Origin of the sequence: Chromobacterium subtsugae (assembly GCF_001676875.1) — a bacterium.
Taxonomy (GTDB): Bacteria; Pseudomonadota; Gammaproteobacteria; order Burkholderiales; family Chromobacteriaceae; genus Chromobacterium; species Chromobacterium subtsugae.
The window spans coordinates 1-54,814 of sequence record NZ_JYKA01000023.1; the positions used below are offsets into that span (position 1 = coordinate 1).

General features: G+C 65.9%; 57 protein-coding genes and 1 pseudogene (1 of these 58 cut by a window edge). 33 read left to right on the forward strand and 25 right to left on the reverse strand.

Features of this window, described 5'->3' with window-relative positions; translation table 11 throughout:
- From MY55_RS19720 to MY55_RS19730, 3 genes and pseudogenes are all read right to left on the reverse strand, one after another.
- Positions 1 to 900 (reverse strand): annotated as a pseudogene (locus tag MY55_RS19720) (hypothetical protein); the annotation flags it as partial.
- Positions 897 to 1,325, reverse strand: coding sequence for a DNA polymerase III subunit chi (locus tag MY55_RS19725; RefSeq protein WP_043575880.1), 429 nt, complete (start codon positions 1,323 to 1,325; stop codon positions 897 to 899). The pseudogene MY55_RS19720 and the gene MY55_RS19725, both read right to left, overlap by 4 nt.
- Entirely contained in the window at positions 1,312 to 2,877 is a 1,566-nt protein-coding gene (locus MY55_RS19730) for a leucyl aminopeptidase (protein ID WP_047236285.1), read from the reverse strand. Before MY55_RS19730 ends, MY55_RS19725 begins: the two co-directional genes overlap by 14 nt.
- Positions 2,878 to 3,074: 197 nt before the next feature.
- Between MY55_RS19730 and lptF the strand changes: the two genes are divergently transcribed.
- The 6 genes from lptF to MY55_RS19760 all read left to right on the forward strand — a co-directional run bounded on the left by lptF (position 3,075) and on the right by MY55_RS19760 (position 9,827).
- A complete protein-coding gene (gene lptF / locus MY55_RS19735; RefSeq protein WP_047236286.1) occupies positions 3,075 to 4,175 on the forward strand; it encodes an LPS export ABC transporter permease LptF in 1,101 nt (366 codons plus the stop codon).
- Between the two features lie 12 nt (positions 4,176 to 4,187).
- A complete protein-coding gene (gene lptG, locus MY55_RS19740) occupies positions 4,188 to 5,264 on the forward strand; it encodes an LPS export ABC transporter permease LptG (RefSeq protein WP_043575888.1) in 1,077 nt (358 codons plus the stop codon).
- 1 nt (position 5,265) lies between these two features.
- Entirely contained in the window at positions 5,266 to 7,836 is a 2,571-nt protein-coding gene (locus MY55_RS19745; RefSeq protein ID WP_047236287.1) for a [protein-PII] uridylyltransferase, read from the forward strand.
- Between the two features lie 65 nt (positions 7,837 to 7,901).
- Positions 7,902 to 8,468 (forward strand): GNAT family N-acetyltransferase, encoded by a 567-nt coding sequence (locus MY55_RS19750; RefSeq protein ID WP_043575890.1) that lies wholly within the window; start codon positions 7,902 to 7,904, stop codon positions 8,466 to 8,468.
- 22 nt (positions 8,469 to 8,490) lie between these two features.
- Positions 8,491 to 9,261, forward strand: a complete 771-nt coding sequence (locus tag MY55_RS19755; protein ID WP_043575895.1) for an alpha/beta fold hydrolase — start codon at positions 8,491 to 8,493, stop codon at positions 9,259 to 9,261.
- 101 nt (positions 9,262 to 9,362) lie between these two features.
- Positions 9,363 to 9,827, forward strand: coding sequence for a MaoC family dehydratase (locus MY55_RS19760; RefSeq protein ID WP_047236289.1), 465 nt, complete (start codon positions 9,363 to 9,365; stop codon positions 9,825 to 9,827).
- 31 nt (positions 9,828 to 9,858) lie between these two features.
- Here MY55_RS19760 and MY55_RS19765 read toward each other — a convergent pair whose 3' ends face one another.
- Together MY55_RS19765 and MY55_RS19770 are read right to left on the reverse strand one after the other, a co-directional pair.
- A complete protein-coding gene (locus tag MY55_RS19765) occupies positions 9,859 to 10,809 on the reverse strand; it encodes a GMP reductase (protein ID WP_043575898.1) in 951 nt (316 codons plus the stop codon).
- 179 nt (positions 10,810 to 10,988) lie between these two features.
- Positions 10,989 to 11,636 (reverse strand): ParA family protein, encoded by a 648-nt coding sequence (locus tag MY55_RS19770; protein WP_043575903.1) that lies wholly within the window; start codon positions 11,634 to 11,636, stop codon positions 10,989 to 10,991.
- A gap of 147 nt (positions 11,637 to 11,783) precedes the next feature.
- Between MY55_RS19770 and MY55_RS19775 the strand changes: the two genes are divergently transcribed.
- Positions 11,784 to 12,443: an HAD family hydrolase gene (locus tag MY55_RS19775; RefSeq protein WP_043575906.1), complete on the forward strand. Its 660-nt coding sequence runs from the start codon at positions 11,784 to 11,786 to the stop codon at positions 12,441 to 12,443.
- 4 nt (positions 12,444 to 12,447) lie between these two features.
- Here the strand turns inward: MY55_RS19775 and MY55_RS19780 are convergent, their stop codons facing one another.
- Positions 12,448 to 13,380, reverse strand: a complete 933-nt coding sequence (locus tag MY55_RS19780) for an exopolyphosphatase (RefSeq protein WP_043575909.1) — start codon at positions 13,378 to 13,380, stop codon at positions 12,448 to 12,450.
- A 30-nt stretch (positions 13,381 to 13,410) separates the two neighbouring features.
- Positions 13,411 to 13,998: an IMPACT family protein gene (locus tag MY55_RS19785; protein WP_043575912.1), complete on the reverse strand. Its 588-nt coding sequence runs from the start codon at positions 13,996 to 13,998 to the stop codon at positions 13,411 to 13,413.
- A gap of 109 nt (positions 13,999 to 14,107) precedes the next feature.
- Between MY55_RS19785 and MY55_RS24495 the strand changes: the two genes are divergently transcribed.
- The 9 genes from MY55_RS24495 to MY55_RS19825 all read left to right on the forward strand — a co-directional run bounded on the left by MY55_RS24495 (position 14,108) and on the right by MY55_RS19825 (position 19,415).
- Positions 14,108 to 14,236, forward strand: a complete 129-nt coding sequence (locus MY55_RS24495) for a hypothetical protein (RefSeq protein WP_255361868.1) — start codon at positions 14,108 to 14,110, stop codon at positions 14,234 to 14,236.
- Positions 14,237 to 14,334: 98 nt separating this feature from the next.
- Positions 14,335 to 14,760, forward strand: a complete 426-nt coding sequence (locus MY55_RS19790) for an NfeD family protein (RefSeq protein ID WP_047257570.1) — start codon at positions 14,335 to 14,337, stop codon at positions 14,758 to 14,760.
- 7 nt (positions 14,761 to 14,767) lie between these two features.
- Entirely contained in the window at positions 14,768 to 15,718 is a 951-nt protein-coding gene (locus tag MY55_RS19795; protein ID WP_047236291.1) for an SPFH domain-containing protein, read from the forward strand.
- 60 nt (positions 15,719 to 15,778) lie between these two features.
- Positions 15,779 to 16,312: a septation protein A gene (locus tag MY55_RS19800; protein WP_043575927.1), complete on the forward strand. Its 534-nt coding sequence runs from the start codon at positions 15,779 to 15,781 to the stop codon at positions 16,310 to 16,312.
- Complete coding sequence (locus tag MY55_RS19805; protein WP_043576210.1) at positions 16,312 to 16,614, forward strand: YciI family protein; 303 nt, start codon at positions 16,312 to 16,314, stop codon at positions 16,612 to 16,614. Before MY55_RS19800 ends, MY55_RS19805 begins: the two co-directional genes overlap by 1 nt.
- Positions 16,611 to 16,877: a BolA family protein gene (locus MY55_RS19810; RefSeq protein ID WP_047243766.1), complete on the forward strand. Its 267-nt coding sequence runs from the start codon at positions 16,611 to 16,613 to the stop codon at positions 16,875 to 16,877. Before MY55_RS19805 ends, MY55_RS19810 begins: the two co-directional genes overlap by 4 nt.
- A 20-nt stretch (positions 16,878 to 16,897) precedes the next feature.
- Positions 16,898 to 17,692: a peptidylprolyl isomerase gene (locus MY55_RS19815; protein ID WP_065202909.1), complete on the forward strand. Its 795-nt coding sequence runs from the start codon at positions 16,898 to 16,900 to the stop codon at positions 17,690 to 17,692.
- A gap of 32 nt (positions 17,693 to 17,724) precedes the next feature.
- The gene (locus MY55_RS19820; protein ID WP_043575930.1) at positions 17,725 to 18,507 is read left to right on the forward strand and encodes a peptidylprolyl isomerase; all 783 of its coding nucleotides are present in this window, start codon (positions 17,725 to 17,727) and stop codon (positions 18,505 to 18,507) included.
- A gap of 179 nt (positions 18,508 to 18,686) precedes the next feature.
- A complete protein-coding gene (locus MY55_RS19825; RefSeq protein WP_047236293.1) occupies positions 18,687 to 19,415 on the forward strand; it encodes a peptidylprolyl isomerase in 729 nt (242 codons plus the stop codon).
- An 18-nt stretch (positions 19,416 to 19,433) separates the two neighbouring features.
- Here MY55_RS19825 and MY55_RS19830 read toward each other — a convergent pair whose 3' ends face one another.
- On the reverse strand, positions 19,434 to 20,756 hold the full coding sequence (locus MY55_RS19830) for a chitinase (protein ID WP_081284762.1): 1,323 nt from the start codon (positions 20,754 to 20,756) through the stop codon (positions 19,434 to 19,436).
- Between the two features lie 218 nt (positions 20,757 to 20,974).
- Here MY55_RS19830 and MY55_RS19835 point away from each other — a divergent pair, with 218 nt between their 5' ends.
- Entirely contained in the window at positions 20,975 to 22,483 is a 1,509-nt protein-coding gene (locus tag MY55_RS19835) for a S41 family peptidase (protein ID WP_076098258.1), read from the forward strand.
- Positions 22,484 to 22,540: 57 nt separating this feature from the next.
- On the opposite strand, the gene MY55_RS19840 is transcribed toward MY55_RS19835, so the two are convergent.
- Together MY55_RS19840 and MY55_RS19845 are read right to left on the reverse strand one after the other, a co-directional pair.
- A complete protein-coding gene (locus MY55_RS19840) occupies positions 22,541 to 23,224 on the reverse strand; it encodes a DsbA family protein (RefSeq protein ID WP_047243768.1) in 684 nt (227 codons plus the stop codon).
- Between the two features lie 11 nt (positions 23,225 to 23,235).
- Positions 23,236 to 24,096, reverse strand: a complete 861-nt coding sequence (locus tag MY55_RS19845) for an MBL fold metallo-hydrolase (RefSeq protein WP_043575939.1) — start codon at positions 24,094 to 24,096, stop codon at positions 23,236 to 23,238.
- Positions 24,097 to 24,237: 141 nt separating this feature from the next.
- On the opposite strand from MY55_RS19845, the gene MY55_RS19850 reads away from it, so the two are divergent.
- The 5 genes from MY55_RS19850 to MY55_RS19875 all read left to right on the forward strand — a co-directional run bounded on the left by MY55_RS19850 (position 24,238) and on the right by MY55_RS19875 (position 29,533).
- Positions 24,238 to 25,149, forward strand: a complete 912-nt coding sequence (locus MY55_RS19850; RefSeq protein ID WP_047243769.1) for a LysR family transcriptional regulator — start codon at positions 24,238 to 24,240, stop codon at positions 25,147 to 25,149.
- A gap of 195 nt (positions 25,150 to 25,344) precedes the next feature.
- The gene (locus MY55_RS19855; RefSeq protein ID WP_043575943.1) at positions 25,345 to 26,127 is read left to right on the forward strand and encodes a class II glutamine amidotransferase; all 783 of its coding nucleotides are present in this window, start codon (positions 25,345 to 25,347) and stop codon (positions 26,125 to 26,127) included.
- Between the two features lie 38 nt (positions 26,128 to 26,165).
- On the forward strand, positions 26,166 to 27,971 hold the full coding sequence (locus MY55_RS19860) for a putative nucleotidyltransferase substrate binding domain-containing protein (RefSeq protein WP_043575945.1): 1,806 nt from the start codon (positions 26,166 to 26,168) through the stop codon (positions 27,969 to 27,971).
- Positions 27,971 to 28,579 carry a 3'-5' exonuclease gene (locus MY55_RS19865; protein WP_043575950.1) on the forward strand — a complete coding sequence of 203 codons (609 nt, stop codon included), beginning with the start codon at positions 27,971 to 27,973 and terminating at the stop codon, positions 28,577 to 28,579. The genes MY55_RS19860 and MY55_RS19865 overlap by 1 nt, the downstream gene beginning before the upstream one ends.
- Before the next feature lie 267 nt (positions 28,580 to 28,846).
- The gene (locus MY55_RS19875; RefSeq protein WP_065202911.1) at positions 28,847 to 29,533 is read left to right on the forward strand and encodes a hypothetical protein; all 687 of its coding nucleotides are present in this window, start codon (positions 28,847 to 28,849) and stop codon (positions 29,531 to 29,533) included.
- A gap of 59 nt (positions 29,534 to 29,592) precedes the next feature.
- Here MY55_RS19875 and MY55_RS19880 read toward each other — a convergent pair whose 3' ends face one another.
- On the reverse strand, positions 29,593 to 30,297 hold the full coding sequence (locus tag MY55_RS19880; RefSeq protein ID WP_157889393.1) for a type 2 periplasmic-binding domain-containing protein: 705 nt from the start codon (positions 30,295 to 30,297) through the stop codon (positions 29,593 to 29,595).
- 303 nt (positions 30,298 to 30,600) lie between these two features.
- Here MY55_RS19880 and MY55_RS19885 point away from each other — a divergent pair, with 303 nt between their 5' ends.
- Entirely contained in the window at positions 30,601 to 30,786 is a 186-nt protein-coding gene (locus MY55_RS19885; RefSeq protein ID WP_043575963.1) for a hypothetical protein, read from the forward strand.
- A gap of 95 nt (positions 30,787 to 30,881) precedes the next feature.
- Positions 30,882 to 31,553 (forward strand): DUF3313 domain-containing protein, encoded by a 672-nt coding sequence (locus MY55_RS19890; RefSeq protein ID WP_043575964.1) that lies wholly within the window; start codon positions 30,882 to 30,884, stop codon positions 31,551 to 31,553.
- On the opposite strand, the gene MY55_RS24310 is transcribed toward MY55_RS19890, so the two are convergent.
- The 3 genes from MY55_RS24310 to MY55_RS19905 all read right to left on the reverse strand — a co-directional run bounded on the left by MY55_RS24310 (position 31,554) and on the right by MY55_RS19905 (position 37,327).
- Entirely contained in the window at positions 31,554 to 32,522 is a 969-nt protein-coding gene (locus MY55_RS24310; RefSeq protein WP_244270701.1) for a GNAT family N-acetyltransferase, read from the reverse strand.
- A gap of 19 nt (positions 32,523 to 32,541) precedes the next feature.
- Positions 32,542 to 33,024 (reverse strand): GNAT family N-acetyltransferase, encoded by a 483-nt coding sequence (locus tag MY55_RS19900; RefSeq protein WP_197465984.1) that lies wholly within the window; start codon positions 33,022 to 33,024, stop codon positions 32,542 to 32,544.
- Positions 33,025 to 33,160: 136 nt separating this feature from the next.
- Positions 33,161 to 37,327, reverse strand: a complete 4,167-nt coding sequence (locus MY55_RS19905; RefSeq protein ID WP_065202913.1) for a sensor domain-containing protein — start codon at positions 37,325 to 37,327, stop codon at positions 33,161 to 33,163.
- Positions 37,328 to 37,585: 258 nt separating this feature from the next.
- Between MY55_RS19905 and MY55_RS19910 the strand changes: the two genes are divergently transcribed.
- On the forward strand, positions 37,586 to 38,410 hold the full coding sequence (locus MY55_RS19910) for a hypothetical protein (RefSeq protein WP_065202914.1): 825 nt from the start codon (positions 37,586 to 37,588) through the stop codon (positions 38,408 to 38,410).
- Here the strand turns inward: MY55_RS19910 and MY55_RS19915 are convergent.
- Positions 38,407 to 39,024 carry an FMN-binding negative transcriptional regulator gene (locus MY55_RS19915; protein ID WP_065202926.1) on the reverse strand — a complete coding sequence of 206 codons (618 nt, stop codon included), beginning with the start codon at positions 39,022 to 39,024 and terminating at the stop codon, positions 38,407 to 38,409. The genes MY55_RS19910 and MY55_RS19915 overlap by 4 nt on opposite strands.
- A 132-nt stretch (positions 39,025 to 39,156) precedes the next feature.
- Here MY55_RS19915 and gntR point away from each other — a divergent pair, with 132 nt between their 5' ends.
- From gntR to MY55_RS19940, 5 genes are all read left to right on the forward strand, one after another.
- Positions 39,157 to 40,176 (forward strand): HTH-type transcriptional regulator GntR, encoded by a 1,020-nt coding sequence (gntR, locus tag MY55_RS19920; protein ID WP_047236303.1) that lies wholly within the window; start codon positions 39,157 to 39,159, stop codon positions 40,174 to 40,176.
- 188 nt (positions 40,177 to 40,364) lie between these two features.
- Positions 40,365 to 40,865, forward strand: coding sequence for a gluconokinase (locus MY55_RS19925; RefSeq protein ID WP_065202915.1), 501 nt, complete (start codon positions 40,365 to 40,367; stop codon positions 40,863 to 40,865).
- Between the two features lie 44 nt (positions 40,866 to 40,909).
- Positions 40,910 to 42,217 carry an MFS transporter gene (locus MY55_RS19930; RefSeq protein ID WP_047243774.1) on the forward strand — a complete coding sequence of 436 codons (1,308 nt, stop codon included), beginning with the start codon at positions 40,910 to 40,912 and terminating at the stop codon, positions 42,215 to 42,217.
- 149 nt (positions 42,218 to 42,366) lie between these two features.
- Complete coding sequence (locus MY55_RS19935; protein WP_047236306.1) at positions 42,367 to 43,338, forward strand: metallophosphoesterase family protein; 972 nt, start codon at positions 42,367 to 42,369, stop codon at positions 43,336 to 43,338.
- A gap of 27 nt (positions 43,339 to 43,365) precedes the next feature.
- Positions 43,366 to 43,695 carry a cupredoxin domain-containing protein gene (locus MY55_RS19940; RefSeq protein ID WP_081284763.1) on the forward strand — a complete coding sequence of 110 codons (330 nt, stop codon included), beginning with the start codon at positions 43,366 to 43,368 and terminating at the stop codon, positions 43,693 to 43,695.
- A 75-nt stretch (positions 43,696 to 43,770) separates the two neighbouring features.
- Here the strand turns inward: MY55_RS19940 and nudB are convergent, their stop codons facing one another.
- The 7 genes from nudB to MY55_RS19975 all read right to left on the reverse strand — a co-directional run bounded on the left by nudB (position 43,771) and on the right by MY55_RS19975 (position 49,150).
- On the reverse strand, positions 43,771 to 44,223 hold the full coding sequence (nudB, locus tag MY55_RS19945) for a dihydroneopterin triphosphate diphosphatase (protein ID WP_065202917.1): 453 nt from the start codon (positions 44,221 to 44,223) through the stop codon (positions 43,771 to 43,773).
- Positions 44,223 to 44,843 carry a response regulator transcription factor gene (locus tag MY55_RS19950; RefSeq protein ID WP_047236308.1) on the reverse strand — a complete coding sequence of 207 codons (621 nt, stop codon included), beginning with the start codon at positions 44,841 to 44,843 and terminating at the stop codon, positions 44,223 to 44,225. Before MY55_RS19950 ends, nudB begins: the two co-directional genes overlap by 1 nt.
- A gap of 14 nt (positions 44,844 to 44,857) precedes the next feature.
- Positions 44,858 to 46,144, reverse strand: coding sequence for a mechanosensitive ion channel family protein (locus MY55_RS19955; protein ID WP_052258096.1), 1,287 nt, complete (start codon positions 46,142 to 46,144; stop codon positions 44,858 to 44,860).
- Positions 46,145 to 46,198: 54 nt separating this feature from the next.
- Complete coding sequence (lolD, locus tag MY55_RS19960; RefSeq protein ID WP_043575989.1) at positions 46,199 to 46,885, reverse strand: lipoprotein-releasing ABC transporter ATP-binding protein LolD; 687 nt, start codon at positions 46,883 to 46,885, stop codon at positions 46,199 to 46,201.
- Complete coding sequence (locus MY55_RS19965; RefSeq protein WP_197465983.1) at positions 46,878 to 48,119, reverse strand: lipoprotein-releasing ABC transporter permease subunit; 1,242 nt, start codon at positions 48,117 to 48,119, stop codon at positions 46,878 to 46,880. The genes lolD and MY55_RS19965 overlap by 8 nt, the downstream gene beginning before the upstream one ends.
- A gap of 10 nt (positions 48,120 to 48,129) precedes the next feature.
- On the reverse strand, positions 48,130 to 48,351 hold the full coding sequence (locus tag MY55_RS19970; RefSeq protein ID WP_369816091.1) for a hypothetical protein: 222 nt from the start codon (positions 48,349 to 48,351) through the stop codon (positions 48,130 to 48,132).
- Between the two features lie 61 nt (positions 48,352 to 48,412).
- A complete protein-coding gene (locus MY55_RS19975) occupies positions 48,413 to 49,150 on the reverse strand; it encodes a C40 family peptidase (RefSeq protein ID WP_043576229.1) in 738 nt (245 codons plus the stop codon).
- Between the two features lie 60 nt (positions 49,151 to 49,210).
- Here MY55_RS19975 and MY55_RS19980 point away from each other — a divergent pair, with 60 nt between their 5' ends.
- A complete protein-coding gene (locus tag MY55_RS19980; RefSeq protein ID WP_065202919.1) occupies positions 49,211 to 50,893 on the forward strand; it encodes an ABC1 kinase family protein in 1,683 nt (560 codons plus the stop codon).
- 103 nt (positions 50,894 to 50,996) lie between these two features.
- Complete coding sequence (locus MY55_RS19985) at positions 50,997 to 51,956, forward strand: hypothetical protein (RefSeq protein ID WP_065202920.1); 960 nt, start codon at positions 50,997 to 50,999, stop codon at positions 51,954 to 51,956.
- Between the two features lie 4 nt (positions 51,957 to 51,960).
- On the opposite strand, the gene MY55_RS19990 is transcribed toward MY55_RS19985, so the two are convergent.
- Positions 51,961 to 52,746, reverse strand: coding sequence for a transporter substrate-binding domain-containing protein (locus MY55_RS19990; RefSeq protein ID WP_047236310.1), 786 nt, complete (start codon positions 52,744 to 52,746; stop codon positions 51,961 to 51,963).
- 248 nt (positions 52,747 to 52,994) lie between these two features.
- On the opposite strand from MY55_RS19990, the gene MY55_RS19995 reads away from it, so the two are divergent.
- Positions 52,995 to 53,345 carry a DUF2325 domain-containing protein gene (locus MY55_RS19995; RefSeq protein WP_043575998.1) on the forward strand — a complete coding sequence of 117 codons (351 nt, stop codon included), beginning with the start codon at positions 52,995 to 52,997 and terminating at the stop codon, positions 53,343 to 53,345.
- A 78-nt stretch (positions 53,346 to 53,423) separates the two neighbouring features.
- Here MY55_RS19995 and rlmF read toward each other — a convergent pair whose 3' ends face one another.
- Positions 53,424 to 54,410, reverse strand: a complete 987-nt coding sequence (rlmF, locus tag MY55_RS20000; RefSeq protein WP_047248454.1) for a 23S rRNA (adenine(1618)-N(6))-methyltransferase RlmF — start codon at positions 54,408 to 54,410, stop codon at positions 53,424 to 53,426.
- Between the two features lie 94 nt (positions 54,411 to 54,504).
- Positions 54,505 to 54,814, reverse strand: the end of a protein-coding gene (locus tag MY55_RS20005) for a hypothetical protein (protein WP_076098256.1). It continues 587 nt past the right edge of the window; the window shows 310 of its 897 coding nt (coding positions 588–897); its start codon lies off the right edge, out of view; the stop codon is at positions 54,505 to 54,507.

The following is a 54,814-nucleotide window of genomic DNA, read 5'->3' on the forward strand; positions in this document are numbered from 1 at the left end:
AGCGGCAGGCAGTTCTTCCGGCATCGGCGCTTCCGGCTCGGCAATGGCTTCGCTCAATTCCGGCGCAGTCGCTTGCCCGGCATCTTGCATGGCCCGCTCATCCGCCAGAACGCGTTCGGCCTCCTGCAGCACCTGCTCCTGGGAGGCCGGCGGGATTTCCGGTTTGGGCAGGGAGGACAGCCATTCCAGGCCGGTTTCCGCCGGCGCCGGCTCGCGGCCCACGCCGCCGCCCAGCACCCCGCTTGGCAGGCTGTCTATCGATATCGAAGTAAATGCGGGCGGCTCCGCGATTGGGGACGGTTCCGAGTGGGGCGCGGCTTCGCCGCTCTCCTCCGGCGTCGCCATATCCAGCGCCATCGGCTCCGCTAATGCGGATTCCGCCGCTTGTGAAGATGCCGCCACCACGTCTTCCCAGCTCAGCTCCGGTTCCGCCGAGGCTGTGCTTGCGCTGGCCGCTTCCGCAGCCTTCGCCTCGACAGGCTCGGACGGCGTCAAATCTTCGGCGGCCGGCGCGGCAGACGGCAGCTGCGCGTCGCGGGGCTCCAGCACGAAGCCCAGCCCATCGGCCGACTCGTCCGCGCCGTCGGCATCGCTCAACTCCAGCGAAGGCAGGTTGCTGAAGTCCAGCCCGCCCAGAGAGGCGGACTCGTCGGCCGCGGGGGCGTCATCGGCCAGCAGATCGGCCAGCGACAGCTCTGGGATTTCCAGTTCGGCCTCGCCATCCAGCTCGGCGGCAAGCACATCCAGCTCGGAAGAGAAGTCGAACTCGGGAACCTCCGCCGCGACGGCCGGCGCCTCTTCCGCCAGAACCGGCACCGCCGGCTCCTCCACCACATCGGTCAAAACCGGCAGGTTGAGACCGTTCCAGTCTGCGTCATTGGCCTTCGGCGACTCAGTCATGATGACGTTTGGCTCATGTCGTGATGTTGGACTTCGCAGCCATGCTCACGGTAGGCACGGAAGCGCTCGCGGGCGGTCGCCAGCGAGGCCGGATCCCGCCCTACTATCTCAAGAATGCGCTCGAAGCGTTCGATTGCATAGGGCAGCTGCGGCCCCAGGTTCAGCAGTACCGGATGCGCCAGATCGTCGGGCAGGCGGGCCGTCAGCCAGACCGGAGTCTGGCCCGCCTCCGGCGCTTCCAGCCGGCAATGCGGCACGAAGCGGGTATCGCCGAAACTCCACAAGCGGTTGCTGAACACCTCGACTTCGCGTTCGCTGTCCAGCCAGATCAGCAACCGCTCCTGCTTGCGCTGCACGGTATCGGCCAATCTGCAGGCAAAAGCCTGCGGATCGGCGACATTGGTGTAAAAATCAATCCTGGTCATCTTCTGCCACTTCAGGCGTCTCACGACGCGGGCGGCCCCTGCGCACCACATTGCCCAGCGCGATGTCGGCGCGGTCCTGCAGGAACTGCACCAGGAGCGGCACCGGGCGCGCGGTGGCGCCCTTTTCCTTGCCGCCCTTCCAGGCGGTGCCGGCGATGTCCAAGTGCGCCCAATCGTAAGCCTTGGCGAAACGCGACAGGAAGCAGGCCGCGGTGACGCTGCCGCCCGGACGACCGCCGATATTGGCCATATCGGCGAACGGGCTCTTCAGCAGCTCCTGGTATTCGTCCCACAGCGGCATGTGCCAGGCGCGGTCTGCCACTTCTTCGCCGGCGGCCAATAGCTCGCGCGCCAGGCTGTCCTGGTTGCTGTAGAGGCCGGTGGCGATATGGCCCAGCGCGATCACGCAGGCGCCGGTGAGGGTGGCGACGTCGATCACGGTGGCCGGGCCGAAACGCTCGGCGTAGGTCAGCGCGTCGCACAGGATCAGGCGGCCTTCGGCGTCGGTGTTCAGCACTTCGATGGTCTGGCCGGACATCGAGGTGATGATGTCGCCAGGCTTCACCGCGTTGCCGTTGGGCATGTTCTCGCAGGCCGGCACGATGGCCACCAGGTTCAGCGGCAGGTTCATTTCCACCGCGGCGCGGAAGGCGCCCAGCACGGTGGCGGCGCCGCACATGTCGTACTTCATTTCATCCATGCCCTCGCCCGGCTTCAGCGAAATGCCGCCGGAGTCGAAGGTGATGCCCTTGCCCACCAGCACGATGGGCTTGTCGTTCTTGTCCTTGGCGCCCTGGTGCTTGAGCACGATCAGGCGGGCCTCTTCAGAGCTGCCCTTGGCTACCGACAGGAAGGAATGCATGCCGAGTTCGGCGATTTCCTTCGGCCCCAGCACCTCGGCCGCGGCGCCGAAAGCTTCGGCCATTTTCAGCGCTTCGCCGCCCAGATAGGCCGGCGTGCAAACATTGGGCGGCAGATTGCCCAGGTCCTTGGCCAACCGCATGCCGCTGCCGATGGCCAGGCCGCGCTGCAGGCCCTTTTCGCCGTCGGCCAGGTCGCTGCGGCGCGGCACGGCCAGCGTCAGCTTGCGCGGCTCGCGCACCGGCTCGTCGGACTTGCTCTTGAAGCGGTCGAAGCGGTACAGCACGTCCAGGGTGACCACCGCGGCCTGCTCGATCATCCACTCGACATCGTGCTTCTTCACCGTGAGTTCGGACAGGTAGCTGACGGCTTCGCCGGCGGAAGTCTGGGTCAGCGCCTTGATCGAGGCGCGCACCGCCTCGCGGTATTCCTTGGCGCGGAATTCGCGTTCCTTGCCCAGGCCGACCAGCATCACGCGGTCGCACAGCGTGTGCGGCACCGAATGCAGCACCAGCGTGCTGCCCAGCTTGCCCTCCATGTCGCCGTGGCGAATCACGTCGCTGATGAAGCCGTTGGAGATGCGATCGAGCAGATCGGCGGCAAAGGTCAGCTTGCGGGATTCGTATACGCCGACTATCACGCAGGCGACGCGCTGCTTCTCCGGGCTGCCGCTTTTTATGTTAAATTCCATAGGTACTCCGCTTGTAGAACGAGTGTCGGTTGCTCCACCTCATGACGGCCGTCTAAGCTCGGGAAAGACGGGCGCGCTTACCGCCGGTGAACGCAAGATTGTTGTAATGGTCCAAATTTGCCAAAAACGGCGCTTCAGAATTGTCTCATCGAATTATCACAATGCTTTTCACAAAAAGTCAAAAAGGCACTGAATAAATGGTTTTTCAAAAAAGCCTGACACGCGAATTGACTTTGACCGCCCTGGGCGTTTTCGTCGTGTTGCTGGCCATCATCGTCTCCACCCAAGCCATCAACCTGCTGGGCCGCGCCGCCGAAGGCCAGATCGCCAACGAGGCGGTGACCGCGCTGATCGGCTTCTGGACGCTGGGCTTTTTCCCGGTACTGATGATTCTCACCGTCTTCGTCAGCGTGCTGGTGGTGCTCACCCGCAGCTGGCGCGACCACGAAATGGTGGTGTGGCTGTCCTCCGGCCTGTCGCTGCGCGACTGGATCTGGCCCATCATGCGCTTCGCCCTGCCCTTGGCGATATTGATCGCCGGCGTCACCCTGTTCGTCGGGCCGTGGGCCGACCAGCGCAGCCAGGACTACGCGGAAATCATCAAACGCCGCGAGGAGATCTCCGCCATTTCCCCGGGCGTGTTCAAGGAATCGGCGTCGTCGACCAAGGTTTACTTCATTGAAAATTATTCCGGCCTGCACAGCGCCGCCACCAATATTTTCATGCAAGACATGACCGACGGCAAAGTCAGCACCATTTTCGCCAAGCATGGCTATATTTCGACCAAACCCGACGGCGAACGGGTATTGGTGCTGGAAGACGGCCAGCGTTATGTCGGCGAACCGGGCAAAGCCGATTATCAAGTCGGCGAATTCAAACGCTATACGGCCAGCATAGGCGAAGGCCAGGCGATCAACAGCCCGGCCAGCAACCGCCAATCCATCCCCACCAGCCAATTGCTGGGCAGCGGCAACCCCGAGTACAAGGCCGAGCTGGCCTGGCGGCTATCCATGCCGATCAGCTGCATCATCCTGGCGCTGCTGGCGCTGCCGCTGTCCTACTACAATCCGCGCAGCGGCCATACCTACAACCTGCTGTTCGCGCTGTTGGCGTTCTTCGTCTATCAGAACGGCCTCACCGTCGCGCGCAACTGGATCACGCAAGGCAAAACCGGCGTGTGGGCGGTGGCGGTGGTCCACATCCTGATGCTGCTGCTGGCGTTGGCTCTGCTCAAGCACCGCAACCGGCCGCAGATTCCGTTCGGCCAGTCGCTGGCGCAGATGCTCGGTAAAAACTGACAGACCTTTCCGATGAAACTCATTCACCGCTACATCGTCAGCACGCTGACCCAGTCCACCCTGTTCACCCTGCTGGCCCTGCTGGGCCTGTATGGCTTTTTCGACCTGCTGGGCGAAGTGCCCGCGCTGGGCACCGGCAATTACACCGCCGGCGTGATGGCGGGCTACGTGGCGCTGTTGATGCCGGGCCACGCCTACGAACTGATGCCGCTGGCGGTGCTGATCGGCGGCATGGTGGCGATGACCCAGCTGGCCAGTTCCAGCGAATACACGGTCATCCGCACCTCAGGCGTCACCCTGCGGCAGATTGCCGCCACGCTGCTCAAATTCGGGCTGGGCTTCGCCGTCCTCACCATCCTGCTGGGGGAATTTCTCTCCCCGTGGGCGATGCAGGAGGCGGAACGGATGAAATTGTCGGCCACCCACTCGATGGTGGCGCAGGAGTTTCGCTCCGGCATCTGGGTGAAGGACAACCAGAACTTCATCAACGTGCATGAAATGCTGCCGGACAACACCCTGCTCGGCGTGCGCATCTACACCTACGACCAGAATTTCAAACTGGTGCGCACCCGGCTGGCCGAGAAAGGCACCTTCCTGAAGAACGAGCGCAGCTGGCAGCTGGAGAACGTCAAGGAAACCGAAATCGCGCGCGACCACACCGCCAGCAGCACCTACCCGCTGCTGAAGTGGAAATCCATCGTCGAGCCGGAAATCCTGTCCGTGCTGCTGGTAGTGCCGGAGCAAATGTCGGCGCTCAATCTGCTCACTTACATCGAGCACCTGAAAAAGAACAAGCAGCAGACACAACGCTACGAAATCGCGCTGTGGAGCAAACTGTTCTATCCGCTGGCCTGCATTTCGATGGCGCTGGTGGCGCTGGCCTTCACCCCGCAGCAGCGCCGCCACGGCCAGCTGGGCATCAAGCTGTTCGCCGGCATCTGCCTGGGCGTCAGCTTCCACTTCGTCAATCGCCTGTTCGGCCACCTGGGCCTCCTGTACGACTGGAACGCCATCCTGTCGGCCACCTTGCCGACGCTGAGCTTCCTGCTGGCCGGCATCGCCATCATCGTCAAACAGGAAAGGCGCTGACATGGCGCTTGCGGCCGCTCCCCTCCAGCACTGGCGGCAGACGCTGGCCGACAAGCGACAGCAACTGGCCGAACGCTACCGCGCCGAGCGCAATCCGCAGGCCTATCTGCGGCATTACAGCCAGGCGGTGGATGAAGTGCTGGCCGAACTGTGGCGCGAACAGGGCCTGGACGAATCCGCCAGCCTGATCGCGGTGGGCGGCTACGGCCGCGGCCAGCTGTTTCCCGGCTCGGACGTCGACATTCTGATCCTGCTGCCCGAGCCCACCCCGGCGGAAACCGCCGACAAGGCCAGCCGGTTCATCGCGCTGATGTGGGACATCGGCCTGGAGATCGGCCACAGCGCGCGCACGCCGGGAGAATGCCTGCGCGAGGCCGCCGCCGACATCACCGTGGAAACCAATCTGCTGGAGAACCGGCTGGTGGCGGGCCCGGCCGAGCCGTGGCGCGCCTTGATGGCGCGGCTGGAGGCGCAGCGCGACCCGCTGGCCTTCTTCGAAGGCAAGACGCTGGAGCAGCAGCAGCGCCACACCCGCCACTTCGGCGTCAGCAACAATCTGGAGCCCAACCTGAAGGAAAGCCCGGGCGGCCTGCGCGACCTGCACACCATACTGTGGATCAGCAAGGCGACCGGGCTGGGCGACAACTGGGACGCGCTGGTGCGGCGCGGCATCCTCACCCTGGCAGAAGCCAGGCTGATCAAGCACAGCGAAGACCAGCTGCTGAAGCTGCGCATCGATTTGCACCTGTTGGCGCGCCGCCGCGAAGACCGGCTGATCTTCGACCTGCAGCAACAGGTGGCGCTGGCCTGGGGCCTGGCTGACACGCCGGCCAAGCGCGCCAGCGAGCAGCTGATGCAGCTCTACTTCCGCGCCGCCAAGACAGTGAACCAGCTCAACGGCATCCTGCTGCCCAATCTGCGCGGCCGCATCTACTGCCAGGTGCCGCGCGTCACCCAGCACATCAACGACTACTTCCACTCGGTCAACGGCATGCTGGGCATCCGCGAGGCCAATGTCTTCGACAAGCATCCGCAGGCGATACTGGAAGCCTTCCTCACGCTGCAGCGCCATCCGGAACTGTCGGGCTTCGCGCCGCGCATGCTGCGCGCGCTGTGGCACGCGCGCAGCCAGATCAACGAACGTTTCCGCCAGGACGCGCGCAACCGCCAGACCTTCATGCAGATCTTCCGCGAGCCCGCCGGCCTTACCCGCACGCTCAGGCGCATGAATCTGTACGGCATCCTGGGACAATACCTGCCCAACTTCGGCCAGATCGTCGGCCAGATGCAGCACGACCTGTTCCACGTCTACACCGTGGACGAACACATCCTGATGGTGGTGCGCAATCTGCGCCGCTTCGCCATCAGCGCCTACAACCACGAGTACCCGTTCCTGTCGCGGCTGATCGGCGATTTCGAGCAGCCGGAAGTCCTGTACCTGGCCGGACTGTTCCACGACATCGCCAAGGGCCGCGGCGGCGACCATTCGCAGTTGGGCATGGCCGACGCCGAAACCTTCTGCCGCCAGCACGGCCTGTCGGAGGAAAACAGCCGGCTGGTGAGCTGGCTGGTCGGCCAGCACCTCACCATGTCCAGCATCGCGCAGAAACAGGACATCTACGACCCGGAAACCGTGCAGCGCTTCGCCGACCTGGTGGAAACGCCGCGCCGGCTGGCCGCGCTCTACCTGCTGACGGTGGCCGACATCCGCGGCACCAGCCCCAAGGTGTGGAACGCCTGGAAGGCCAAGTTGCTGGAGGACCTGTACCACGCCACCTACCGGGTGCTGTCGCGCGGCGGCGGCATGGACATCAATTCCGAACTGGAAGCCCGCAAAAACCAGGCGCGCGCGCAATTGCGGCTGCACGCGATCCCCGACGGCGCCGAGGCCGGCCTGTGGGCGCAGCTGGACACCGTCTACTTCCTGCGCCACGAGGCCAAGGAAATCGCCTGGCACGCCCGCGCGCTCAACCGCCAGCTGGCGCCGGCCCAACCCATGGTGCGGGCGCGGCTGGCCGACGACCACGAAGGCATCCAGGTGCTGATCTACTCGCCAGACAAGCCCGAGCTGTTCGCCCGCGCCTGCGCCTTCTTCGGCCGCACCAACTACAGCATCGCCGACGCCAAGGTCTACACCACCCGCCACGGCTACGCGCTGGACACCTTTCATGTCTTCGTCCCCGAGCATCACGACGGCGACTACCGCGACATGATCAACTTCATCGAATTCGAGCTGGCCGCCAGCCTGGCGGAGGACAAGCCGCTGCAGCTGCCGCCGCCGGGCCGCATCAGCCGCCACCTCAAGCATTTCCCCATCACGCCGCAGGTATCGATGCGGCCCGACGACCGGGACAGCGCCTTCGTGCTGTCCATCGTCGCCGGCGACCGGCCGGGCCTGCTGGCCCGCATCGCCAAGGTGCTGGCCGACTACCGGCTGGACGTGCAGTCGGCCAAGATCATGACCCTGGGCAGCCGCGCCGAGGACTCCTTCCTGATCCGCGGCGCGGCGCTGAAGGACGACAAGACCGCGCTGGCGCTGGAAACCGCGCTGATCGCCGCGCTGCGCGTCTGAATTTCGAATTGTAATATTTCATGCCGTGACGTTAATATTGCATCGCACAATGCAAGGAGCATGGCATGGACGATATTCTGCGCGACATCCCCGACCAGATCGAAAGCGAACGCCTGATTCTGCGCAGCCCGCAGCCGGGCGACGGCCCCATCGTATATTCCGCAGTCTGCGCCTCGCTGGAAGCGCTGCGCGCTTTCCCGGCCTCCATGCCCTGGGCGCTGGAAGAGCCGTCGGTCGATATCTCGGAAACCTTCTGCCGCCAAAGCCGCGTCGATTACCTCTCCCGCAAAACCCTGACCATGCTGCTGTTTTTGAAGGATGGCGGCCACTTCGTCGGCGCCAGCGGACTGCATGACATCAACTGGAAACACCGGCGGGCGGAGATCGGCTTCTGGGTCCACCGCGACTGGCAGGGCCAGGGCCTGGTCAGCGAAGCCGCCCGCGCCATCTGCGCATTCGCGCGGCAGGAACTGGGCCTGCGCCGCATCGCCTGCCTGGCCGATGAGCAAAACGTGGCCAGCCGCCGCGTGGCGGAACGCGCCGGCTTCACGCTGGAGGGCATCATGCGCCAGGAGCGCATCGCGCCGGACGGCAGCCTGCGCAACACCACCCTGTACGCGCTGACCAACTGAACACGCCGAAACCGGAGCCGACATGCAAAACTTCAAGCTGGCCCAGCCCGACGCGGTGCTGCGCTACCACGACCTTCCCGGCCACGGCGCGCCGCTGCTGATGCTGCACGGCCTCGGCTGCGCCTCGTCGTTCGACTACCCGCGCCTCCTGGCCGAACCGGCCCTCGCCGGCCGCCGCGCGTTGCTGGTGGACCTGCTGGGCTTCGGCTTCAGCGACAAGCCCGACGACTTCCGCTACGACACCGGCTCGCAGGCCCTGGCGCTCAGCCAATGGCTGGAGCGGCTGGATCTGCCCGCCGTCGACCTGTTCGGCCACAGCATGGGCGGCAGCGTCGCCATCGAGCTGGCCACGCTACAGCCTGGCCGCGTGCGGCGGCTCATCGCCGCCGAGCCCAATCTGGACAGCGGCGGCGGCAGTTTCAGCCGCGCGCTGGCGGCCTGGGACGAGCGGGATTACATCGAACGCGGGCACGCCGAGATCATAGCCGCCTGCCGCGGCGACAATCCCGCCTGGGCCGGCAGCATGGCGGCCGCTTCGCCGCTGGCCGCGCACCGCGCCGCCGCCGAACTGGTCAAGGGCCGCCCGGTCGGCTGGCGCGAGCAATTGCTGGCGCTGACCATGCCGCGCTGCCTGATCTTCGGCGCAAAATCGCTGCCGGACCCGGACACCGAATGGCTGCCGCGGCACGGCGTCGCCATCCGCATCGTCGCCGACGCCGGCCATTCGCTGGCCTGGGACAATCCGGCGGGCCTGGCCGCCGCCATCGCCGGCGCGCTGGCGGACCCAGACTGACGATCCCGCGCCAATGCCGCCCGTGACTGTCTTGACTTTGACCAATGTCGATGCCGGCGTTATGCTTCGAGGCTTAGCATTACGTTAACGTAAGTTCAGACATGATTTACTTTGAAGACCTGCAGCCCGGCCAACGCTTCCTCAGCCCGACCCACACGCTGAGCGAGGCGGAAATCATCGCCTTCGCCCGCCAGTTCGATCCCCAGCCTTTCCACATCGACCCGGCTGCGGCGAAAGACTCCTTCTTCAACGGGCTGGCCGCCAGCGGCTGGCACACCAGCAGCCTCTCCATGCGGCTGGTGGAAGGATCGGCGCTGGGCCAGGCAGCCAACGGCCTGATCGGCATGCAGATCGACCAGATGCGCTGGCCGCAGCCGACCCGGCCCGGCGACACGCTGCAGGTGGAAGTGGAAGTGCTGGATAAGCGCCGCTCCGGCAGCCAGCCCGGCTTCGGCGTGGTTAAGGTGCGCTGGCAAACCCGCAACCAACGCGGCGAAACCGCCATGCAGCTGGAGTGCGCGATCTGGCTGCAATGCCGCGACAGCCAGGTGCCGACCGCCGACTGAGAGACAGGCCGGCCGGCGTCTGGCCGCCGGCTCAGCGGTGGACCTGGATCATCTCCACATCGCGCAGCGCGGCCAGGGTGCGGCCGCCGGCGTAGCTGATCGACGATTGCAGGTCTTCCTGCAACTCGCGCAGCAGCTTGGGAATGCTGCCCTTGTACTCCACCAGAATCTTCTTGCCTTCCACGTTGACGTAGGCGCCTTTGTTGAACTGCGAGGCGCTGCCGAAGTATTCCTTGTAGTGCTTGCCGCCGATTTCCACGATTTCGCCGGCCGACTCGTCGTAGCCGGCGAACAGCGAGCCGGCCATGATCATGGCGGCGCCGCACACGATGGCCTTGGCCATGTCGCCATGCTCGACGATGCCGCCGTCGGCGATCACCGGCACGCTCACCGCGCCGACACAGTCGCGCACCGTGGAAATCATCGGGCGGTGGAAGCCGGTCTTGTTCTTGGTGATGCAGACGCGGCCGCCGGCGATGCCGGCCTTGATCGCGTCGCAGCCCCAGGCTTCGAGGTCGCGCGCGGCGGCGGCGGTGGCGACGTTGCCGCCGATCAGGAAGGTGGCGGGGAAGTGCCGCTTGATGTGCTTGATCATGCGCTCGGCCTTCACGCACCAGGCGTTGGCGATGTCAAGCGTCATGTATTCCGGCGACAAGCCGGCGGCTTGCAGCGCGGCCAGTTGCTCGTAGGTGTCGTCGTTGACGCCGACGCTGATGGAGGCGAACAGGCCCTTGCCCTGCATGTCGGCGGTGAAAGCCACCGCGTCCACATTGAAGCGGTGCATGGTGTAGAACCAGCCCTGGCGGGCGAAGAACTCGCAGGTTTCGGCCGACACCACCGACTTCATGTTCGACGGGTAAATCGGCATGGCGAAACGGCGCGGGCCGAATTGCACGCCGGTGTCGCACTCCTTGCGGCTGTCGACAACGGTTTTCTTCGGCACCAGGTATACGTCGCCGTAGTTGAGTTCGGTCTGGATCATGCGTGTGCTCCCAAAGACAGGTATGGATGAAAAAACAGGGGCCCCAAACAAAGACGGGAGCCCGATGGGCTCCCATTTGCACTGACCCCTGCGACGCCTGTTTCGGCTCGCACGCAGTTACGAAACAAAGCTACGCCGCTTGGCGGCGGCCGTCAAGTGTTTCGAAGTAAAAATATTTCCTACTTGTCGCACCAGGCGCTCGGATCTTCGCCCAGCCAGCGCAGGATAGGCAGCCAGGCCTCGCGGTCGCGCAGGGTGCGCGAGGCCGGCAAGTCGAACAGCGACATTCCCTCCGCCGCCGCCTGCACGTACAGCTGGGTGTCGCGCAGCCAGCTGAGCACCGGCACGTCGTGGCGAGCCAGGAACTGCTCCAGTTCGCGCGCTGAGCGGGTGCGCGGATCCACCCGCATGCCCACCACCGCCATATAGGCCTTGTTCTTGCGGATGGCCTTTTCCTCCAGCATCTGCTCGAAGAAAGCCTCGCTGGCCCACATGTCGAATGGCGAGGGCTGAATCGGGACGATCACGTGGCCCACCTGCGACAGCAGCGAGGTGAGCTTCTTGCCGTGCAGGCTGGCCGGACTGTCCAGCACCACCACTTCGGTGCCCTTGGGCGGACGCTTGGGCTCGTTGGGCGCCACTTCCCAGCCGGCGATGCCCGGCAGACCGGCGCCGCGCTGCGCCAGCCAATGCAGCGAAGTCTGCTGGCGGTCTACGTCTCCCAGCATCACCTTCTTGCCGCTGGCGGCGAAATAAGCGGCCAGATTGGTGGCCAGCGTGGATTTGCCGCTGCCGCCCTTGGGATTGGCTATCAGTACCGACTGCACATCGTCCTCCCCTGTCTGCTGAACCCAGCCACTATACCAGAGCCATGGCGCCGGCCGCTGCCGGATGGCAAGCGCCCGCCTCGACAAGCCGGCGGCCCTGGTTGCACAATCCAGACAGAAACAGTCAATCCAAGCGGGAGAAACACGATGTCACGCAGCTTCGACGCGCTATTGTTCGACATGGACGGCTTGATGCTGGACACCGAGCGCATTTCCAACGAGACCTGGCGCCGCGCCGGCGCCGAGCTGGGAATCGAAATCAAGGAGGAAATGCTGGACGCGATGGTGGGCCTGTCCTTCAAGGATTGCGTCGATTTCGTCGCCGAATACCTGGATGACGCCGAAGCGGCGGACCGGCTGCAGCTGGGGTCGGACAAGCATTACCAGCACATCCTGCGCCACGAGCCTATCCCGCTGAAAACCGGCATTCTGGAGCTGCTGCGCTGGGCCGAGCAGCAAGGCATCCCGCGCGCGGTCGCCACCTCGACCCAGCGCTTCAAGGCCGATCTCAAACTGACCCGCAGCGGCCTGGACGCCTTTTTCGACATCACCGTCGCCGGCGACGAAGTGCCGCGCGCCAAGCCCGCGCCGGATGTCTACCACGCGGCGGCTAGCCGGCTGGGCGTGGCGCCGCAACGCTGCCTGGTGCTGGAGGATTCCCGCTTAGGCCTGCAGGCCGGCGTCGCCGCCGGCGCCCGGGTGATTCTGGTGCCGGATCTGCTCACCCCCAGCGCCGAAGACCGCGCCAGCGCGCTGGCGGTGTGCGGCGACCTGCACCAGGCGCTGGAGCTGATCCGCGCGCTGTAGCCGCTCAGCCCAGGCCGCGGATTCGGGACAGCAGCTCGTCCAGCACGTCCTCGGCCCGGTCCGACGGCACCTGGCAAGTGCCGGCCGCGTCATGGCCGCCGCCGCCGTACTGCAGCATCAACGCGCCGATATTGGTGCGCGCGCTGCGGTCCAGGATGGACTTGCCGACAGCGAACACGGTGTTTTGCCGGTTCAGCCCCCACATCACGTGGATGGAGATATTGCAGTCGGGAAACAGCGCATAGATCATGAAGCGGTTGGTCGGGTGGATGGTTTCCTCGTGCAGCAGGTTCAGCACCACCACGTTGCCGTGCACCCGGGAACAGCGCAGGATTTGCTCCTTGGCCTGGGTTTCGTGCTCGCGGTACAGCGCCACCCGCTCCATCACGTCGGGCAGCTGCAGGATTTCATCGATGCCGTGATTGCGGCAGTAGCCGATCAGATCCATCATCAGCTGAAAATTGCTGACCTTGAACTCGCGAAAACGCCCCAGCCCGGTGCGGGCGTCCATCAGGTAGTTGAGCAGCACCCAGCCCTTGGGATTGAGGATTTCCTCGGCGCTGAACTGGGCGGAGTCGGCCTTGTCCACCGCCGCCATCATCTCATCGCTGATGCCGGGAAACGTCTTCTTGCCACCGTAGTGGTTGTACACCACCCGCGCCGCCGACGGCGCCTTGGCATCGATCACGTAGTTGTCGGCGTCGGTGGCGTTGCGCAGCGTTTCCGACAGGTGGTGGTCGAACACCAGGTGGGCCTTGGCCACATACGGCAGATTGGTGGTGATGTCGTCGGCGCTGATGTCCACCTTGCCGTCCTGCATGTCCTTTGGGTGGGCGAACTTCACCTCGTTGATCAGCTTGAGCTCGTTGAGCAGCACCGCGCAGACCAGGCCATCGAAATCGCTGCGCGTCACCAGACGATATTGCTTCTGCGTCATTCCCGTTCTCCCGTTTCTCCCGCGTTGCCCTCAGCCGTCCGACAACAGCCGGATCGCGCCGGACATCCCGTCCGTCAGCCGCGCCACGCCCGCGCCGCAGGCCGCCTCGGGCAGCGCTATGGTCAGCAGCGCCTGCTCGCCATACTCCAGCGCCAGCACGGCGAACCCCAACTCCTGGCACAGCCGCCGCAGCCTGGATTCGGCCGAAAAATCCACCGCCAGCCGCAGCCGGCGCATCTTCACCACCTCGGCCAGGCTGGCCTGCTCCAGCGCGGCGTTGACAGCTTGAGTGTAGGCCCTCACCAGGCCGCCCGCACCCAGCTTGATGCCGCCGAAATAGCGCACCACCACGGCAAGCACATTGGTGATTTCCTTGTGCTGCAATACGTTATACATCGGTTTGGCGGCGGTGCCGGAAGGTTCGCCGTCGTCGTCCAGCATCGAATCCCCGGCGCACAGCAACACCGCGCAATAATGGCGCGCGTCCGGCCACTGCCGGCGGATGTCGGCCAGCGCGCTTTCGGCCTCGGCGCGGCTGGCCGCCGGCAGCAGCACGCCGATGAAGCGGCTCTTGCGGATTTCGATTTCGGCGCTGGCGCGGGCCTGCAACTGGAACATTCGCGTCTTCCTGCGGTCTGAAAGGACCGGATTGTATACCCGGGACAGGCTGTCCGCCCATTAACGGTCTAAACTGAAAGCAGAACAAGGGCTTGCAAGGAACGGCGTCATGAAAATCCTGCTGCTGTTGTGCGCGGTGGTCGCAGCCGGCCTGTGGCTGTACATCCGGAAAACCTGGCTGGAGAGCGAAGAGCGCATCCACCTGTCGCATTACCTGCCCGACCGCGACCACGTCTAGCCGTCCCGGCGTCCCCGAGCGGCCTGGCCTGGCCTGGCCGTTGTCATTTTCAAGGTTTGGCCGGACAATATCCGTCATGGCCATTCAACGGGGAAACCATGTCTCAAGCCATCACCTTCTGGTTTGCCTGCGCGCTGATCGCGCTGATCGCCGAATTCATGTCCGGCACCTTCTACCTGCTGATGATCGCGCTGGCGATGGGCGCGGGCGGGCTCGCCGCCTGGCTTGGGCTGGCTGAATTCACGCAATGGTTGATCGCCAGCGCCTGCGGCGCCGCCGGCGTGCTGCTGATCCGCCAGCGCAAACGGCGCCATCCCTCCCCGCCGCCGCCGCGCGACGACCCCGACTGGGGCCAGCAAGTCAGCATCCGCTCGCTTACCTCCCCCGGCCATGCCCGCGTCTTCTACCGCGGCGCCGAATGGGACGCCCAGCTGCTCGACGCCGGCCTGAACGCCGGCGACGCCGGCTACATCTGCGGCCGCGAAGGCAATCTGCTGAAAATCTCCTCCACACAACCGGAATAACGCCAATATGGATACCGCCCTGATCCCCCTGATACTGTTTCTGGCCGTCGTCGTCTTCATTTTCAAGTCGCTGGCGGTGGTGCCGCAGCAGAACGCCTTCATCGTCGAGCGGCTGGGCCGCTACCACGCCACGCTGGCGCCCGGCCTCAACATCATCCTGCCCTTCATCGACCGCATCGCCTACCGCCACAGCCTGAAGGAAATACCGCTGGACGTGCCCAGCCAGATTTGCATCACCCGCGACAACACCCAGTTGAAAGTCGACGGCATCCTGTATTTCCAGGTGACAGACGCCAAGCTGGCGTCCTACGGCACCAGCAACTTCATCGTCGCCATCACACAGTTGTCGCAAACCACGCTGCGTTCGGTAATAGGCAAGCTGGAGCTGGACAAAACCTTTGAAGAGCGCGACGACATCAACCGCACCGTAGTCGCCTCGCTGGACGAAGCCGCCATCAACTGGGGCGTGAAGGTGCTGCGCTACGAGATCAAGGACCTGGTGCCGCCGCAGGACATCCTGCACGCGATGCAGGCGCAGATCACCGCCGAGCGCGAAAAACGCGCCCGCATCGCCCAGTCCGAAGGCGTGAAGATGGAGCAGATCAACCTGGCCACCGGCGCGCGCGAAGCGGCGATCCAGAAGTCGCAGGGCGAGATGCAGGCCACCATCAACAACTCCGAAGGCGACAAGCAGGCCGCCATCAACAAGGCCAAGGGCGAGGCCGAAGCGCTGCGCTTGGTGGCCGACGCCACAGCCGACGCGCTCAACCGCATCGGCGGCGCGATCCAGAATGACGGCGGACTGGAGGCGGTCAATCTGAAAGTGGCCGAGCAATACATCGCCGCCTTCGGCAAATTGGCCAAGGAAAACAATACCATCATCATGCCGGGCAACGTCGCCGACGTCGGCGGCCTGGTCGCCAGCGCCCTAAGCGTCGTCAAACAAACTAACCGTTAATCTCGCGCCAGGGCCCGGCGCAGCTTGAATCTGCGCCGGCCTGCCCCCATAATCACCCGCATGAAATTTTTTACCGACCTCCTCCCCGTCCTGCTGTTCTTCGGCGCCTACTGGCTGACCCGGGACATGTTCGTCGCCACCGGCGTCGCCATCGCCGTCACCGTGATCATGGTGGCATGGGCCTGGATCCGGCACCGCAAGGTTGAAACCATGCAATGGTTCAGCCTGGCCCTGATCGTGGTGCTGGGCGGCGCCACCTTGCTGCTGCACGACAAGCATTTCATCATGTGGAAACCCACCGTGCTGTACTGGGCGATGGGGGCCGGCCTGCTGATCAGCGACTTCGCCGGCAAGAACGGCCTGCGCATGATGATGGGCCAGCAGATCAGCATGCCCGATCCGGTATGGCGCAAGCTGACCTGGGCCTGGGGCGGCTTCTTCGCGATGATGGGCGGGCTCAACCTGTTCGTCGCCTATCACTTCAGCGAAGACGTCTGGGTGAATTTCAAACTGTTCGGCGGCATGGGCCTGATGCTGCTGTTCGTCATCGCCCAAAGCCTGTTCCTGGCCAAGTACATCGAGGAAAAGAAATGATGCTGTACGCCATCATCGCGCAAGACGCCCCCGGCACCCAGGAGCAGCGGCTAGCCGCGCGCCCCGCCCATCTGGCCCGCCTGCAGGCGCTGCAGGATGCCGGCCGCCTGAAACTGGCCGGCCCGTTCCCGGCGATTGACAGCATCGACCCCGGCCCGGCCGGCTTCACCGGCAGCCTGATCGTGGCGGAATTCGCCTCGCTGGACGACGCCCGCGCCTGGGCCGCCGCCGACCCCTATGCCGCCGCCGGCGTCTACGCCGCGGTGGAAGCGAAGCCATTCCGCCAGGTGTTTCCCGCATGAGCAGCACGGTAGCCATGCTGGAAGCGGCGCTGCAGTCGCTCGCGCCGGAACACCTCGACATTCAGGACGACAGCGCCCTGCACGCCGGCCATGCCGGCGCCCGGGACGGTGGCGGCCATTACACGCTGACCATCGTCAGCGCGCGCTTTGCCAATCTCAACCGGGTGCAACGCCACCGGTTGGTCTATCAAACTCTGGGCGAACTGATGACCAGCCGCGTCCACGCGCTGGCCATCCGCGCCCTGACCCCAGAAGAACTCTGAATTTCTACAAAGGGCTAAGCATGAAGCATTCCCGTATCGCCGCGCTGCTGCTGGCTGCCACGATCAGCCTGCCGGCCGCAGCCGAATCCATCGCCGTGGTCAACGGCACCTCCATCGACAAGGCGGAATTGGACGCCGCCGTCGCCAATGTGGTGCAAAGCAACGGCGGCAAGGTTCAGGACTCGCCGGAACTGCGCGAACAGCTGAAAAGCTCGCTGATCAACCGCGAACTGATCCTGCAGGAAGCCGCCCGCCGCGGCCTGGACAAACAGCCCGCCTTCGCCCAGCGCCTGAACGAAGTGCGCGCCGGCATGCTGCGCGACGCGCTGTTCGGCGACATCGTCCAGAAAGCCGGCATCGACGACGCCCAGATCAAGGCTTTCTACGACCAGCAGGCCGCCAAGCTCGCCGCAGCCAAGGAAGTGGAAGTCCACGCCTACCAGATCACCCTGGCCAACGAGGCAGACGCGCAAAAAGTGATCGCCGCGCTGAAGAAGGGCGCCAAATTCGAAGACCTGGTCAAATCCAAGTCCATCGATCCCAACGCCAAGCAAAGCGGCGGCGACATGAACTGGGGCAATCTGTCGCAGATGGACCCCAAGCTGGCCGAAGCGCTGAAGCCGCTCTCCAAGGGCCAGTACAGCAGCAAGCCGTACCAGTCGCAACTGGGCTGGCACGTATTCAAGGTTGCCGACATCCGCAACGCCCAGTTGCCGCCGCTGGAACAGATCAAACCGCAGATCGCCCGCCAGTTGCAGGAAGAGGCAATCGCCAAGGCCGTTGAAGACTTGCGCGCCAAGAGCAAGATTCAGTAATCCACCCATACCCGACCCAGGAACAGAAGAAAATGCGTAAACTCCTGCTGACAACCGCCCTCGTCGCCGCCTTCGCCGGCAGCGCCATCGCCGTGGCCGGCCCCTCCATCAACGGCCAGCAAATCACCGACGCCCGCATCGACGCCGTCGCCAAAATGATGGAAGCCCAGGGCCAGAACGTGACCCCGCAAGCGCGCGACCAGATCAAGGACCAGCTGGTCACCGCCGAAGTCCTGCGTCAGGAAGCCGTGAAAAAGGGTCTGGACAAGAGCCCGGAATTCACCGCCGAGCTGGCCAATATGCAAGCGATGGCGCTGGCCAACCGCCTGGTCAAGGATTTCGAGAAGGCCAACCCGGTCAGCGACGCCGACCTGAAGGCTGAATACGACAAGCTGGCCGCCTCGGTGCCGGAAACCAAGCAATACCACGCCCGCCACATCCTGGTGAAGACCGAAGCCGAAGCCAAGGCCGTGATCGAAGCGCTGAAGAAGGGCAAGGCCTTCGACAAGCTGGCCAAGGAAAAGTCGATCGACCCGGGCAGCAAGAACAAGGGCGGCGATCTGGACTGGCAGGAAGCCGGCACTTTCGTAGCGCCGTTCTCCGAAGCGATGAGCAAGCTGGCTAAGGGCGAAGTCACCGCCAAGCCGGTGAAAACCGAATACGGCTGGCACGTGATCAAACTGGACGACGTGCGCACCCAACGCAATGTGCCGTCGCTGGAGGAAATCCGTCCGCAGCTGACCCAGCGCGTGATGGGCTCCCGCATCGAGAAGTACGTCGCCGATCTGAAGGCCAAGGCCCAGATCCAGCAGTAAGCTCCTCCGGGCAACACAACGGGGACGGCATGCCGTCCCCGTTTCTCTTGACAGCCGCTGCCGCCGCGCTTACCTTCGCGCACATTCGCCCGCAGGCCTGCCCTGCTCCTCTTTGCGCTGCCTCCGGCGGCCTCATTCGGAAACGCCAAGACATGGCCGCTCCCTCACAGGAAACTCACATGACCATCACCGTCAACGGCGTTGAAATCAGCGAAGACATGATCGCCTCGCAACTGGAACACTACAGCGACACCCCCAGCCCGCGCGACACCGCCATCCAGCAGCTGATCCTGCACACCCTGCTGGTGCAGCAGGCCAAGAGCGAAGGCCTGGACGTCGCCGACGAGCAGCAAGCCATCCAGGCGCTGCTGGACCAGAAGCTGCAAGTCGCCCCGATCGACGAAGCCAGCTGCCGCGAATTCTACGAACAATATCCGGACCGTTTCGTCAGCGGCGACAGCGCCGTGGCCAGCCACATCCTGCTGCCCAAGGGCGAAGGCCTGGAAGCCGGCCTAATCAAGGCCAAGGCCGAAGGCATTCTGGCCGAAGTGCAAGCCGCCCCGTCGCGCTTCGCCGACCTGGCCCGCGAACATTCCACCTGCCCGTCCGGCCAACAAGGCGGCAGCCTGGGCCAATTCGGCCGCGGCCAGATGGTGCCGGAATTCGAACAGGCGGTATTCAGCACCGCTGCCGGCGAAATCACGCCCCACCTGGTGGAAACCCAGTTCGGCTACCACATCATCCAGGTCAACGAGCGCGCCGAAGGCAGCAAGATCGGCTTCGACGAGATCAAGGACCGCCTGCAGCAATACCTGACCGATCTGGCCGCCAACCAAGCCATGCATGAATACCTGAATGGCCTGGTCGGCGCCGCCGACATCAGCGGCTATTCGATGAGCGCCCAGTAAGCGCCCATCCTTTCCGCCTTACCAGGCCGTCCGCACCGCGCGGACGGCCTTTTTCACTTTGGCCTGCGTCGCCGGCAGCTGATGCAGGCTGGCGGCCACCGGCTTGGAGAACGGGTAGCCGTCGTGCCGGTCCCAGTTGATCGACCACGTCATCACGCCGCGGAAAGTCGGATACGCCTGCGCCGGCGACACGCTGCCGCAGCCTTGCAACGCGGTCAGGCAGCTCAGCGCCTTGGCCACGGCGTCGGCGGTGACGAAACCGGAGTTGGCCGAACTGCGGCCGGACGGCACGCCGAAAGCCACCTGGTCAGGCCGCAGGCCCTTGAAGCTGCCGGAGGCGCCGTTGCCTAGCGGGAAGCCTTCGATCAGCATCTTGCTGCCCGCCACCAGCATATCGGTCGAGCCCTCGGCCAGCGCGCCGTTGGAATACGGCGTGTACAAGCCGCCGTTGTTGTAGTACTGGACATGAATCACCGACAGATCATCGCGCAGGCCGTCGATGATAGGCAGATAGGCGCCCCAGTTGCCGCCGTAGGCGACGAAGCCGCCCTGCACGTACGGATGCTCAGGTGCCATCGACAGGTAGAAGTTGGGGCCGACCTTGGCTTTCAACTGCTTCACCGCGCTGACCAGATTGCTGATCACCGGCGCGCCGACGACGATGCCGCTGCCGCTTTCCAGGTCCAGATCAATGCCGTCAAACCCGTACTGGGTGAGGATGCCATACAGGCTGTTGACGAAATTCTGCACCTGGGTCGCATTGTTCAGCGTCACCGAGCCATTCTGCCCGCCCAGCGACAGCACCACCTTCTTGCCCTTGGCCTGCTGCGTCTGGATGTCCTGGATGAACTGGGCGACGCTGCCGGCTCCCGGGTCCAGCGTGAAGCTGACGTTGCCGTTGCCGGCGTCGTCGGCGAAGGCCACCACGATCACGTCCCAATCGCCGCTGACCTGCGCCAGCGGGAAGGCCGAACCGCTGGGGTTGGCGAAGTTGTGCCAGTAGCCTATCAGCGCATGCTTGGCGAACGGCGCGGTATTGCCCGGCGGCGGGCTGGGCGGCGTCGGGGGATTCGGCGGGGTCGGCGGCGTGGGATCGCCGCCGGAGCAGCTGCCGCCCGGCGTCCACAGCGTCGGCGAGGCCGCCGGGTTCCAGTTGGCGCCGACATAAGCGGTATGCGCCACCAGCGCGGTGTAATTGGCATTGTTATAGCTGACCACATCGCCCGCCTTGTAGGCGGTGCCTTCCGCCCAATTCGGGCAGGCCGCCAGCGCCAAGCCGCCATAGGCCAGCGCCGCCGCCAGCGTCATCCCGCGCAAAACCCTGCTGATCCCTTTATGCATTTGCCGTCTCCTTATCTCGCAGTCAACCATAATTGGTATTTAACTGGTATTTCAGACTATGCGATAGGGGCGAACTTGCAAGGAATAAATGTAAAACAAATATCCAAACAATCATCACCTCAAGGTTAAATATTGACAAATGCATATTGGCATATAGAATCTCTAAGCCCCACGCCAGCACGACTCTCTCTTGCCTTCCGCCCTTCAGGACATTCCGCATGCGCCGCCATTGCCACCCAGCTGCCCGCCTTCTTCCGGCACTCGCCTTGCTGGCGCTGCCGGGCTGCGCGTGGGCAAACCCGACGGCCGGTTTCGATCGCGCCGCCTGGCAGCAGGACTACCAATTGCTGAAACAGACGCTGCAGCAGCGCTACTCCCATCTGGCCTGGATGGCTTCGCCGCAAAGCGGCATCGCCCTGCCCGCGCTGGACCGCCAGGCGCAAGCCGCGCTGCGGCAAGCCCGCGACGACGCCGAGGCTCGCCAGGCCATCATCGGTTTTCAGCAAGGCTTCCGCGACGGCCATTTCTCGCTGCTGGCCAACACGCCAAGCGCCGCGGAAAGCAGCGGCCGCGACGAGCCGGCGCCGCGCGACCTGGCGCGCGACAAGCCGCTGGACGGCTGCGCCGCCCTGGGCTACGAGCAGGACAGCAAGATCGGGTTCTCGCTGCCGTTCGAAACCCTGCCCGGTTTCCATCTGACTTCGGACGGCCTGTCTGAGTCCATGCGCAGCGGCCTGGCCGACCTGGGCCGGGCCGGACAGGCGGCGGTGCTGCGCATCCCCACGTTCAGTCCCAAAGGCTATCCGCTGGCATGCCAGCGCGTCTGGCGCGCGGCGATGCCGCAAACCGGGGCGTTCGACTCGGAAAAACTGTTCCAGCTGACCTACCGGCAATGGTTCGCCGACGTGGCCCAGCGCCTGGCCGAACTGCGCCAGGCCGGCGCCCGGGTGCTGATCCTCGACGTGGGCAACAATCCCGGCGGCAACGACAGCGGCGACGCGATGACCCGGCTGCTCACCCCTGGCGTGGTCCGCTCTCCGTCGCTGTGGATGGCCAGGAGCCCGGCCGGCAAAGCCTATCTGGACCAGTGGATTGAGGACTTGAGCAGCGGCCTTCCCGCCTCGGCGAGCGCCAGCGACAAAGCCAAGCTGCAAGGCCTGTTGCAGGACTTCCGCCAAAAGCGCGCCGAGCTGGATAGCCGGCCGGCGCCGGACATGAGCTGGGTGTGGCGCGAACAGCGCCGATGGGACCCTCAGGCCGGCTACAGCCGGCTGATCGCAGCCGGCTACGCGTCCGGCGCGGTGGCTCACCTGGAACCTGGTAGCTATTCGCGGGAAGTGGCGGAAACGCTGTTCTGGCCAGCGCAGACGGAAAAGCTGAAAGGCGCCTGGCAAGGGCCGGTCTATATCGTCGCCGACCAGAAAACCTACTCCGCCGCCGAGATGTTCGTCGCGGTCAGCCGCGACAACGGGCTGGCGAAAATCGTCGGCGCGCGCACCGGCGGCGATGGCTGCGGCTTCATGGGCAAGCTGGAGCCGCTGCTGCTGCCCCACTCCGGCCTGCGTTTGCGCATTCCCGACTGCGTGCGGCTGCGCGCCGATGGCGGCGACGAAGTCGCCGGCATCCAACCCGACCTGCCGGTGCCGGCGCAGCCTGGCGAAAGCCGGCGCGCCCGCGCCCAGAAAACCCTGCAAGCCATCGCCGCCGACTTGCTGGCCCAGCCCTAGCCCAGACGCAAAAAAAACCGCTGCCAGAAGGCAGCGGTTTCATCCGCGGGGACAGGTTCAGCGGCAGCTGTCCGGCGTGCAGAACAGCGCGTCGTCACCGGATGCCGCCAACTTGGGCAGCCGCTGCGCCAGTTCGGCGGCCAGCTGTTCCGGCTTGCCGAACCAGCCGGACAATTCCAGCCGCTCCAGCTTGCCGTCTTGCTCCAGCACCGCCGACGGGAAGCCGCGCAGCCCCCACTGGCTCATCAGGCCGCGCGTCTGGGCGATATGCCGCTCCGCCTCCGCCCTCGCCTCGCGCCAGGCCAGAGCGAAGTCCGCCGCGGCCAGGCCCTGCTCAAGCGCCAGCTCGCTCAGCGTCTCCAGTTCGGCGATGCGCTTTCCTTCCAGATAATGGGCGCGCTGGATGCGGGCCAGCATCGCCAGCGGATCGGCCCCCAGCTTTCCGGCCGCCAGGATCGCCGCGATCGGCGGATCCGAGGCCAGCGGCGCGCCGATATCCTTCAGCAAGCCGTTGAAGTAGGCGTCGCCGAAAGGCTGGCCGCTCATCTGGGCGATGCGCGCGTCGTGCGGCATCACATAGCCCCGCCAGTCCGGCGTGACGGTGCGGCCTTCGGACTCATCTATCATGCCGCCGGCGTGCATTTCCACGCTGACGCCGGGCAGCGCCGCCACGGCCTTCAGCAAGGGGGAGGCGCCGTAGCACCAGCCGCACAGCGGGTCGTAGAAGTAATGCAGTTTCATCGCGCGCTCGCTTACCACTTCATTTCGCCCTTGCGCACCTTGGCGCCCAGCTCCAGCGTCGACACTTCGGCCGCTTGCGGGTAAGCCTGCTTCATCGCTTCGATCAGCTCGCCGCTGTTGCGGGTGGCGGCGTTCTTGGCTTCAAACGTCTTCAGATAGTCGCGGGTGTAGCGGATGGCGGACACGTCCATCTTGTCGCCGGCGATCATATGGCCCGGCACCACCGTTTCCGGCTTCAGCGCTTCCATGTCGTCCAGCTGCTTGTACCAGCCCTTGCGCTCGGCATCGTTCTGGGTATCCGCGGTCCAGACATGCATGCCGGAATACACGCCGACATTGCCGACGATGGCGCGGATCGACGGAATCCACACATAGCCGCGGTGCGCCATCACGCCCTTGGTGTCACGCAGCTCCAGCGCCTTGCCTTCCAGCATGATCTTGTCGGCCTTGATCTCGGTCGGCAGCAGCGGCTTGGCTTGCGGCGCGTTGGCGCCCATCTTCGGGCCCCAGAACGCCACCTTGCCCTTCACATTGCCCTTGATGTGGGCCAGCACTTCCGGCGCGGCCACCAGCTCGGCCTTGGGGAAGATCTGCTTCAGCACCGAGGCGCCGAAGTAGTAGTCCGGATCAGCCTGGCTGATGTAGATGGTTTTCAGGTTCTTGCCGCTGTCCAGCACGCGGGCGGCGATTCGGTAGGCGTCGGCGCGGGTGAAGCCGGTATCGATCAGCACGGCATCCTTGTCGCCGGACACCAGCACCGAGCTGACGTTGAAGCTGTTGCCGTCGGCGTTGTAAACCGACAGCTTGAGGTCGCCCGCATGGGCGAAACCGGCGGCGGACAGGGCGGCGGCGATCAGGGTTTGACGGATCATGGTGTGACTCCTTAAGTCTGGTGCCGGCGCCCGCCGGCGGGTTGAAAGCGATTCGGTGAAGATGCGCACACTATAAGCGCAGGAATCGCACCAATAAATGGGTTAAACTGCACATTATTGTTTCAAAAAACGAGCATATTGATGGACAGGCTCACCGCCATGCAGGTTTTCGCCGAGGTGGCGCAACTCGGCAGCTTCACCGCCGCCGGCGACAAGCTGGACATGTCCCGCCCGATGGTCACCCGCTACGTCGACGAATTGGAGCAATGGCTGGGCGTGCGCCTGCTGCAGCGCTCCACCCGCAAGGTCACCCTCACCGACGCCGGCCTCGCCTGCCTGGCCCGCTGCCAGCAGATGCTGGAGCTGGCGGCCGAAGTGCGGGCCGACGCCAGCCAGCGCGACGGCCAGATGCGCGGCCTGCTGCGGGTGACCGCCAGCACCTCCTTCGGCCAGGCAGTGCTGGCCGGCGCCATCGCCGAATTCTCCGAACGCCATCCGCAGTTGCGGGTGGACCTGCAATTGGGCGACCGCACCGTCAACCTGATAGAAGAAAGAATAGACCTCGCCATCCGCATCACCAATGAGCCAGATCCCGGCCTGGTGGGACGGCGGCTGTGCGACTGCCGCTCGCTGGCGGTGGCCTCCCCCGCTTACCTCGCGCGCCACGGCGTCCCGCGCCATCCGCTGGAGCTTGAAGCGCACCGCTGCCTCAGCTACAGCAACTTCGGCCGCAGCGAGTGGCGCTTCCAGCAAGGCGCGGAGGAAGCGCTGCGCGTGCGGGTGAGCGGCCGCATCAGCGCCAACGAGGCCAGCGCGCTGCTCAGCGCCGCGCTGGCCGGCGCCGGCGTCAGCCTGCAGCCCAGCTACCTGGCCGCTCCCTACGTCCGCCGCGGCGAGCTGGTGGCGCTGCTGCCCGGCTGGGAGCCGGCGGTGCTGGGGATCCACGCGCTCTATCCTTCGCGCCGGCTGCTGCCGCTGGCGCTGCGCGGGCTGCTGGACTTCCTGGCCGAGCGCTTCAGCGGCCCGCAAGCGCCATGGGACCGCCAGCCATGACCGCTGCGCGCGCCTGCGCCATGCCATCCACGTAAAAAGTCATCAGCTTATGAAATTTTCCCATATCGCCGGCGGCGAAATACGGGCATGCGGCGATTGCCCGCCGGCCCCATATCGCCTAAGCTCAGGCTGAATGGTTACGCTGGCAATACGGCCAGTCCGAATGCAAACTGATAAAGACGTGGAATCAAGCCGATGTGCCAGCTCTTGGGCATGAACTGCAATATCCCTACCGACATCCTGTTTTCCTTTGAAGGCTTCCATCGCCGCGGCGGCCTCACCGATCATCATGCCGACGGCTGGGGCATCGCCTTTTTCGAGAACAAGGGCTGCCGCGTGTTCCTCGACGACAAGCCCTCGGTGGAATCACCGGTGGCCGACCTGGTGCGCCGCTACCCGATAAAGTCGGAAAACGTCATCGCCCACATCCGCAAAGCCACCCAGGGCGAGGTCAACCTGGCCAATACCCACCCCTTCATGCGCGAGATGTGGGGCCAGTACTGGATCTTCGCCCACAACGGCAACCTGGAGGCCTTCCAGCCCGAGCCCGGCCAACACTACCGCCCGGTCGGCACCACCGACTCCGAGCGCGCCTTCTGCCATCTGCTGGAAAAACTGCGCGCCAAATGGTCGGAGCCGCCGGAACTGGAAGCGCTGTTCGACGAAGTGGCGCGGCTGTCAGACGAAATCAGCGCGAGCGGCGTGTTCAACTTCATGCTGAGCAACGGCGAAGCGCTGTTCACGCACTGCTCCACCCATTTGCACTACATCATCCGCCGCTCGCCGTTCAACACCGCCCACCTGGTGGATGACGACGTCAGCGTGGACTTCGCCACCGTCACCACCCCGCGCGACCAGGTGGCGATGGTCGCCACCCAGCCGCTGACCGACAACGAGCACTGGCAGGCGCTGTCGCCGGGAGAACTGATTCTGTTCCGCGACGGCGCGCCGCTGCTGAGCCGGACCCGACCCGCCTGAAGCGCCGCGGAGCGGCTCTCCTCATTCAGGGATACGCGATGAGCCGCTTCGATTTCAGCCACCCGCCATTCGACAGCCTGACGCCCGCCGAGCGCGAGGCGCTGGAAGCCCGCGCCGACATCGTCTACCACCCTGACGGCGCCCAGGTTTGCGGCCCTGGCCAGCCGATAGACGCGCTCTACGTGGTGTTGAAGGGCGTAGTGTGCGAACTGGCCGGCGACGAGGCGGTGGCGCGCTACCTCAGCAGCGACAGCTTCGACGCCCGCGCCGTGGCGGCCGGCCAGACGCTCCATCGCTTCGTGGCCGAGGAAGAAGCGTTGCTGCTTGCCTTGCCGCGCGACGCGCTGCTGGCGCTGACCGAAAAAAACCCGCAATTCGGCGCCTATTTCTACGCCAGCGCGTCGCAGAAACTGAGCCTGCTGGCGCAGCGCGCCGGCGGCCGCGAACTGCAGACCTTGCTTGCCGCCACCGTGCGCGACGCAGGCTGCCGCCAGCCGGTATTCGTCGACGCAGCGGCCAGCATCCGCGACGCCGCCCGCGCGATGCGGGCGCAGCGCAGCAAATCGGTGCTGGTGAGAGACGGCGAGCGCCTGGGCATCTTCACCACCACCGATTTTCGCGACATCATCATTGATGGCGTCGACAGCGGCGAGCCGGTGGGAAGGCACTGCAGCTACACCCTGCTCACCATCGACATCGACGACTTCCTGTTCAACGCGCTGCTGCTGATGACCCAGCGCAATCTGCGCCGGCTGGTGGTCACCGAAGACGGCCAGGCGGCGGGCATCCTGGCCCAGGTCGACGTGCTGTCCTATTTCTCCAATCACTCCCACCTGATCGCGCAGCGGCTGGAGCGCGCGCAAAACCTGGAGCAGCTGGCCGACGCGGCGCGGCAGATCACCCGGCTGGTCGGCATCCTGTCCGGCCATGGCGTGCGGCCGCTGCAGCTGGGACGGCTGGTGCAGGCGCTCAACGCCCGCCTGTTCGCCCGCGCCTGGCAGATGATCGCGCCGCCGGCGCTGCTGGAAAACAGCTGCCTGCTGGCGATGGGGTCGGAAGGCCGCGGCGAGCAGTTGCTGAAAACCGATCAGGACAACGCGCTGCTGCTGCGCGACGGTTTCGCGCCGGACGGCCTGGCGGCCTGCTGCGACGCCTTCTCCGCCGCCCTGGCCGGCTTCGGCTACCCGCCCTGCCCCGGCCGGGTGATGGTGAACAATCCGCGCTGGCGGCTGAGCGGCGCGCAGATGCGGCAGCGCATCGACGGCTGGATCCACGACAGCGACGGCGAAACCATGATGGAGCTGGCCATTTTTTGCGACGCGGAAGCGGTGTGCGGCGACGCCGGCTTGCTGGACGACTGCCGCAGCTATCTGCGGGACGGCCTGCAGGACGATGCCGCCTTTTTTTCGCGCTTCGCCCGCGCCATCGGGCAATTCGATACCCCGCTCGGGCCGTTTTCGCGGCTGCGCACCCGCGAACATGACGGCCGCGAGCTGCTGGACCTGAAAAAAGGCGGCATCTTCCCGCTGGTGCATGGCCTGCGCGCGCTGGCGCTGGAGCATGGCGTGCGCGAAGCCTCCAGCCAGCAGCGGGCGCGCCGGCTGGCGGAGGCCGGCCAACTGGATCCGGCGCTGGCCGACGACATTCTGGAAGCGCTCGCCTTCCTGCTGCAGCTGAAGCTGGACCACGGCCTGCGCCGATTGGCCGAAGGGCGCGAGCCGGACAATCAGATCGAGCCGGCCAAGCTGAGCACGCTGGAGCGCGACCTGCTCAAGGACGCGCTGGCGGTGGTGAAGCGCTTCAAGTCGCAGTTGCAGCACCGCTATCGGCTGGGAAGCTTCTGATGCTCGGCGCCCTTTGCCGGCGGTGGCGGCGCAGCCGCCTGCGCGATCCCCGCTATGCCGGCCTGTTCGACGGCCATCCGGACGAACTGGTCAGCCTGGACTGCGAAACCACCAGCCTGGATGTCTCCCGCGCCGAACTGCTGTCGATAGGCGCGGTCAAGCTGCGCGGCAACCGCATCCTGCACAGCGAGGCGCTGTATCTGCTGGTGCGGCCCGGCATCGCCCCCGCCGGCGACAATATCGCCATCCACGGCCTGCGCCGCCGCGACGTCGGCCAGGGCCTGGCGCCGGAAGACGCGGTGCGGCGGCTGCTCGATTTCATCGGCGGGCGGCCCCTGCTGGGCTATTACCTGGAATACGACGTCGCGGTGCTCGACAAATACGTCAGGCCGCTGCTGGGAATAGGCCTGCCGCAGCGCCGGATTGAAATCTCGTCGCGCTACTACGACTACAAGCTCAGACAGCATCCCGGCGGCCACATCGACCTGCACCTGTCCTGCCTGTACCGGGAGCTGGCCATTCCCGAACCGCCGCGCCACGACGCGCTGGGCGATGCGCTGGGCGCGGCCATGCTGTACCAGGCGCTGCGCCAACGCGGTTTCGGCTGAAACCGCATGACACAATATTTGTAAACATTTCCCTTTCCGAGATGCCTGATTCTGGCATGCCTCTTGCTCAAACCCACATCGCCAAGTCATTGTTCCTGCAAGAAAAAGCGGAAATCCAGCCGCTTGAACCGGAAACGGCGGCAAGGACGGGCGGCGCGGCGGCAAGAATTGCCAGTCCAGCGGCAAGCCGACGGCCTCGCCTCCGTCAAGGACACGAGCGGATCCGTGAAGCTCTGCCCGGCAAACATCTTCTCAAGGAGAGGCAACATGTCTATCAGCAGCACCAGCAGCGACTCGAACACCTACTGGCAGCAGATGCAGGCCCTGCATCAGCAACGCCGGCAGGACGTCAACAACCTGACCCAATCGGTCCAGCAAGGCGACATCTCCGGCGCGCAGCAGGCGCTGGCCGCCTTGCAGCAGCTGAACGGCTCCAACAGCAGCAGCGCTAGCGGCAGCCAGGACTTCAGCGCCGCGCTGAACAACGCCATCAGCAGCGCCTCGGCGGCCGGCTCCAGCACCACCGCCGCCAGCGCCGCCGATCCGTTCGCCGCCGCCAACTCCAGCACCACCAGCGGCGCTAGCAGCTCGATATCGTCGTTGCTGAACACCCTGGGCCAGGATCTGCAAACCGGCAACATCAGCCAGGCGCAGCAGGACTTCCAGCAACTGCAGCAAGGCCTGCAGCAAGCCGGCGGCACCCAGCAAGCCAGCGCGGGCGGCCACCACCATCACCACCACCATGGCGGCGGCGAAAACGGCGGGCAGAGCGGAGGGCAGAACGAGCTCCTGAGCGCGCTGGGCGGCACTTCGCAAACCAGCGGCGCCAGCGCCGCCGGCAGCAGCAGCAGCAGCGCGACCAACACCCAGCAATTGCAGGCCGCGCTGAGCCTGTACCAAGCCAATGCCGGCAGCAACGATATCTCCAGCTTGCTCATGTCGCTGTCGGTCTGATCCTGCGCGCGCAAACAAAGCGGCCTCTTCGCCGGAGGCCGCTTTTTCTTGCGCGATGGCTAGCGGTAAGGCGCCAGCAGCCGGCGCATTTCCTGCCGGCCGGCGGCGGAGTCGCACGCCAACCGCAGGCGCAGCATGGCGGCGGCGTCACGCGACAAGGCGCTGGCGCGCGAAACGTAGATCTCCAGCGGCTGTTCGGCGAACAGCCACTCTCCCAGCCCCGCCGGCTCCACTCCGGCTTCGGCCAGCAGATTGCCGCAGCCCGGCCGCACGCACACGGTGGCGTCCAGCATCCGCATGCCCTGGCTCATGTCGCTCAGCAACACCGGCCTGTGCTTGACGGTGCGGTCAAACTCCTCTAGCGTCCGGCTCCCGCGCAGTTCGCCTATCTGCAGCCCGGAGAAGCTGGCGGCGCTATGGTGCTCGCGCCCGGCCGACTTCAGATACACCAGCGACACCTTGACCGATCCTATCGTGCAGATGGCGATGCCGTAGCGATTGCGCTCCGGCGAAGGGATGCCGAGATTGATGGCGTTCTCGCCGCTGCGCATGCCGTCCAGCACCCGCCGGTAAGGCCTGGCCTCCGCCGTCACCTCGAAGCCGGCCTGCGCCGCCAGAAAACGGATGAAGTCCGGCCCCACTCCCCGGTCGGTGTCCAGCATGCCCCAAGGCTCCACCGCCAGCGTGTAGGATTGGTAATGCGCCGCCGGCGCCGCTTGCGCCAAGCCGGCCAGCAGCAGCCACCCGCCCTTCATCTTTCCCATTGCCCGTTCCCCGCCGGCCAGGCGCGGCGGCGTTGCGCCATCTCCGGCCATTTCTGTCCGCGCGATTAATGCGCATCAGTACAGTGTAGACCAGCCTCACGCCGGCCAAGCCGTTGCCGCCAGGCGCGGGCGGCCTGCGGCGCAGGCGCCACAATGCCGCGGCCCCCGCCGCGCAACGCCGTCTGGCCACTTGGCGATGTTCGCTTACGAACCTTGAATAGAATTAATGCGAAAATGTTGAAGGCATACGGGAGAGGAGTAGAATGACACCACATCTATTTTTCTTTACACAGGCCAACCACCATGACGTCCCCCGACGGCCCCAGTCCGCGCAATCTGCTGCAATACTGGCTGCACAAGCTCACCGGCTCCCGCTTGAGCGCTCATGACGAACTGCATTTCGGCCATCTGCAAGAAGAGTTCGCCCTGAACCTGGCGGTGATACTCTGCATCCTCCTGTTGACGCTGTTCACCTACCTGCGCAACTAAACCCGGGCGGCGACAAGCCGCCGCCGCCGAACTATCCTGTCTGCAAGGCGTCGACATATCGATGCCTCTTCAATCATGCCGACAAGGAAACTGCCATGAAAATCGCCATGCTGGCGCTATGCTCCGCGATGGCCCTGAGCCTGCCGGCCCGGGCCGAGACGCCCGCCCAGACGGAAAACCTGTTCACCCTGCCGCTGGACGCCTTCCAGCAAAGCAAGGCGCAGCCCAGTCAACGCGTGTATCTGAAACCGGGCGTGGATCTGAAGTCCTATCACGCGGTGCTGCCGGAGCCGCTGCTGTTCATGCGCCAAGGGCCGGACGGCAACTGGCAGCTGCTGCAGCCGGGCGACGAGAACGCCATCGCCAGCTATTTCCACCAACGGCTGCAGGCGGAACTGGCCGCCGCAGGCGTGCCGATCGCGCTGCAGCCGGCGCCGGGCGTCGCCCGGCTGCGCGTCGCCGTCACCGGATTGAGCCAGGAACGTCCCGGCGTCGACCCGATCGACCTGCTGCCGGTCAAGGCGGTGTTCAATCTGGCGCGGCTGGCCGCCGGCAAGGAGCCCTATCTGCTGAAGATCGCCAGCATGGCGCAGCTGGAGGATTCGCAGGACGCCAGCCTGCTGGCCGGCACCGTCAACCTGCGCCAGAACGCCAAGAGCAAGGACAAGGAGCAGCCGCTGACGCTGGACCTGATCAAACCGCTGGTCGACGACTGGTGCCGGCAGAGCGCCCGCCAGCTGGCCGCCCACCTGGGCAAGGCGCCCTGATCACAGCGGCTTCTGCATGAACACGCTGTGCGGGTCTTCCCGGTACGCGCCGAAAGGCCCGCAAAAGCCATAGCCGGCGCGCTGGTAAAGGGTGATGGCGTCATGCTGGAGGACGCCGGTTTCCAGCGCCATCGCCTCGCAGCCGCGCGCCCTTGCCTGGTCCTCCAGAAACGCCATCAGCCGCCGCGCCACACCCAGGCCGCGCCACGCCGGCCGCACGAACATCCGCTTCAATTCGCCGACGCCGTCCGCGCACCAGACCGCGCCGCAACCCAGCGCCCGCCCTTCGCCGTCGCGAGCGACGGCGAACGCCACGTCGGGACGCAGCAGCGTCTCGATATCCACGCCATGATGGCTTTCCGGCGGAGACAAGGGCTTCTGATAGGCATCCAGCTCGTCGATCAGCGCCACGACTTCCGGCTGATCGGCGCGCTCCAGCCCGATGCGGATGGCGTCGCGCGCCGCTTCGGCCTGCAAATCGAAATACGCGCCGCGCACCAGGCTGGCGCCGGCGATGCCCAATGCCGCCATCAAGGCCTCGATTTCGGCGCGCGCCGCCGCTTCCGGCTCGCCATCGGCCAGCTCCGCCTCCAGCTCGATGAAGTCGCCCAAGCCTTCCACTCGATCGAGATGGATGGCGCAGCGCCCCAAGCGATAGCGGCTGCGCTGCTTGCGCACCCGGCCCAGCAAGCCGTGCGCCTCGGCCAGCAGTTCGCGCAGCGGGTCCGGAGCGGCGGTTTCGCTGGCCAGAAAGAACGAAGGCTTGAGACCGGCCAGGTCTTCGCGCCGGTAGAAAATCAGCCGCCCCCGCCCCTCCCCATCCACCCTCAGCTTCAGCCTGCCGTTGCCGCAGGCGAAAAAGCTGTCGTCCTGCAGCAGCGCGCCCTCCGGCTGCGCCAGGCCGCCCACCTTGCGTTCCAGAGCCGCCCAGTCCGCCACCCTGGCTTTGATTTCGATATTGCGTGCCACTGTCGTCATCCTGTGTTGATCATGTTTGCGCCGCGGCCATATCCCGCCGGTACATGACGAAGCCGCGCTTGGCGTCACCGCGAAAGCCCGCCTGCAGGAAAAAACGGTGCGCGTCGGCCCGCTGCGCCGAGCTGAGCAGCATGATCTTCGAGCATCCCCTAGCCAGGCAGCGCCGCCGCGCCTCGTCCAGCAGCGCGCGGCCCAGGCCTCGGCCGCGCCAGTCCCGGTCCACCACGATGTTTTCCAGCACGGCGAAAGGTTGGCCGCCGTACATCACGTCCTCGCAAAAACCGAGCCAGGCGCTGGCCGCCAGCCGGCCTTCGCCTTCGCACACCAGCACCTGCGCCCGTTCGCCGTCCGCGAGCGCCTGCAGTCGTTCGGGCAGCACCCGGATGGCCGGGTCGTCCACCAACTGCCGGTACAAGCGGGCCAATTCGCCGGCATCGGCTGCGCGCGCCAGACGGATGGTCGCTTTCGGACTCGCCGCCGTCATCCCCGTCATATTCCGCCCCCTGTAACAAACAAGGCCTGCGGCCATCGATTGCCAAGGCAATCCCCGGAACGCAGGCCATCCGCCGCCAGGCCAACATATACATGCAAAACGCATGCGGCTTCAATACCAATATTGCCAGCCGCGCTCAACCCCGGTCCGGCGCCGGCTCCGCGGCAAGCAAGCGCTGCCAGGCCCCGTCGTCGCGCCACTGCCGGCACCAGCCAGGCACCTCGTCCGCCGGCATCGGCGCCGCTATGCCCAGGCCCTGGGCATAACGGCAACCCAGCTGGCGCAGCAGCATGCCGTGCGCCAGCGTCTCCACGCCCTCGGCGACCACCTGCCGGCTCAAGGCCGATGCCAGCTGGATCACGCTTTCGACGACGCGCCGGTCTTCCTGGTTGCCCAGCATGTCGCTGACGAAGCTCAAGTCCACCTTCAGGGTATCCACTGGCAATCGGCGCAGAAAGGTCAGCGAAGCATAGCCGGTGCCGAAATCGTCCAGCGCGAAGCGCACGCCCAGTTCGCGGCAGCGCTCCATCACCCGCGTCGCCTGCTCCACATCGGTGATGGCGGCGCTTTCCAGCACCTCCAGTTCCAGATAGCCGGACGGGACCGCGGGGTGGCGGCCCAGGATCGCTTCCAGCTCGCCGCAGAAATTCGGCCGCAGCAGCAGGCTGGCGCTGATATTGGCGCTGACCCGTATGTTCAGGCCGCGCCCCACCCATTCGGCGGCCTGCGCCAACGCGGCGTCCAGCACCCACAGGTCGAACGCCAGCTCCAGCTCGTTGCCGCGCAGATGCGGCAGAAACTCGGCCGGCGCCAGCAGGCCGCGCTTGGGGTGGCGCCAGCGGATCAGCGCCTCCACGCCGATGACCTCGCCGTCGAACAGGTTCACCTTGGGCTGGTAGTGCAGCACGAACTCCTTCCGGGCCAGGCCGCGGCGCAGCATATCCAGCAACTGCCGATGCGATTGCGCCTTGCGGTCGTTTTCCGGATCGAACAGCTGGTAACGGTTCTTGCCGCCGTCCTTGGCCAGGTACATCGCCTGGTCGGCATGGCGCAGCAGCGTGTCCGCGTCGACATTGTCCTGCGGGTACAGGCTGACGCCAATGCTGGCGGTCACGCGCACCTCCGCCTCGCCCAGACGCACCGGCGTGGCCACCGCGCTCAGGATGCGGTCCAGCACCAGCATGCACTCCTCCAGCGTGCCGACATCGGACAGCAGCACCACGAACTCGTCGCCGCCCAGCCGCGCCAGGGTGTCGTCGGCGCGCAGTATCGATTTCAGATGGCGGCTCACCGCCACCAGCAGCTGGTCGCCCGCCGCATGGCCGTGCTGGTCGTTCACCGCCTTGAACCCGTCCAGATCGAGGAAGCACACCGCGCAGGACTTGCCGCTGCGATTGGCGCGGATGATGGCCTGGTTCAGGCGGTCGGACAGCAGCCGCCGGTTGGGAATGCCGGTGAGTGGGTCGAAATGCGCTACCCGGTCCAGCTCGGCTTCGTGCGCCTTGAGCTTGGTGATGTCGGAAAAAATGCCGATGTAGTGCAAAACTTCGCCCTGAGCGTCGCGCACCACCGAAATGGACAGCAGTTCGGCGTACAACTCGCCGTTCTTGCGCTGGTTCCACAGCTCGCCGCGCCAGAAATCGTGCCCCAGCACCGACTGCCACAAATCCTCGTAGAATTCGGCCGACTGCTGGCCGGACGACAGCATGCTGGGCTTGCGGCCTATCGCCTCCTCGGCGCTGTAGCCGGTGATGCGGGTGAAGGCGCTGTTGACCTTGGTGATCACGCCCTCGCGGCTCACCATCAGAATGCCCTCGTAGCTGCTGTCGAACACCGCCGCCGCTTCCTTCTGCGTCTGTTCGAACACTTTGCGCTCGGTGATGTCGGTATGGGTGCCCGACATCATCAGCGCCTCGCCCTCGTCGCTGCGCTCCACCACCCGGCCCCGCGACAGAATCCAGCGCCAGTCGCCGCCGCGGGTGCGGCAGCGTATCTCCACCTCATGGCTGGCCAGCTCGCCGCGCAGATTGCCCTGGATCGACGACCGCGTCCGTTCGACATCCTCCGGATGGACATGGTCGTACCAATTCTCGGCGGTGATGCGCATTTCGCCTGGACCGTAACCGAGCATGCTTTCCCAGCGCGGGCTCACCTGAAAGCTGCCGCTTTTCAGGTTCCAGTCCCAGTAGCCCTGGTCCGAACCGTCTATCACCCGCGCCAGCTGCTGTTCGCGGCTGCGCAATGCCTGCTCGGCGCGATGCTGCTCGGTCAAGTCGCGGCCGAAAGCCATGTATCGGCCGTCCTTCAAGCGCCCGGTGGTCAGGTCGACGCAGATGCTGCCGCCCTGCTTCAGCCGCAGCAGCCACTCCGAACGCTGGAACGGCCCGTTGCTCAGCTTGGCCAGATGCTCGGGCAGCGCGCCCAGGCATTCCGGCGCAACCAGGTCGCGGATATGCATGGACTTCAACTCTTCCAGCACGTGCCCTGTCAGCCGGCAGGCCGCCGGATTGGCGAAGATGTAATAACCGTCGGCGTCGGTCACCCAGATGGCGTCGCCCGCCTCGTTCAGCACCAGCCGCAGGTCGTCGTCCACCCGCTTGCGCTCGGTGACGTCGGACAAATTGCCCACCAACCGCAGCGCCGCGCCCTTGTCGTCCCATTCCACCGCTCGGCCGCGCACCTGCAGCCAGCGCACGCCGTCGTCCTGTCGCGCCAGGCGGAACTCCAGTTCGATGCGCGGCGTCTTGCCGCGGCGATGGGCCTCGATCGCCTGCAGCACGAAAGGCAGATCCGCCGGGTGCACCAGTTGCCGGAAAAAGCGGAAATCGCCGGTATCGTCCTCCGCCCGCGTGCCGGTCACCTCGTAATAGCGCGGCGAACGGTAGACTCTCCCGGTGCGCAGGTCCCAATCCCAGAAGCCGTCGCTGGTCGCTTCCGCCACCAGCTGCAGCCGCGCTTCGCTGGCCTTCAGCTGCATCGATATCTGCTTGCGGTCGGTGATGTCCTGCACCGTGCCGTACAAGCCGACGATCTTGCCCTCCGCGCCGTGCTTGGCCTCGCCGCGCGCCGTCACCCAGCACGCGGCGCCGTCCGGCCTCTGCAGCTCCAGATCGCAGTCGTAGCCCAAGCCTATCAGGCGGCAGCGCTCCACCACTTCGGACAGCACGGTCCAGCTCTCCTTGACGAAATAGCGCTGTATCGCCGGGTAGCCCGGCGGCGGCGCGCGATTGTCCAGGCCGAACAGCCGGTAAACTTCGTGCGACCAGCGATGCGTGTCCGTCTCCAAGTCCCAGGACCAGTTGCCGATGCCGGCCAACTGCTGCGCCTGGCGCAGCGCCGCCTCGCTCGCCTGCAGCGCCTCCTCGGCCGCCTTGTGCACGGTGATGTCGCGCGAAATGCCGAACAACCCCCCCAGGCGTCCATCCGGGCTGTAAATCGGCCCCTTGGTCACCAGAAACACCAGCTTCTCGCCGTTCTGCAGCGTCAGCAATTCCTCGTGGGTCTGCACGCGCCCGCCCTGCATGATGACGCGGTCGCTGGCCATCACTTCCCGCGCCGTCTCCGCGTCGAAAACCTCACGGTCGTCCTGGCCCAGCACCTCCTTGCCGCTCTTGCCGACAAAAGCCAGGCCGGCGCGGTTCACCAGCAGGTAGCGCCCTTGCGGATCCTTGACGAAGATGGCGTCCGATGTGCTGGACACCACCGCGTCCAGCAGCCTGCGGTTGAGCTCAACCCGCGCCAACGCATGCCGCAGCGCGGCGTTGAACAAGCTGGCCGCCAAGCCGTTGGCCACCAGGAAGGCCAGCTGCAAGCGCTCGGTCCAGGGCGTCAGCGGATCATGCAGATAAGGCGTCGCCATCAGATCGGCCGCCAGCGCGGCCAATACGGTAGCCAGCAGGCCCGGCCCCAGCCCGCCGATGCCGGCGCTCAGGATGACCGGCAGGGCCAGCAGCATCAGCATGGGATGGCTGTCGCCGCCCAGCAGCAGCTGGCGCAGCCCCAACGCGCAGGCGGTAAGCGCCAGCGCCGCGGCATAGCCGCGCCAGCCCGACCAGCGGTCCGGATTCATGCCGCTGGACACGGCCCCCAGCCAGGTCAGCGACGCCGGCGCCTCGGCTGCCGGCACCGAGCGCAGCAGCAGCGACAGCAAGACGGCGGAGACCGCGACGAAGGCGACTCCCTTGACCAGCGGCAACGGCAGCAAGCGGCCCGTTTCCGCCCCAACCGGCAGCTGATCGGCGAAGAAAATCCAAGCCAGGGCAAAAAGAACATAGCTGCTTACGGCAAGCAGGATGAATTTCATCCGCGGGCTCATCGGCATACCCCATTTCCCCAAAGTCTGGCTGGCAGGCAGTCGTCCCGATGCCGGACCGCAAGCCCGCGGCGGACAGCAATTCAGCGGGGGTATCGACCGCTCGCGGGCGCACCCAATAACGGTATAGCACTCCTCGCGCCGTCGCCGGGCATTGTCCCGCGCCGCCGCGCGCCGCGAATGCGCCAATATTGGTTTGAGTATGAACTATGATTGGGCGGTAACCCCTTGTCGCGCGAGGAAATGGGGATGGAGTTTCTGTTCGATCTGGATGATCCCCTGCAATGTCTGGAGCAGATCTACCAACAACTCAGCCCGATGGTGGTGGCCTTCCAGCCGCAGCAGCCCGGCGCCAAGCCCGGACGCTGCTTCGGCAGCGGCCTGCTGCTGGACTACCGCGGCGAGAAATTCATCGTCACCGCGGAAGCGGTGTTGGCCGAGGCCTGCGTCGCCCACGGCCAGCAAGTGCTGGCCTGCGTCGACAAGCTGCAGCTGCCGCTGCAGGATCTGGCCTGCGCCAGTCCGCAGCACATGGACATCGCCGCCATCCACCTGCCGCAGCCCTGGCTGGAGCGGCACGCCCCGCCGCATGGTTTCGCGCTGGATCACGGCGGCGCGCCCGACCCGCTTGCCAGCGCCTTCACCCTGCTGCTGGGCCACCCGGTGCGCGGCCCCAAACCCGCCAGCCAGCTGAATAGCCATATCGGCATCGTATCCCGCGCCTACCGCGGCGACAGCCGCCGCAGCCAGGTGATCCACCCCCTGTTCGTCGAGTTCGACAGCCGCGACATCCTCAGCCGCGCCAAGCTGGACAAGGCCGGCCTGCAAGAGTACTACCAGCTGTGCGGCGCGCCGGCGATCAGCCTGTACCACTCGTTCCAGGACGACAGCAACCGGCTCACCGCCTATCTGCAGGGCGTGGTAGTGGAGTGGGACCGCGACGGCATCGGCGCCACCGCTTCCAGCGCCGCGCTGCTGCCGGGCTTTCTCGACAACTTCCTGCAGCAACTGCGGCGCGGCGACGCCCACGGCCGCGCCGAAGTCGCGTCGCTGCTGGAGAAATACCGCCGCTAGCGGCGTTCGGCCATCCTGTCCGCCAGTTCGGCGCCCCGCGAAGCCAGGCCGCGCCGCACGCTGTCGCGGGTGGCTTCGGCCTGGTTCTGGCTGAGCTTGAACTTGCCCTCCAGCCGCGCCACTTCCAGCTCGATGCCGACGATCGCCCCCAGCAGCTTGCCGATGTAATCTGCCGGCGCGTCCGCCACTTTCCAGGGCGTCTCGAAGCCGGCTTCATGCGTGCGGGTCAGCTCGTCCAACAGGCCGCGCAGCCAGGCCGCATCCTCCACCGCCCGCAGCCGGCCATAGGCGTGCGCCACCGCGTAGTTCCAGGTGGGCACCACCTTGCCGTGCTCGGCCTTGGCCGGATACCACGACGGCGTCACGTAGGCGTCGCCGCCGTGAAAAACGGCCAGCGCGTCCGCGCCGCCCTCCAACAGCCGCCACAGCGGATTGGCCCGCGCCACATGGCCGCACAGCCGCAACACGCCGCCCTCTTCGCGCGCGAGCAGCGGGATGTGGTCGGCGATCAAACCGTCCGGCCCGTTCAGCGTCAGCGTGGCCAGCGGCCGCGCCCTCATCAGCCGCAGCAGGGCCTCGCGGTCGCCGACGGCGAAATGCTTGGGCAGATACATGGCGCTCTCCGGCAAAAACTTGACCATACAATCAATCGTCATCGCCGGACAAGGACCGCGCGCGCCGGCTGCGCTACAATAGCCGAGCCCGGCCGCCATCGCCGCCGGACGCGCATTTGCCACAGGAAACCCATGTCGAGAAAACCGCGGATCCGCTCCGGCGGCGGCGCCACCATGCACGACGTCGCCCGCGCCGCCGGCGTCAGCGCCATCACCGTATCGCGGGCGCTGAACCAGCCGCAGCAAGTATCGCCGCAGCTGCGCGAAAAAGTGATGCAGGCGGTGGACGCGCTGGCTTACGTGCCCAGCCGCTCCGCGCGCACGCTGGCCTCGGCGCGCTCTCGCACCGTGCTGGTGCTGATCCCCTCGCTGGACAACACGGTGTTCCTCGACACGCTGGCCGGCATCGAAAGCGTGCTGGACGCCGCCGGCTACCAGATGCTGATAGGCAACAGCCATTACAGCGCCGAACAGGAGCTGCTGCTGCTGCGCGCCTACCTGCAGCACCAGCCGGACGGCGTGCTGCTCACCGGCCTGACCCATGCCGCGCCGTTCGAAGATATCCTGCGCCGGCGCGCGCTGCCGGCGGTGTACATGATGGACCTGGCCGACGATGGCCGCTGCTGCGTCGGTTTTTCCCAGGAGGCGGCCGGCGCCGCCATCACCCGCCACCTGCTGGAGCGGGGCAAGCGCCGCATCGGCTTTCTGGGCGCCCAATTGGATGAGCGGGTGATGAAGCGGCTGGACGGCTACCGCGCCGCGCTGGATGCCGCCGGTCTGCGCGACGCCGGCCTGGAATGGCTGGACCCGTCGCCGTCCAGCATGCGGATGGGCGCCGACATGCTGGACGCCGCGCTGGCGGCGCGGCCCGACTGCGACGCGCTGTTCTGCTGCAACGACGACCTGGCCATCGGCGCGCTGGCGCGCTGCCAGCAACTGGGCATCGCCGTGCCGCAACGGCTGGCGCTGGCCGGCTTCAACGATTTGCAGCCCTCCGCCTGGTGCACGCCCGCCCTCACCACCGTGGCCACCCCGCGCCGCGAGATCGGCAGCCATGCCGCGCGCCAGCTGCTGCGGATGATAGACGGCGGCGAGCCCGACGCTCTGCAGACCGATCTAGGCTTCCAGCTGATGCTGCGCCGCAGCAGCTGAAAGCCAGCGCCGGCGGGCCTTCCGCCTTGGATGCCGCCGCGTTGCGCGGCGACTACATATTTCCCGCGCCCGGCCGAAAACTTGATCCCGCTGCTTGTTATCGCAGATTTGTTAGCGCTAACATCCGCAGACAGATCGCGCCGGCCAAACCGCCGGCCATCATTTCAACCATCAATGTTAGCGCTAACATGAAATACGGAAATATCGTGGTGATGGGCGTGGCCGGCTGCGGCAAAAGCAGCGCCGGCCGGCTGCTGGCCGAGGCCTTGAACGCCAGCTTCATCGAAGGCGACAGCTTCCATCCGCCGGAAAACATCGCGCGGATGCGCGCCGGCGTCCCGCTCAACGACGCCGACCGCGCCGGCTGGCTGGCCAATCTGGCCGAGCGGCTGCGCCAGGGCCGCGCCGACGGCGAACGCATGGTGCTGGCCTGTTCGGCGTTGAAGCGCCGCTACCGCGACGTGCTGCGCGGCGGCGACCCCGACCTCGCCTTCATCCACCTGGCCGGCGAGCGCGCGCTGATCGCCGAACGCATGCGCGAGCGCAGCGGCCACTTCATGCCGGAAAGCCTGCTGGACAGCCAGTTCGGAGATCTGGAAGCCCCCGGCGCCGACGAGCGCGCCATCCACTGCGACATCCAGCAGCCGCCCGCCGCCTTGCTGCGGCAAATCCTGCAGGCGCTCGCCTGAACGGACCCAGGCGGCATTCCCAAAGAAGAAAGAGGAGAACAACAATGAACGCCCCGTCCCCGCACTCGTACAAGATTCCCACCCGCCGCTGGCGCATAGGCTGGCTGCTGGGCGTCGGCATCCTGGTCAATTATTTCGACCGCATCAGCCTGTCGGTGGCCGCGCCGCAGCTGCAGCAGGAGTTTGGACTCAGCAACGGCGAGCTGGGCCTGCTGTTCAGCGCCTTCTTCTGGAGCTACGCGCTGCTGCAGATTCCCACCGGCGTGATCCTGGACCGCTTCGGCGCCACCCGCATCGGCCGCCTGGGCGCGCTGCTATGGGGCGTGGCCGCCACCCTCACCGCCTGCGCCGGCGGCTTCGCCGGCATTTTCGCCGCCCGCGTGCTGCTGGGCGTCGCCGAGGCGCCGGGCTTCCCGGTCAGCGCCAAGGCCACCGGCTACTGGTTTCCGCGCCGCGAGCGGGCGATGGCCACCGCCATCTTCGACGCCGCCGCCAAATTCTCCAACGTGATAGGCGTGCCGCTGGTGGCGCTGGCGGTGGTGCACCTGGGCTGGCGCTGGGGCTTTGGCGTGTCGGCCATCCTCAGCGTGCTGTACTTCATCGCCTTCTACCTGCTCTACCGCGACCCCAGCGCCGACGCCAAGCTGAGCGAGGCCGAGCGCCAGTACATCATCCAGGGCGGCGCGGCCGAGGAAGGCGTCAGCCGGCAAGGGTCGCTGGCAATGCTGGGCTACCTGCTGCGCCAGCGCAAGGTGTGGGGGCTGTCCATCGGCTTCGCCGCCTACGGCTATGTGTTCTACCTGTTCCTGACCTGGCTGCCCGGCTACCTGGTGCAGGCGATGCACATGGACATCCTGAAATCGGCCTGGTTTTCCGCCATCCCGTGGCTGTTCGCCACCGTCGCCGACCTGTTCGTCGGCGGCTGGCTGATCGACAAGCTGATCGCCCGCGGCCATGACGAAACCCGCGTGCGCAAGACGGTGCTGCTGTGCGGCATGGCCATGGGCATGGCGGTGTTCGGCGCGACCACCACCACCGACCCCTACGTTGCCATCATCTGGATCACCATCGCGCTCAGCGGCCTGGCCGCAGCCGCGCCGGTGGGCTGGTCGCTGCCGTCGCTGATCGCGCCGCGCGGCGGCACCGGCACCGTCGGCGGCATCATGAATTTCGCCAACAACATGATGGGCGCGGTGGCTCCCATCGTCACCGGCATCATCGTCGGCGCCACCCACTCCTTCGCCAACGCCTTTCTGGTGGCCGGCTTCATGCTGGTGATCGGCATCCTGGCCTTCGTGTTCCTGCTAGGCCGGATCGAACCGATTCCCGAACCCGGCGCGTCTTCCCGCTAAGCACGCCAGCCCCGGCGCCCGCCGGGGCTTCTCTTTCCCTTCCCTCCTCGCCGCAAATCCCTTGTGATGTCGCAATGCGGCATCTAGGCTGGACTGAGTCGCACCCGAGCCGGACGGGCTCCGATTTCCACTCAGCGGGAGGGCGTGCCATGAAGCAAGAGGAAAGCAGGCAGCAGACGACGGACGGAGACGCGCCCGACGGCGGACGGCGCAAAACCTTGTCCTGTCTGGCCGAATGGTCCGGCGCGGCCATCGTCTGGACGATATCGGGAGGCATCCCCCACGCGCTGGGCGCCGGCAACGCGGCGGCCGCCGCGGACGGCAAGGCGCTGACCTTCGTGCAGATCAGCGACACCCACCTGGGCTTTCACAAGGAAGCCAATCCGGACGTGGTGGGCAGCCTCAGGCAGGCGATAGCCGACATCAACGCGCTGCCGCAAGCGCCGGCCTTCGTGCTGCACACCGGCGACGTCAGCCACCTGTCCAAACCGGAGGAATTCGCGCTGGCGCGCGATATCTTCAAGGAAATCCGCACCGACCGCGTGCATGCCATTCCCGGTGAACACGACGCGATAGACGACGGCGTCAGCGGCTATCTGAAATTCTTCGACCACGACGGCAAGAGCCGCGCCTGGTACAGCTTCGACCAGGGCGGCGCGCACTTCATCGCGCTGAACAATGTGCTGAATTTCAATATGGGCCGGCTGGCGGCGCTGGGAGAGGAGCAACTGGCCTGGCTGAAAAGCGACCTGGCCGGCGTTTCGCGCTCCACTCCCATCGTGGTGATGGCCCACATTCCGATGTGGACCGTCTACGAACCCTGGGGCTGGGGCACCGCCGACGCGGCGCAGGCGCTGGCGCTGCTGCGGCCGTTCGGCTCGGTGACCGTGCTGAATGGCCACATCCACCAGGTGCTGCAAAAAGTGGAAGGCAATATCGCGCTGCACACCGCGCGCTCGCTGGCCTACCCGTTGCCCACGCCCGGCCAGGCCGGCGTCGGCGAGCCCGGTCCGCTGAAGGTGCCGGCCGGCGAGCTGGGCAAACTGCTGGGCACCCGCCAACTGACGGTAGTGCCCGGCGCGCAGCGGCTGGCGATGATAGACAGGCCGCTGGTCCGCTGATCGCCACATTCCATGGAGACCACCCGAATGACACTCCACCGCATCGCCGCCGCGCTGGCGGCCCTGCTGTTCGCGCTCGCCCCGGCCGCCTGGCCGGCGCCGGCGACCGTGACCATAGACATTTCCAAATTCGCGTTCAACCCCAAGGAGATCACCGTCGCGCCCGGCACCCGCATTATTTGGACCAACCGCGACGACACCCCGCACACGGTCAACAGCCGCGACAAGATCTTCGCGTCGAAGGCGCTGGACACCGACGACAAGTATGAATACACCTTCGCCACGCCCGGCGACTTCAACTACTACTGCGTGGTGCACCCGTATATGACCGGCGCCGTGCACGTGCGCAAGCCGTAAGCGCAGCCGGCAAACGCGACAAAGCCCGCATTGCGCGGGCTTTTTCCATGGGTGCGCCTTCTCGCGCCGGGCCGGCTACGCTTCCGGCAGGCCCAGCCGGCCCGGCAGCAAGCGCAGCGCCTCGGCGTTGGACGGCGAAAACGCCAGCGCGGCCGCCTCGTCCCAACGCAGCCAGCGGTAGGCCAGGTGTTCGCGCGGGGCCAGCGTCACCGCGCGCGGCGCGTCAAGCAGCAGGCCGAACACGTGCTCGTCGTTGTGGGTGACGCCGTCCGGGTAGCGGTGGCGCCAATGCGGGTAGATCTCGTAGCGGTTGACGATGCCCCAGTCGCTGAGCTGGCCGGCGCCGATGTCCAGCCCGGTTTCCTCTGCCACTTCGCGGCGCGCGGTGTCGATCAGCGCCTCGCCGCCTTCGCGGCTGCCGGTCACCGATTGCCAGTAGCCGGGCTTGTCGGCGCGCTCCATCAACAGCGCCTGGCCGTCCTTGCTATGTATCACCACCAGTACCGATACCGGCTGCTTGCTGCCCATCAGAGCTTGCCTCCCTGCGCGCCCGGCGCCGCCAGCATGCCCGCCAGTTCCACCGCCGACTTGACGCCCATTTTCTCGAATACCCGCGAACGGTGCACTTCCACCGTCTTCATGCTGATACTCAGTTCCTCGGCGATCTGCTTGTTCAGCTTGCCGGCCAGGATCAGCTGCATCACCTCGCGCTCGCGCTCGGTCAGCAGCGCCAGCGCCGCCGACACCTTGCGCTGATGGCCATGCAGTTGGCGGTTCTGCTCGTCCAGCGCCACCGCCGCCGCCGCGCGCTCCAGCAGGTGCACGTCGTCGAACGGCTTCTCGATGAAATCGAGCGCGCCCAGCTTCAGCGCCGCCACCGCGTGCGGCACGTCGCCGTGGGCGGTCAGCATGATCACCGGCGGGCAGTACGGCCGGCCGGCCAGTTTCTCCAGCAACACGATGCCGCTGATGCCGGACAGCCGGAGATCCAGAATGATGCCGTTGTACTCCGCCTCGCAGCCGTCGGCGAGAAAGGCCTCCCCGCTGTCGAAGCCGTCGGCGCGGTAGCCCTGGCCATCCAGCAGCCACAGCAACGATTGCAGCACCGCTTCGTCGTCGTCGATGATGGCCAGCCGTTTTGCGCTCATTGCCTTCTCCTGCCTCACGCCTGCGCGGGCTTGTCGCCGATGATGCGCACTTCCCGCTGCGGGAACGGAATCTCGATATGGTGCTGCTTGAACAGCCGCCAGATGGCCAGGTTGATGTCCGACTTCAGCCCCATGAAGCCGTTTTCCGGATCAGCCACCCAGAAGCCCAGCTCCAGGTTGATGCCGCTGTCGGCGAACAGCGTGACGAAGGCGTTCGGCCCCGGGTTCTTCAGCACCCGCGGCTGGTCGGCCGCCTGCTTCAGCAGCGACAGCGCAAGGTCGAGGTCGGTGCCGTAGGCCACCTGCACCGGCAGGCTGGTCCACATATTCTTGTCGGAGTACGACTGATTGATCACCGTATTCGACATCAGCGCGTCGTTGGGAATCAGCGCCTCGGTGCCGTCGGCGCCCTTCAGCACCACGTAGCGCGAAGTCATCTTGGTGACGTAGCCGACGCGGTTGTCCACCATCAGCCGGTCGCCGATGCGGATCGAGTGGTCGAGCAGAATGATGAAGCCGGACACGAAATTGCTGGCGATCTTCTGCAAACCCAGGCCCAGGCCGATGCCCACCGCGCCGCCGAACACCGACAGCACGGTCAGGTCTATGCCCATCACCGGCAGCGCCACCAGCACCGAGGCCACCACCAGGCCGGTGCGGGTGAGCTTGGCGAACACGATGCGCAGATTGGGGTCGAGGTGCTTGAGCTTCATGATGCGCGCTTCAAGCAGGCGGCTGGCCCACAGCGCCACCACCACGATCACCGTCACCCACAGCAGGCCGTTGATGATGGTCAGCAGATCCAGCCGGGTCTTGCCGATGTGGAAGGAGATGGACTCCAGCCAGTCCATCACCGCCACGTCGAAGCCTATGGTCCAGCTGACGAAGCCCAGCCAGAACATCGAGGCCAGAAAGTGTTCGGTATTGCGCTCGAACTTGCCTTGCGGCAGCGCCTGGCGCACCACCGCCGTGCACAGCCGGATCACCGCCAGCCAGAACAGCAGCGCGCTGATGATGTGCAGCACCAGCATAGGCGCGTGCTCGAAGCGGCTCCAGGCCAGGCTCACCAGCACCACCAGCAACTGGGCCGACACCGGCAGCACCAGGCGGAAGCCGGTATAGGGCAGGAAGCGGTCGTAGCGCTCGGGGTGATGGGCGAACCAGTGGATGAACAAGCGGCGGGCGATCGCGTAGGCGGCCAGCACGCACAGCGCGCCCAGGCCCAGCTCGATCAGGCCGTTCTCGGTCTGCAGCGCGTCAAGCAACGCGAAAAAATTCATTTCCTTGCGGATGAACAGCAATGTTCCACTCCTTGTTTAACGGCAAACCGCCCCTCGCCGGGGCGGTTTTCAGGCTCAGGCGGATTCGGGCGCCGCCAGCCTGCCTTCGTTCAGGCGCAACACCCGCTGGGTGCGCGCCGCCAGGTCCAGGTCATGCGTGACGATGATCAGGCTGGTGCCCAGCGTCCGGTTCAACTCCAGCATCAGCTCGAACACCTGGCGCGCGGTCTGGGCATCCAGATTGCCGGTGGGCTCGTCGGCGAGCAGGCAGGCAGGCTCGGTCACCAGCGCCCGCGCGATGGCCGCGCGCTGGCGCTCGCCGCCGGACAGCTCGCCCGGCTTGTGCTCCAGCCGCTTGCCCAGCCCCACCCGCTCCAGCATGTCGCCGGCGCGGCGCGCCGCCTCTTTCTTGTCCATGCGGCGGATCAACAGCGGCATCATCACGTTCTCCAGCGCCGAGAATTCCGGCAGCAGATGGTGGAACTGGTAGACGAAGCCCATCGATTCATTGCGCAGCTTGCCGCGCTCCTGCTCGGACAGCTTGGACAAGTCCTTCCCCAGCACCTCCACCGTGCCATGGCTGGGGCTGTCCAGCCCGCCCAGCAGATGCAGCAGCGTGCTCTTGCCGGAACCGGACGCGCCGACGATGGCCAGGTGCTCGCCCTTGGCGACTTCCAGGCTGACGTCGCTGAGCACGTCCAGCGCCAGCTTGCCTTCCTCGTAACGCTTGCCCAGCCCCTGGCAGCTCAATACCTTACTCATAGCGCAGCGCCTCCGCCGGTTGGGTGCGCGCCGCGCGCCAGCTGGGGTACAGCGTGGCGAACAGGGCCAGCAACAGGGAAATGATGGTGATGGTGGACACGTCGCCCCACTGCACGTCGGACGGCAGGTAGTCGATCATGTACACCTCGCTGGACAGAATCTTGGTGCCGATGATGCGCTCGATCACCGGCACGATCACGTCCAGATTGAGCGCGATCACCACGCCGCCGACGGCGCCGGACAATGTGCCCAGCACCCCGGCCACCGCGCCCTGGATCATGAAGATCTTCATGATGCTGCCGGGCGACGCGCCCAGCGTGCGCAGGATGGCGATGTCGGCCTGCTTGTCGGTCACCACCATCACCAGCGTCGATACCAGATTGAACGCCGCCACCGCGACGATCAGCGTCAGGATGATGGTCATCATCCGTTTTTCTATCTGCACCGCGCGGAAATAGTTGGCGTTGGTGTCGGTCCAGTCGGTCACCATCAGCTGCGGCAGCTGCGGACGCAGATCGGCCTTCAGCTGCGGCGCCAGCATGGGGTCGTCCAGCTTCAGCCGCACGCCGCTGACGGTGTCGCCCATGCGGGCGAGCAGCTGCGCGTCGCGCAGATTGACCATCGCCAACGAGGCGTCGAATTCGAACATGTCCACCTTGAACAGGCCGGTCACGGTGAACTGCTTGGTGCGCGGAATCATGCCGGCCGGCGTGATGTTGCCTTGCGGCGTCATCAGCGTCACCTTGTCGCCGACGCCGACGCCCAGCTGGCGCGCCAGCTCCACGCCCAGCGCCATGCCGAAGCTGCCCGGCTTCAGGTCTTCCAGCTTGCCGGCCACCATGTGGCGGCCCACGTCCACCACCTTGTCTTCCTGCGCCGGATCGATGCCGCGCAGCAGGCCGCCGCGCACATTGCCGTAGGCGACGAACAGGCCCTGGCTGTTGACGAAGGGCGCGGCCGCCACGACGTGAGGCTGCTTGACCAGCATGTCGCGCGCGCCCTGCCAGTTGCCGAGGCGGCCATCGTAGCTGCTCACTTCCAGATGGGAAGCCACGCTGAGGATGCGGCCGCGGATTTCCTTCTGGAAACCGTTCATCACCGACAGCACGATGATCAGCGCCGCCACGCCCAGGGCGATGCCGACGATGGAAATCAGGGAAATGAAGGAAATGAACCCGTTGCGGCGCTTGGCGCGCAGGTAACGCAGCCCGATAAAGGCTTCAAATGGCATCAAGATGGTTCTCTCATTCGGTGCGGTAGGGGTTGTCCAGGTTCTGCATCATCGCCACCATGAAGTCGCGCACCTGTTTTTCGTCGCAGCCCATCAGCACGGCGTCCTCGAAGGCGTCCTGCGCCATCTGCGCGATCTCCTCCAGGTTCTCGCGCATCACTTTCAGTTTTTCGACGCAGGCCACCACGTTGCCGTCGGGGTCGCGCCACACCGGAAATTCCATATTCAATGCCATTGACTCAGTTCCTGAAAACACGATGCCCGCCAATGCGGGCATCGCGGTTCGGCCAGGCCGCTCAGTGCCTGCCCTTTTTCTTCTTGCCGCCCTTCGCCGCCTTGCCTGACGACTTGCCGCGGGCGGCCTCCGCCTTGCACTTCTTGTGGCCCTTGCGGCATTTGACCTCCGCCGCCGGCGCGGCCTTTTTCGCCGCGCCTTTTACGCTGACGTCATCGGAAGTGTCCGCCGTCTGCCCGGCAGTGCTACGATTGACCCTGCGCGCGCCGTTGAAGCGCGCGCTCCAGTAGCTCTGCGTCAGGTTGGACACCTCGATGTTCTTGCCGGTTCGCGGCGCGTGGATGAACTTGTTGTTGCCCATGTAGATGCCGACATGGGAATAGTTGAAGCCGCGCGTGTTGAAGAACACCAGGTCGCCCGGCACCAGTTCGGCCCGCGCCACCGACTTGCCCACCTTGGCCATTTCGGCGGCGGTGCGCGGCAGGTTCACCCGCAGCGACTTCTGAAATACATAGCGGATGAAGCCGCTGCAGTCCAGGCCGTCGTCGGGCGTGTTGCCGCCGAAGCGGTAGGCGACGCCCAGCAGGCTCATCGCTTGCAAAAGCAGGTCGCCCACCGCATCCTCTTGGGGCGCGGCGTATTTGGAGATGGGGTCGTCCGGTTTGTCCGGCGCCGCGCTTTCGGCGGCGGGCTTCCCCTCTGCGGGAGCCTTGTCCGGTGTAGCCTTGTCTGGCGCGGCCTGGGCAAAAACCATGAAGCCCGCCAGCGCCAGCGCTGATAAGCGGAGTTGCAATTTCATAGGCCGCACTCTATCGGACGGGACCGGGAGTGTAAAGCCAGGCGGGACAGTGGAAAGCACATGATTCGGGAAACCTTGATTGCAATGCGGGACTTACCGCGACTAAGAGAAATCAGCGGAATTTTGATTCGTCATGGCCTGGGAGAGTTCGCCCAGCGGCTCAAACTGCCGCGCGCGGTGGAAAAGGCCGGCGAGTGGCTAAATCTCGGCCTGCCCGACGGCGCTGCCGGCCAACCCACCGCGGTGCGGGTGCGGCTGGCGTTCGAGGAGCTGGGGCCCACTTTCATCAAGCTGGGGCAGATCCTGTCCACCCGGGTGGACGTATTCCCGCCCGACTGGATAGACGAATTCGAAAAACTGCAGAACCAGGTGCCGCAAGTGCCGGCCGCCGCGGTGAAGAAGCTGATCCGCGAAGCGCTGGGCGCCGAACCGGACGAACTGTTCGCCGAATTCGACATGCGCCCGATCGGCTCCGCCTCCATCGCCCAGGTGCACCACGCCCGGCTGCCGGACGGCCGCGAAGTGGCGGTCAAGCTGCGCCGCCCGGGCATCATGGAAAAGGTGGAGGCCGACCTGCGCATCCTGGCCCACCTCGCCCACCTCTTGGAGCTGGAGTTTCCCGAGCTGCGCCGCTACCAGCCCTCCAGCATCGTCGCCCAGTTCTCGCGCTCGCTCAGGCGCGAGCTCGACCTGGCGATAGAAGCGCGCAATATGGACCGCTTCGCCAAGGACTTCGCCGACGATCCGCACGTCGTCGTCCCCAAGGTGCATTGGCAATACACCCGGGCCGCGGTCAATGTGCAGGACTTCGTCGACGGCGTCTCCGCCGGCGAACTGGCCCGGCTGGAATCGAGCGGGCTGGACCCGGTGTTGCTGGCGCAACGCGGCGCCGACGCGGTATTGAAGATGATACTGGTCAACGGCTTCTTCCACGCCGACCCCCACCCCGGCAACGTGTTCTTCCTGGCCGAGCACCGCATCGCCTTCATCGACTTCGGCATGGTGGGCCGCATCAGCCACGTGCGGCGCGACGAGATCGTCGACTTGCTGTCTGCGGTGGCCGAGCACAACGAGCACGGGATCATCGACGTGCTGGTCGAGTGGACCGGCAACACGCCGGTGGACATGCAGAAATTCGCCGACGAAGTGGGCGAATTCATGTTCCAGTACGAACACGTGCCGCTGAAGGGGCTGAACATCAGCCAGCTGATCGCCGACATCATGACGCTGATCCGCAACCACGGCATCGTGCTGCCGCCGGACATGGCCATGCTGTTCAAGGCGCTGATCACGCTGGAGGGCCTGGGCCGCCAGCTCAACCCCGACTTCCAGCTGGTCGCGCACATCACCCCCTTCGTCAAGGAGTTGATCGTCGCCCGCTATCATCCGGCGGCGCTGCTCAAGCGCGGCCGCCAGTCGCTGTCGGAAGGGCTGGAGATGATCACCGGCCTGCCGCGCGACCTGGTGCGCATCGGCCGCGACATGCGCCACGGCAAATTCCGCGTCAACCTCGACCTGCAGCGGCTGGACAACTTCGGCAAGCAGCTGGACCGCAGCAGCAACCGGCTGACCATGGGCATCGTCACCGGCTGCCTGATCATAGGCTCGTCCATCGTGATGACGGTGAACGCCGGCCCCAAGCTGTTCGGCCTGCCCTTTTTCGGCTTCGTCGGCTTCATGCTGGCGCTGTTCAACAGCGTGTGGCTGGTCTGGTCGATCTGGCGCTCCGGCAAGGACTTATAAGCCGGCAAGCAGCCATTGGAACCATTGGCAATAAGGAAAACTGCGGCGTCAAGTCGACGGCGGACAGGTCGATAGCAGGGGGTGCGCCCATCAGGACATCGCCATGAAAATCGCCTCCGCCACCGTCAGCCTTGGCAGCAGCTTCAGCCAGAGCCAATCCCTCAGCGTCACCCAGACCCTCGCCGTGCAGCAACCAATGCCGCAAGCCGACAGCGTGCAGCTGAGCAGCCAGGCGACCCAGTCCAGCCTGCTCGGCCATCTGGCCTCGGACAAGGACGCCGTCTACAGCTTGATCGAAGCGATACTGGAGAAAGCCTTCGGCGTCCACTTCAAGCTGCTGTGCCTGTTTCCGCTCAACCCAGACCAAACGCAAGCGCCGGCCGCAGCCCAGCCCGAAGTCAGCGCGCAGCAGGACATAGATTACCAGGAGCAGCAGCGGCTCAATTTCACCGCCAGCGGGCAGATCACCACCCAGGACGGCAAGCAGTTGCAATTCTCGCTGAACATGCAGATGCAGAGCAGCTATCAATACCACAGCAACCAGCGCTACCAGTCCGGCGGAGCCGCAAGCCACGACCCGCTGATGGTCAACCTGGCTAGCAACGCCGGCAGCCTGGACGGCGCCAGCGTCAGCTTCGACCTGCAGGACAACGGCCAGATGGCGAGCCTGCCCTTCTCCAGCCAGGGCGGCTGGCTGGCTCTGGACAAGAACGGCGACGGCAAGATCAATGACGGCAGCGAGCTGTTCGGCCCGCAGTCGGGCAATGGCTTCGCCGACCTGGCCAAGCTGGACAGCAATCACGATGGCGTGATCGACGAGAACGACCCCGCCTTCGCCCAGCTGAAGATCTGGACTGGCCGCGACAGCAGCGGCAAGGACCAGCTGCTATCGCTGAAGGATGTCGGCATCGGCGCCATCCTGCTGCCCAGCGTCGACGCGCCGCTGACGCTGCGCGCCAATGCCAGCGACCCCGCCCCGCAAGCGCAGATGCGGCGCGCCGGCGTCTTCGTCAAAGACGACGGCGAAGCCGGCATGATCAGCCAGCTGGACGTCTACGGCTGAGCGCCTATTGCGGCCGGCTGACGATGTCGGCCTTGAACCATTTGCGCGATAGTGCCTGCAAGGTGCCGTCGCGCTGCAGATGGCCTATCGCCCGGTTCACCTCGGCCAGCAGCTGCGGATTGCCCTTGCGCACCACCACGCAGGCATCCTCCCGCGCCAGCATGCGCCCGGCCGGCACCAGCTCGCCCTTGCTCTGCAGCGACAGATTGAACGCCGCCAGCCGGTTGATCACGATGGCGTCCACCTCGCCGCGGCGCAGGCCGTCGTACTTGGTCGGATCGTCCTGATACAAATGCACGTGGGCCTGCGGCGCATGGGTCCGCAGCCATTGCTCGTAATTGGAACCCGAACTGACGCCGACATGGGAGCCGGCCAGATCGCCGGCGTTATGGAAACGCGCCAGGTCCGCCTTGCGCACCACCAGCTGCAAGCCGGAATAGGTATAGGGAATGGAAAAATCGAAGCGCTTGGCGCGTTCGGGCGTCGCCACCACCTGGTTGATCACCACATCCAGCCGCCCGGCCGCCAGGCTATTCAGCATATGCTCCCACAGCACGGTCTGGAAACGCGCCGCCACCCCCATCTGCGCCGCCAGCGCCCGGCCGAAGTCCACTTCGAAGCCTTGCAGCCGGCCGTCCTTCATCTGGCTGTACGGCGGAAACGTCCCCTCCAGGCCGATCAGCAAGGCATGATCGCGCTGCGCCCTCGCCCACGGGCCGTCGCCCGCCCGCGCCAGCGGCGCCAGCAGCAGCGCGCACAGCGCCCACCTCCCCCACACCGCCACCGTCATATCGCTTCCCTCCCCGCGCCTCACTGGCATTAAGGGCAAGCCCCATCTTTACAAAATAGGCGATGGCCACCGGCCGGCCAGGAAAAAGCGGAGGAAAATCCTTTTCCGACAAGGCATTCCGCGCGCGGCAGCCCAAAGCGGCGGCCACGCTTCCGCGCCAGGCTGAGGAAAAAAACCTTGAAAAACGCGATTGACTCTGCAAATGATAATTATTATCATTTTCAAAAACCCACACAGGAGCAAGTCAGATGAACGCCATGCTGGTAGGAGCCGATACCCTGGGCAATATCCCCGACGTGCTGCAGAACTACGGCATCACCATCCACCGCCACCTGAGCGGCCGCAACAGCTCGCACCAGCGCAAGGTGGACCGCCTGCCGGCAGGCACCGACCTGCTGATCCTGTTCACCGATTTTCTCGGCCACAACGTGATGCGCCATTTCCGCGACCTGGCCGCCGAGGAGAAGATCCGCTTCATCGCCTGTCGCCGTTCCGTCTGCGCGCTCAAGCAGTCGCTCACCGGCGCCGGCATGTGCGAAAACCCTTGCGCCGCCTGCCCGCAACGCGCCAGCGAAAAGGCCGGCAAGCGCAAGCGCTGACCGGCCGCGGCAAAGCTTTTCTCTAAGCTCTACCTTTGTAGATTGACGAGCCGGCGCAAGCCGGCTCTTTTTTTCGCCTCAGCCTTCCGCCAGCCGCACCGCCGGCGGCTGCCAGCGGCGCTGGCGCCAGTCGTTCTGCCGCTGCCGGTCCATGAAGGTCCACGCCACCAGGCGGCTCTGCTTCTGCCCCTGCGCCATCGGCACGGTCAGGCTGTGGGCGCCCGCCTGCCGCAGCGCGCGCTGGATCGCGGCCAGGCTGGCCGATTTGGACACCAGGCTGGTGAACCAGTACACCCGCTCCGCCAGCGCCGCGCTCTCTTCCACCATCCGGCAGACGAAGGCTTCCTCGCCGCCCGCGCACCACAATTCGCGGTTCTGCCCGCCGAAATTGAGCTTGGGCGAACGCTTGCCGCCGTCTTTGCCCAGATTCTGCCATTTGCGCCGCGCAGCGGCGTCGGCTTCGGCCTGGGAGGCGTGGAACGGCGGGTTGCACAGCGTCAGGTCGAAGCATTCATCGGCCGCCAGCACATGGCGGAATATCGACTGCGGCGAGGTCTGCCGGCGCAGCTCGATATGCGCCGCCATGCCGGGATTGGCCGCCAGAATGGCCTGGGCGTTGCTCAGGGCCTCGTCGCCGACATCGGTGCCGACAAAGCTCCAGCCGTACTCGGCATGGCCGATCAGCGGGTAGACCGCGTTGGCGCCGGTGCCGATATCCAGCGCGCGGATGCCGGCGCCGCGCGGAATGCCGGTCTTGTGCCCGCGCGCCAACAGATCGGCCAACGCGTGGATGTAGTCGGCGCGGCCGGGAATCGGCGGGCACAGATAGCCGGCGGGAATGTCCCAGCCGTCGACATCGTAAAACAGCTTGAGCAGCGCCCGGTTCAGCGCCCTCACCGCCGCCGGGTCGGCGAAATCCACCGACTCGTCGCCGAAAGCGTTCTTGCCGACATGCGCGGCCAGCCCGGGAAATGCCGCGATCAGCGCGGCGAAATCGTAGCGTCCCTGATGGCGGTTGCGCGGGTGCAAGCGGGCGGCGGGCGGGGCGGACGGTTTGGCGGGCATGGAAACTCCTGAAGCGGCGATGCGAACCGGGGCGATCCGCCCCGGCGAAAGGCGACACTATACCCAAGTTGGCCCGGCGGCGCAGGCCGCCGCGCTAGGCCGGCGCCGCCGCCAGCGCCTGGGACCGGCGGTCGAACCACTCGCGCAAAGCGGGATCGAAAGCCTCCGCCAGCCTCCGCGCCTGTTCCCACGCCGCCTCGGCCTCGCCGCGCCTATCCAGCCGCCGGCAGGCGCGCGCCCGCTCCAGCAGCAAAAACGCCCGGTCCACGTCCTCCGGGCCATTGGCGGCGATCAAGGCCAGGCCGGCGTCGGCCGCCCGCAAAGCCGCCTCGGCGTCGCCCAGGCGGTTTTCCACCAGCGCCTGCAGATAGCGCGCGCGTTCGCGGTTCAGCCAAGTGCCGGCC

Excerpts from the sequence above, each read along its gene's own strand:
- MY55_RS19725 (WP_043575880.1), bottom strand. The coding sequence starts at position 1,325 with ATGACCAGGATTGATTTTTACACCAATGTCGCCGATCCGCAGGCTTTT.
- MY55_RS19730 (WP_047236285.1), bottom strand. The coding sequence starts at position 2,877 with ATGGAATTTAACATAAAAAGCGGCAGCCCGGAGAAGCAGCGCGTCGCC.
- lptF (WP_047236286.1), top strand. The coding sequence starts at position 3,075 with ATGGTTTTTCAAAAAAGCCTGACACGCGAATTGACTTTGACCGCCCTG.
- lptG (WP_043575888.1), top strand. The coding sequence starts at position 4,188 with ATGAAACTCATTCACCGCTACATCGTCAGCACGCTGACCCAGTCCACC.
- MY55_RS19745 (WP_047236287.1), top strand. The coding sequence starts at position 5,266 with ATGGCGCTTGCGGCCGCTCCCCTCCAGCACTGGCGGCAGACGCTGGCC.
- MY55_RS19750 (WP_043575890.1), top strand. The coding sequence starts at position 7,902 with ATGGACGATATTCTGCGCGACATCCCCGACCAGATCGAAAGCGAACGC.
- MY55_RS19755 (WP_043575895.1), top strand. The coding sequence starts at position 8,491 with ATGCAAAACTTCAAGCTGGCCCAGCCCGACGCGGTGCTGCGCTACCAC.
- MY55_RS19760 (WP_047236289.1), top strand. The coding sequence starts at position 9,363 with ATGATTTACTTTGAAGACCTGCAGCCCGGCCAACGCTTCCTCAGCCCG.
- MY55_RS19765 (WP_043575898.1), bottom strand. The coding sequence starts at position 10,809 with ATGATCCAGACCGAACTCAACTACGGCGACGTATACCTGGTGCCGAAG.
- MY55_RS19775 (WP_043575906.1), top strand. The coding sequence starts at position 11,784 with ATGTCACGCAGCTTCGACGCGCTATTGTTCGACATGGACGGCTTGATG.
- MY55_RS19780 (WP_043575909.1), bottom strand. The coding sequence starts at position 13,380 with ATGACGCAGAAGCAATATCGTCTGGTGACGCGCAGCGATTTCGATGGC.
- MY55_RS19785 (WP_043575912.1), bottom strand. The coding sequence starts at position 13,998 with ATGTTCCAGTTGCAGGCCCGCGCCAGCGCCGAAATCGAAATCCGCAAG.
- MY55_RS24495 (WP_255361868.1), top strand. The coding sequence starts at position 14,108 with ATGAAAATCCTGCTGCTGTTGTGCGCGGTGGTCGCAGCCGGCCTGTGG.
- MY55_RS19790 (WP_047257570.1), top strand. The coding sequence starts at position 14,335 with ATGTCTCAAGCCATCACCTTCTGGTTTGCCTGCGCGCTGATCGCGCTG.
- MY55_RS19795 (WP_047236291.1), top strand. The coding sequence starts at position 14,768 with ATGGATACCGCCCTGATCCCCCTGATACTGTTTCTGGCCGTCGTCGTC.
- MY55_RS19800 (WP_043575927.1), top strand. The coding sequence starts at position 15,779 with ATGAAATTTTTTACCGACCTCCTCCCCGTCCTGCTGTTCTTCGGCGCC.
- MY55_RS19805 (WP_043576210.1), top strand. The coding sequence starts at position 16,312 with ATGCTGTACGCCATCATCGCGCAAGACGCCCCCGGCACCCAGGAGCAG.
- MY55_RS19810 (WP_047243766.1), top strand. The coding sequence starts at position 16,611 with ATGAGCAGCACGGTAGCCATGCTGGAAGCGGCGCTGCAGTCGCTCGCG.
- MY55_RS19815 (WP_065202909.1), top strand. The coding sequence starts at position 16,898 with ATGAAGCATTCCCGTATCGCCGCGCTGCTGCTGGCTGCCACGATCAGC.
- MY55_RS19820 (WP_043575930.1), top strand. The coding sequence starts at position 17,725 with ATGCGTAAACTCCTGCTGACAACCGCCCTCGTCGCCGCCTTCGCCGGC.
- MY55_RS19825 (WP_047236293.1), top strand. The coding sequence starts at position 18,687 with ATGACCATCACCGTCAACGGCGTTGAAATCAGCGAAGACATGATCGCC.
- MY55_RS19830 (WP_081284762.1), bottom strand. The coding sequence starts at position 20,756 with ATGCATAAAGGGATCAGCAGGGTTTTGCGCGGGATGACGCTGGCGGCG.
- MY55_RS19835 (WP_076098258.1), top strand. The coding sequence starts at position 20,975 with ATGCGCCGCCATTGCCACCCAGCTGCCCGCCTTCTTCCGGCACTCGCC.
- MY55_RS19840 (WP_047243768.1), bottom strand. The coding sequence starts at position 23,224 with ATGAAACTGCATTACTTCTACGACCCGCTGTGCGGCTGGTGCTACGGC.
- MY55_RS19845 (WP_043575939.1), bottom strand. The coding sequence starts at position 24,096 with ATGATCCGTCAAACCCTGATCGCCGCCGCCCTGTCCGCCGCCGGTTTC.
- MY55_RS19850 (WP_047243769.1), top strand. The coding sequence starts at position 24,238 with ATGGACAGGCTCACCGCCATGCAGGTTTTCGCCGAGGTGGCGCAACTC.
- MY55_RS19855 (WP_043575943.1), top strand. The coding sequence starts at position 25,345 with ATGTGCCAGCTCTTGGGCATGAACTGCAATATCCCTACCGACATCCTG.
- MY55_RS19860 (WP_043575945.1), top strand. The coding sequence starts at position 26,166 with ATGAGCCGCTTCGATTTCAGCCACCCGCCATTCGACAGCCTGACGCCC.
- MY55_RS19865 (WP_043575950.1), top strand. The coding sequence starts at position 27,971 with ATGCTCGGCGCCCTTTGCCGGCGGTGGCGGCGCAGCCGCCTGCGCGAT.
- MY55_RS19875 (WP_065202911.1), top strand. The coding sequence starts at position 28,847 with ATGTCTATCAGCAGCACCAGCAGCGACTCGAACACCTACTGGCAGCAG.
- MY55_RS19880 (WP_157889393.1), bottom strand. The coding sequence starts at position 30,297 with ATGGGAAAGATGAAGGGCGGGTGGCTGCTGCTGGCCGGCTTGGCGCAA.
- MY55_RS19885 (WP_043575963.1), top strand. The coding sequence starts at position 30,601 with ATGACGTCCCCCGACGGCCCCAGTCCGCGCAATCTGCTGCAATACTGG.
- MY55_RS19890 (WP_043575964.1), top strand. The coding sequence starts at position 30,882 with ATGAAAATCGCCATGCTGGCGCTATGCTCCGCGATGGCCCTGAGCCTG.
- MY55_RS19900 (WP_197465984.1), bottom strand. The coding sequence starts at position 33,024 with ATGACGGGGATGACGGCGGCGAGTCCGAAAGCGACCATCCGTCTGGCG.
- MY55_RS19905 (WP_065202913.1), bottom strand. The coding sequence starts at position 37,327 with ATGAAATTCATCCTGCTTGCCGTAAGCAGCTATGTTCTTTTTGCCCTG.
- MY55_RS19910 (WP_065202914.1), top strand. The coding sequence starts at position 37,586 with ATGGAGTTTCTGTTCGATCTGGATGATCCCCTGCAATGTCTGGAGCAG.
- MY55_RS19915 (WP_065202926.1), bottom strand. The coding sequence starts at position 39,024 with ATGTATCTGCCCAAGCATTTCGCCGTCGGCGACCGCGAGGCCCTGCTG.
- gntR (WP_047236303.1), top strand. The coding sequence starts at position 39,157 with ATGTCGAGAAAACCGCGGATCCGCTCCGGCGGCGGCGCCACCATGCAC.
- MY55_RS19925 (WP_065202915.1), top strand. The coding sequence starts at position 40,365 with ATGAAATACGGAAATATCGTGGTGATGGGCGTGGCCGGCTGCGGCAAA.
- MY55_RS19930 (WP_047243774.1), top strand. The coding sequence starts at position 40,910 with ATGAACGCCCCGTCCCCGCACTCGTACAAGATTCCCACCCGCCGCTGG.
- MY55_RS19935 (WP_047236306.1), top strand. The coding sequence starts at position 42,367 with ATGAAGCAAGAGGAAAGCAGGCAGCAGACGACGGACGGAGACGCGCCC.
- MY55_RS19940 (WP_081284763.1), top strand. The coding sequence starts at position 43,366 with ATGACACTCCACCGCATCGCCGCCGCGCTGGCGGCCCTGCTGTTCGCG.
- nudB (WP_065202917.1), bottom strand. The coding sequence starts at position 44,223 with ATGGGCAGCAAGCAGCCGGTATCGGTACTGGTGGTGATACATAGCAAG.
- MY55_RS19950 (WP_047236308.1), bottom strand. The coding sequence starts at position 44,843 with ATGAGCGCAAAACGGCTGGCCATCATCGACGACGACGAAGCGGTGCTG.
- lolD (WP_043575989.1), bottom strand. The coding sequence starts at position 46,885 with ATGAGTAAGGTATTGAGCTGCCAGGGGCTGGGCAAGCGTTACGAGGAA.
- MY55_RS19970 (WP_369816091.1), bottom strand. The coding sequence starts at position 48,351 with ATGGCATTGAATATGGAATTTCCGGTGTGGCGCGACCCCGACGGCAAC.
- MY55_RS19975 (WP_043576229.1), bottom strand. The coding sequence starts at position 49,150 with ATGAAATTGCAACTCCGCTTATCAGCGCTGGCGCTGGCGGGCTTCATG.
- MY55_RS19980 (WP_065202919.1), top strand. The coding sequence starts at position 49,211 with ATGATTCGGGAAACCTTGATTGCAATGCGGGACTTACCGCGACTAAGA.
- MY55_RS19985 (WP_065202920.1), top strand. The coding sequence starts at position 50,997 with ATGAAAATCGCCTCCGCCACCGTCAGCCTTGGCAGCAGCTTCAGCCAG.
- MY55_RS19990 (WP_047236310.1), bottom strand. The coding sequence starts at position 52,746 with ATGACGGTGGCGGTGTGGGGGAGGTGGGCGCTGTGCGCGCTGCTGCTG.
- MY55_RS19995 (WP_043575998.1), top strand. The coding sequence starts at position 52,995 with ATGAACGCCATGCTGGTAGGAGCCGATACCCTGGGCAATATCCCCGAC.
- rlmF (WP_047248454.1), bottom strand. The coding sequence starts at position 54,410 with ATGCCCGCCAAACCGTCCGCCCCGCCCGCCGCCCGCTTGCACCCGCGC.